The following is a 42,419-nucleotide window of genomic DNA, read 5'->3' on the forward strand; positions in this document are numbered from 1 at the left end:
AGCGAACCGTCCTTGTTCACCCACGTCGTCGACGTCTCCGTACGCTCCGACAACGCCTCCACCCGCTTGCCCGACAGCCGGGCGGCGACCCGCGCCGAAGGGATGTCCGCAGCCGCGGCGGGAGCGTGCGGCTTGCTCTCCCGGGCCGCGGCCGCGGCCTCGGCCGCCGCTGCGCGCGCCGAGGGTGCCGCGATGGCCGCCTCGGCGCCGTAGATCGAGGAGACGGTCATCAGGATCGCCAGACCGGTTGCGGTGGCCCGCAGGCTCCCGCCGGTCGTGTGTTTCGTCCGAGGGGTGCGCTCGGCAGGCGCACCCCTGTCCGTACTGAAATACAAGATTCCCCCAGGGACTCGTTCCAGGTGAAGTTCACCTCGGGCGTCCTGCGGATACAGGCGCCCAGCGGAACGCAGACTCCAGGGCAAGATCAAAATTCAGACGAACAGCGATCGTTCAGGATGTGAACCCGCTGATCGTTATCCGGATGTGACGTCACGAAAGCAACCGAACGGCCGCCGCATCCCTACGCCACGCCGGCGGCCGCCGTGCGTCGGGCGTCCCGCAGCGACGTGTGCACCGACCACACGACCGACACCAGGGGAACGGCCACCACCGCGCCGACGACGCCCGCCGCGGTCGCCCCCGCGATCACCGAGATCGCGACCACCAGCGGATGCAGCCGGACCGCCCAGCTCATCACCAACGGGTGCAGCAGATGCCCCTCGATCTGGCCGATGACCACGATCAGCGCGACCACGATGGCCGCCGTCAGCGGTCCCTTCGCCGCCAGGGCCACCACCGCCGCCACCGCCAGCGCGACCGGCGAGCCGATCAGGGGGACGAACGCGGCGAAGAACTCCAGCAGCGCCAGGGGGAGGGCCAGCGGCACCCCGAGGAGGTACAGCGCCACCCCGACCAGGACGGCGTTGGTGGCCGCGACGAGCACGATCCCGTGCGTGTAGCCGGTGAACGTACGCCAGGCCGACCGCCCCGCCATGTCCCACCGCACCCGCATCCGCTCCGGCAGCTGCGCGCAGAACCACGCCCACTGCCGGTCGCCCGAGTGGATGAAGAACACCGACGTGAACAGCGCCAGGGCCAGCGCCGTCAGTACGTGCACCGCGTGGCCCGCGCCGCTCATCGCCTCACTGATCAGCGTCGAGCGGTGGCTGGAGAGGAACTGCCCGATCCGCGACTGGACGTCCGACAGTGCATCCGGGTTCAGCCGGAACGGCGGCTGCTCCAACCACTCTTCGATGCGGTCCAGACCGTCCCGGAACTCCCGCACCAGCGTCGTGCTCTCGCCCGCCACCGCCTCTCCGACCAGCGCCAGCACCCCGAGGACCAGCGCGATCCCGCCGATCAGGGTGACCGCGACGGCGAGCCCCCGGGGCAGCCCGCGGGCCACGAGGTCGGCGACGGGCCGCAGTACCGCCGCCACGACGAGCCCCAGGAAGAGGGCCACCCCGATCTCGTGGAACTGGCCCAGCACGGCGAACACGACGTACACGGCCGCGCCGACGACCAAGAGGCGCCACGCGTAGGCCGCGGCCGTGCGGAGGAACGGAGACACCTGGGGCTGCATGCCCATCGAGGTACCACCGGGAGCCGGGCCCGCCACGCGCGCGGCCGGACGTTCCCCCGACCGGGGGGCCGGACGGGCGAACGGCGCGGGGCACGTGCCCGCCGGGCGCGCGGGCGGTGAGGATCGGGGCATGGGCGTTGTGCTGCCGGTCCTCTGTGCGCTGTTCGCCGCGTTCAGCAACGCGCTGGCCACGGTGCTGCAGCGGCGGGCGGCGCTCACCGTGCCGCAGTCCGCCGGGTTCCGGCCGGGGCTGATCCTCGACCTGCTGCGCCGGCCCGTGTGGCTCGCGGGGATCCTGGCGGTGATCGCCGCCGGAGTGGGGCAGGCCGTCGCACTGGCCACCGGCCCGCTGTCCCTCGTGCAGCCCCTCTTCGTCCTGGAACTGCCCCTGGCGCTGCTGATCGCCTCGCTGCTGACACGGCAGCACATGCCGCGGAGGCTGTGGCTGGCCGTGGCGATCGTGGTCGCCGGGCTCGGCGTGGCGCTGGCGGCCGCCTCGCCCGCGGGCAACCGTACGCACGTACCGCTGGACCGGTGGGTGCCGGCGCTCGCCGCCTGCGCCGCGGTGGTCGTGGCCCTGACGCTGGCGGGCCTGCGGCGGCCGCCGGGCCGGGCACGCGCCGGCTGCCTGGGGGCCGCGACCGCGATCTGCTACGCGCTGACCGCCGCCCTGATGAAGTCCTCGATGCACATCCTCGACGAGGGCGGCCTCGACGCGTTCCTGACCAGCTGGCAGACGTACGCGTTCGGCGCGACCGGGATCGGCGCCCTGCTGCTGCTCGAACACGCGATGCAGGGCGGGCCGCTGGTCGCCTCGCAGCCCGCGCTGACCCTCGGCGACGCGGGCGTCAGCCTGCTGCTGGGCATCCTGCTGTACGAGGAAACGGTCCGCGCCGGCTGGTGGCTCGTTCCCCAGCTCCTCGGCGTGGCCCTGGTCGTCACCGGCGTGTTCGCCCTGGCCCGCCACGGAGGCGAGAGCGAAGCCTAGTCCCGCGCCGGGCATGCCGACGAGTAGACTCCAGCGTGCCCAAACCACTCTAATTCGGGGCCAAAAACCCGGAATACGGGGCTCCGGAGCGTCGTGCCAGACTGGCGCCGGTCAGGACACGGGACCCGAGCGGAACAACTGGGGCGCAGCGTTGAGTATCAGCGTCGACGGACAGATAGACATCGGCGGACCGGCGGGCAAGCTGCTCCACCGGCGGCCCCTCAAGAACACGACGGTCATGCAGTCCTTCGGCATCGACCCGGTCACCGGCGACATCTTCGTCCTCCAGGTCGTCCAGGGCGGCCTGACCCTCACCGGGGAATCCGGGCCGAAGACCGGTGCGCAGCGCGCCTACAACGGCGATCTGGCCGTCACCCGCCTGAGCCAGGCCGGCGCCATCACGGGCTTCATGTACCTGCGGGGCTTCGGCCACGGCGTCTCCATGGCCGTGGAGCACCGGGCGGGCGTCTCCCGGCTGTGGACCGAGACCGCGTCCAAGCCCATGGGCAACGACGAGGAGGAAGAGAAGAAGGAGGGCTTCGGCACCGCCGTCACCCACTTCGAGTTCCGTCACAACACCGTCCTGGACTACGGCGACCCGCTGCACGCCGAGCCGTACACCCCGGTGCCCGGCTCCACCAACGTCTCGTGCACGATCGACCCCACGACGAACCGGCTGGTCGTCCGCTTCAACAACGGCGGCAAGAAGTACGAGTCGTACGACCTGGCGAAGGCCGCGTCCGGGATCTGGGAGCCGCTCGCCCGCATCCCCGAGCCCGACCCCCACGGAGTCTTCCAGGGGTACGCACTGCTCGGCGGCGTCCTCTACATGCTCGCCGGCGAGGCGATCGCCGACGACAACCCGGACAACCCACCGCCCGGCAACACCTACCTGACCTCCGTCGACTGGGCCACCGGCGCCGTACTCGACCAGCAGCTGGTCACGGCCGCGCCCGGACTGGCGTACCGGGAGCCGGAGGGCATGGCCGTCTCGGTGCGCGGCGGCGTCCCGCACGTGCACTTCGGCTTCGCGTGCGACGAGGGCCCGCGGACCTGCACCATCATGTCGCTGTCCGCCGCTCCGGAGACCGACGGCGTCAAGGTGCTCACCGACTGGCAGACGATCCCGCTGGCCAGTGGCGTGAGCGCCGACGCGCACGCCCCGCAGGGCCGGCTCATCAGCCTGGCGGGCACGACGACGCTGCAGCTCAGCGGCGGTGTCAAGGGCAGCTTCACCGCGGACGTGAAGATCGGCACGCTGCCCGACGTGCTGGCTCCCAGCATGCCGGCCCGCGCCAACGTGCCGCGCAACAACTCCGGCGGCTACTGCGTCGCGCGGGTCGAGGCGGACACGGGCCGTGAGCTGTGGCTCTACGGCGGCCGCAGCACGAACGCCATCACGTGGGCCCAGCTGGACAGCTTCAGCGCGGTCTGGCGCTGACCGGCCCCTCGCCTCTTCCCTCCCAGCCTCCCCGCTCTCTCAAGGAGACGACGAATCATGTCCCGCAACCGCCGCAGCATCCTCGGCGCCGCCCTCGCCCTGCCCGCCGCCCTGTCCGCGGGCAGCCTCCTGGCCGCCACCCCGGCCGCCGCGGCCGGCGGCATCGAGGCCCAGCCGTGGGCCGACATCACCCTGGAGCCCGGTATCACCGCCCAGGCGGGCGCGACTCCGCAGGTCCGCCTGATCACCATCGCCGGCACGACGTTCCTGCAGGCGCGCGGCGCGGTGTCCTGCTCCCTCACGGCCGACACGAAGATCGGCACGCTCCCGGCCGGGCTGACCCCGACCTGGTACGTCCGCGCCGCCGCTCCGCGCAACAACAGCCAGGGCATCAACGCCTGCCGCTTCGAGGTCAACACCGCCGGCGCCGTGTCGGTCTACGGTGCCAACACCGGCAACCCGATCACCTGGGTGCAGTTCGACTCGATCCAGGCCGTCTGGCGCTAGAAGTCCCGCGCCACACGTCACACGCCGGACGGCGCGCGGTGTGCAGCGGACGTCCGGGCCGGCCCCGTGCGGGCCGGCCCGGACGCCGTGATCAGACCAGGTCGAACCGGTCGAGGTTCATCACCTTGTCCCACGCGGCGACGAAGTCCTTCACGAACTTCGCCTTCGCGTCGTCGCTCGCGTAGACCTCGGCGAGCGCGCGCAGCTCGGAGTTCGACCCGAAGACGAGGTCGGCGCGGGTGCCGGTCCACTTGACCTCGCCCGTGGCGGCGTCTCGGCCCTCGAAGGTGTTCGCGTCCCCGGCCGTCGCCGTCCACGTCGTGCCCAGGTCGAGCAGGTTGACGAAGAAGTCGTTGGTGAGCGACCCGGGCGTGGTGGTGAGCACGCCGAGCGACGACTGCTGGTGGTTCGCGCCCAGGACGCGCAGGCCGCCGACGAGGACCGTCAGCTCGGGGGCGCTCAGGTTCAGCAGGTTCGCCCGGTCGATCAGCAGGTACTCGGCAGGCAGGCGGCTGCCCTTCCCGAGGTAGTTGCGGAACCCGTCGGCGGCCGGCTCCAGCGCGGCGAACGACTCCACGTCGGTCTGCTCCTGCGACGCGTCCACGCGGCCCGGCGTGAACGGCACCCGGACCTCGAAACCGGCGTCCTTGGCCGCCTGCTCGACGGCCGCGGCACCGGCCAGCACGATCAGGTCGGCCAGCGAGATCCGCTTGCCGCCGGTCTGGGCCGCGTTGAACGACTCCTGGATGCCCGTCAGGGTGCGCAGCACCGTCGCCAGTCGGTCGGGCTCGTTGACCTCCCACCCGCTCTGCGGCTGGAGGCGGATGCGCGCACCGTTGGCACCGCCGCGCTTGTCGCTGCCGCGGAAGGACGAGGCCGAGGCCCAGGCGACGGACACGAGCTGAGACACCGACAGGTCCGAGGCCACGACCCGGTCCTTGAGGGAGGCGATGTCGGCGGCGTCGACGAGCTCGTGCGTCACCGCGGGCAGCGGGTCCTGCCACAGCAGCACCTCGGACGGGACCTCCGGGCCGAGGTAGCGCGCGACCGGGCCCATGTCGCGGTGCGTCAGCTTGAACCACGCGCGGGCGAAGGCGTCCGCGAAGTCCGCCGGGTTCTCCAGGAAGCGCCGCGAGATCTGCTCGTACGCCGGGTCGAACCGGAGCGAGAGGTCGGTCGTCAGCATCGTCGGAGCGTGGCTCTTGGACGGGTCGTGGGCATCGGGCACGGTGCCCGCACCGGCGCCGTCCTTCGGACGCCACTGGTGCGCCCCGGCCGGGCTCTTGAACAGCTCCCACTCGTGGCCGAAGAGGATCTCGAAGAAGCTGTTGTCCCACGCGGTCGGGGTGTTCGTCCAGATCCCCTCGAGCCCGCTGGTGATCGCGTCGCCGCCCTTGCCGGTGCCGAAGGAGCTGCTCCAGCCGAGGCCCTGCGCTTCGATCGGCGCGGCCTCGGGGTCGGCGCCGACGCTGTCCGCCGGGCCCGCGCCGTGGGTCTTGCCGAAGGTGTGACCGCCCGCGATCAAGGCGACCGTCTCCTCGTCGTTCATCGCCATCCGGCGGAACGTTTCGCGGATGTCGCGGGCGGCGGCGAGCGGGTCCGGAGTGCCGTTCGGGCCCTCGGGGTTGACGTAGATGAGGCCCATCTGCACCGCGCCGAGCGGGCTTTCGAGCTCCCGGTCGCCGGTGTAGCGCTCGTCGGCGAGCCACGTGGTCTCCGGGCCCCAGTAGACGTCCTCGTCGGGCTCCCACACGTCGGCGCGCCCGCCGGCGAAGCCGAAGGTCTCGAAGCCCATCGACTCCAGGGCGACGTTGCCGGCGAGGATCATGAGGTCGGCCCACGAGAGGTTCTGGCCGTACTTCTTCTTGACCGGCCACAGCAGACGGCGGGCCTTGTCGAGGTTGCCGTTGTCCGGCCAGCTGTTGAGCGGGGCGAAGCGCTGCTGGCCGGCACCGGCCCCGCCGCGGCCGTCGCTGATGCGGTACGTGCCCGCACTGTGCCACGCCATGCGGACCATGAACGGGCCGTAGTGGCCGAAGTCGGCGGGCCACCAGTCCTGCGAGGTCGTCAGGACCTCGGCTATGTCCCGTTTCACGGCCGGGAGATCGAGGGTCTTGAACGCCTCGGCGTAGTCGAACTCCTCGCCGAGGGGATTGGCCACGGCGGGGTTCTTGGCGAGGATCTTCAGATTGAGCCGCTCGGGCCACCACTGGCGGTTTCCGCCGCCCTGCGTCGGGTGCGAGGCCCGTCCGTGGGGGACGGGGCAGCCGCCGGCGCCCTCCGCCTTCGCGTCTACGACGATTGCATCATGGTTCTCAGACATGGGAATCCTTCCGGACCAGGCGGATCACTGTGTGCTCGAAAACTGCATGCGATGGAACAGTCGGGGCCCGTGGCGCGTCACGGCTCTGTCTCCTGCCGCTCTGGAGGCTTCCAGTCCCTTGGTTATCTGCTCAACCGATCCTACGATGGACAGAATCCAAGTCAAGAAGAACACCAAGCCGCGAGGCAATCGGATATCGGACACGTCCAGCGGTGAACTCCGGGCATGCCGCCGAACCTGAAGAGGTGAACCGAGATGAGCGCTCTGCTGGAGCGACTGCGGAGGCGCGGCTGGCGCTTGACGTCCCAGCGGCGTGTCGTTGCGGAGGTCCTCGACGGCGACCACGTGCACCTGACGGCCGACGAGGTGCACGCCCTGGCGGTGCAGCGGCTGCCCGAGATCTCCCGGGCGACCGTCTACAACGCCCTGGGCGAGCTGGTCTCCCTGGGCGAGGTCGTGGAGGTCTCCACCGACGGCCGTGCGAAGCGCTACGACCCGAACGCCCACCGGCCCCACGAACACCTCGTGTGCTCCGGCTGCGGTCTCATCCGCGACGTCCACCCGACCGGCAGTCCGCTCGTACACCTCCCGGCGGAGGAGCGATTCGGCTTCACGGTCTCCGGGGCCGAGGTCACCTACCGCGGACTCTGCCCGGCCTGCGCGTAGGACGTACCCCTGTACTCCCTCGCCGTGTCGGCCCTCGACGGGCCGTTTCCGTGGCTGATAGGAAACTTTCTTTTCAGATGTTGAGGCTTGGCATGGGCATGGGTATCTTCGGCGTTCCGGAACCCCTTCGACCGGAAGGCCCCCCATGCGTTTCGGACTGCCCGCCGCCGCGGCCGCCCTCGCCCTGGGCGTCACGGCGACCCTGGCCGCAGCCCCGCAGGTCAGCGCCACCCCCGAGGCCACCGCTGCCGCGGATGCCGCCGCCGCGCCCCTCGCCCCCGCCCGGTTCGCCCATCCCGGCGTGCTCAGCAGCGCCGCCCAACTCGACTTCGTACGCGCAAAGGTCCAGGCCGGCCAGCAGCCGTGGAAGGCCGCGTACGACCAGATGCTCGGCAGCAAGTACGGCTCCCTCTCCCGCACGCCCAGGCCGCGCGCGGTCGTCGAGTGCGGTTCGTACTCCAACCCCAACAACGGCTGCACCGAAGAGCGCGAGGACGCGATAGCGGCCTACACGCACGCGCTCGCCTGGTACGTCACCCGCGACGCCCGCTACGCCAGGAAGTCCATCGAGCTGATGGACGCCTGGTCGGCGGTCATCCAGGACCACACGAACAGCAACGCCCCGCTGCAGAGCGGCTGGGCGGGCTCCACCTGGCCGCGCGCCGCCGAGCTGATCAAGCACACGTACACCGGCGGCTGGCCCCGGCAGGACCGCTTCGCCACCATGCTGCGCACCGTCTACCTCCCCGAGGTGATCAACGGCAGGCCGAACAGCAACGGCAACTGGGAACTGATCATGATGGACGCCGCCATCGGCATCTCCGTCCACCTCGAGGACCGGGACAGCTACGACAAGGCCATGGGCATCTACCTCGGGCGCGTCCCCGCGTACTTCCACCTGAAGTCCGACGGTGCGCAGCCGAAGTATCCGCCGCGCTCGAGCATCGACACCCGGGCCGAGCTGATCGACTACTGGCACGGGCAGTCCACGTTCGTCGACGGCCTCGCCCAGGAGACCTGCCGGGACTTCGGCCACACCGGCATGGGCATCGCCGCCGCCATGCACGTCGCCGAGACCTCACGCATCCAGGGACGCGACCTCTACCCCGGGTTCAAGGACCGCTTCCGGCACGCCCTCGGCTTCCACGCGCGCTACGAACTCGGCGAGGCGGTGCCGTCCTGGCTGTGCGGCGGCCGGCTGACCCTGGGCCTGGGACCCTCCACCGAGGTCGGCTACAACGCCCTCGGCAACCGCCTCGGCGTCGGCATGGAGAAGACCCGCGCGCTCACCGAGAGCCGCCGCCCCGCCGGCACCGAGAACCACTTCGAGGCCTGGGAGACCCTGACCCACGCGGCCAACCCCCACTGACCGGAACGGCCGGCGGCCCCTCGGGGCCGCCGGCCGTGCACCCGCCCGGGCGCGCCCCGCGCTAACGCGCGTCGCGCAGGATGTCCTGGCTGGCCTTCTCGGCCAGGACGAGGGTCGGAGCCATGATGAACAGGCCCGGGATGCGCGGGAAGGCGGAGGCGTCCACCACGCGGACGTTGGCCGTGCCGTGCACCCGCAGCCGTCCGTCGAGGACGGACCCCCTGCGATCGGCCGGCCCGATCGCTGCCGTGCAGGAGGCGTGGTGTCCCCACGCCTCGCGCCGGATCCAGGCCGCGAGCTGCTCGTCCGTACTCACCCGCGGCCCCGGGACCTCCTCCGTGACGGTGTCGAGGAGTCCCGCGGCCTTGCGGTTCATGTTGCGGATCGAGCGGACCGCTTCGATCATCGCGGCCACGTCCGCGTCCCCGGCCCGTCCGTCGTCCATCTTCCGGAAGTTGACCTCCGGCTGCCGCGTGGGGTCGGCGGAGGCCAGCGTCACGGTCCCGGTGCGGTCGGCCGCGTAGCCCTTGAGGACGAGCCACGAGAAGTGCCGCTTGTCCTTCACGGCCTTGGTGTCGAACTCCGGCACGTACCCGGCGAAGTTCCCGGGCGCGGCGAAGACGAACATCTCCGGGTGCGCGGAGCCCTTCGACGCCCGCCGCTTCAGTCCGGTCACCACGCCGTTGGACGAGTAGGGCGCGGCCGCGCGCCGCATCGGGTCGTTCCACTCCGTCAGGCACGGGTCGTCGTGGTCGCGGAACTCGCACCGCGCCAGGGCCGCCAGATCGCGGTTCAGCCGGGAGACCACCGAGACCTCGTAGCGGTCCTGGAGGTTGCTGCCGACGCCCGGCAGGTCCAGCAGCGCGGTGATGCCGTGCTGCGCCAGGTGTTCGCGCGGGCCGATGCCGGAGAGCATGAGCAGTTGGGGGGTGTTGAAGGCGCCGCCCGCGACGACGACCTCGCGGGTGACGCGGACGGTACGGCGCAGCGCGGCGCGGTCGCCCTCGGCGAGCGGGCGGGCATCGGAGAACGCCTGGTAGAGGTGGCGTCCGACGAGGAACTCCACCCCTGTGGCGCGCAGCGCACCCTCGCGCTCTTCGAGGACGAGGCGTTCGGCGAGGGCGTCGGTCGCGATGGTGAGGCGGGCGGGGTGGCGGGCCCGGACCGCGAGCAGGCGCTCGCGGACCGCGTGGCGCTTGCCCGCCCGGGCGGTCATCGGGGTCATGAAGGCGCCCTGGGCACTGCGGTCCACGTTCGCCTTGGAGTTGACGTCCGGGTCGAGGGACGAGGCGACGTTCCCCGCGGGCAGGGGCTCGGTCGCGGCGGCGAGGGACAGCTTGTCGAGGAACGCGTCGCGCAGGGCCAGGACGGGGCTGGGCCGTTCGGCCGGCTGCCAGGAGAGCACCTTCTTCCAGTGGACGTTCCACATGGTCTCCGGATCCCAGCCCGCGTCCCCGCTCAGGTCCCGGATGTGCGCCCAGTCCGAGTGCTCGGGGTACATGAGGATGGCGGCGTTGTGGGCGGTACAGCCCCCGAGGGTGGCGGACCGGGGGTAGAGGATGCCCTTGCCGGGCACCCACTGGCTGCCGTGCGCGGTCTCGTCGGTGTAGTGGCGCACCCACATGTCCCAGCTGATCTCGGGGTCGCGGGCGGCCTTGAGCTGGAAGCCGGGGACGTCGTAGTAGGTCTGGTTGCCGTGGGGCGGGCCGGCCTCCAGGACGAGGACGGAATGCCCGGCCTCGGCGAGGTTGGCGGCGACGCTGCCGCCGCCGGGCCCCGAGCCGATGACGACGTACTCGACCTCGTCCGGGAGTGCGGCCCTTTCCGGCAGTCCGGAGTCGTGACGGCGGGAGGTCGCGGAAGCGGGCGCGGCCAGTCCGGTGGGCAGCGTGGTCACGGCGGCGCCGACGGCGGCACCGAGGACCGTGCGGCGTGGCAGGTCCTGGGCGGGGCTGCGGGGGGAAGACGTCATGGCCCCTCCCTAGCGGTCAATCACGCAACGTGACGACGGCTTCGTGTCGGGATTGATCCTTCCGGCCTACGGATCATCACTCGTCCGGGGCCGGCCGGGTCGCCGAGTAGACGGCGCCGGGTGGCGCTCGCGGCCGCCGCATTGCCGATGACCAGGCAAAACGTTCCTCCGGAGAGTGGAGTCCCGCTCGGGGTGCGTGCAAACCCCGGCGTGACGGCGGCGCCGGGAACGACCTGGTCAGCGGCCGGGGGGCGACGACACGCTCGCCGGCAGGTGGGGAACGACCGGGTGGACGGGGGGATGCCAACGACATCGCCGTGGCATGCGAAGCGACCGCCGACGCGCCGCAGGTCGTCCTGGCGCGCGGCCGCCCCGGGTGGCCGAACCGGGAGCCGTCGGACCGGCATATGCCGCACGGAACCGTCCGTTCGCAGCAGCGCACGGGTCCTGCGCAGGCGCGCAGCCCCCGCGTGTGGTGGGATCGGCCGTCGTGGACAAGACCGAGGCACACAGGGGAAGCAGCGACGGGCAGCGCGCCGCGCAACGGCGCCGGGCGCGGCTCGCGGTAGCGGCGCGGGCGGCCGACGCGGCCGATCTGGCGCGACTGTTCGACATCCTGGGGCTGGACCCCGAGCTGGACGCACTGAGCGAGCCCGTCGACGGCATAGTCCCGACGGTGTTCAACCACCGCGTGTAGGCGCCGCCCTGACGCCGGCGACCGGGGTCAGGGCAGTGCGTACCGCATCCGAAAAAATTCTTCGCGGACATGTCATCCGGCTCCGGCCGCGTGGGCGTTTGAGGGAGTGGAGAGGCGCCGCTCCACTCTTGTCGACCACAGAAGCGATCTCAGGAGCAACCGGATGAAGAAGTACCTGCTGGCCGCCGCCGTGGCCGCCACGGTGATGGGCACCCCGATGGCAGCGGGCGCGGCCGGAGCCCCGGCCGCGGCCGCCCCGGCCGCCGTGCCCGCGCACGCCGTGGTCCCGAAGGCCGCGATCCCGAAGCTCCGGGTCGTCCTGCCCAACGAGCGCGTGGACGCGGGCAAGGGCTGGACGGTCTGGCTGACGAGGGACGGCAAGCACTGGTCGGGCCCCGACGGCTACGAGAACTTCCGCAGCGTCGTCGACGGCAACCTCGACTTCTCGGAGCCGGGCGTGAGCCACCAGATGGAGTCCGACAGCGCCGGCGCGTTCCACTCGGGCGTCTTCTACGGCACGCGCAAGGCCGCCCGCGTCGTACTGACCGACGCCGCCGGCAAGAAGACCACCGCCGCCCTCCTCGCCCTGCCCGGCCGCCCCGACTGGGGAGTCTGGTACGCGCAGACGCCGTCCTCGGAGCAGTCCGGGGACCAGAGCGTGGCCCTGTACGACCGGGCGGGCAGACTGCTGGCCGAGCTCCCCGCGTAACGCCCCCGACGGGGCGCACCTGACCGGGGCAGGGTCCGTCACGGGGCGGACCCTGCCCCCTCCCGCGCCCGCCGCCGTCCCACTACCGACCACCGACTACCGAACGATCGCGAGGCCTCCCATTTCCGTGCCCCACGAGACCGTGGCCGAGGACCCGGACTTCGCAGAATTCGCCACTGCGGCCTGGCCGCGCCTGGTGCGCACGGCGCAGCTGCTGACCGGCGACTTCCACGAGGCCGAGGACCTTGTGCAGACGACGCTCGTCAAGGTCTACGCGCGCTGGCGGCGGGTCCCCCGGGACGAGGTCGACCCCTACGTGCGCCGCGCGCTGATCAACAACAACCTCAGCCGCCTGCGCCGCAAACGGGTCGTCCAGCTGCTGACTCCGGCGGTGCCCGACTCCCGGCGCAACGCGCACGCGGGCCACGCCGAGGCCGTCGCGCAGCGCACGGCCCTCCTGGAGGCCCTGGCCGGGCTCCCGCCCCGCCAGCGGGCCGTGATGGTGCTCCGCTTCTGGGAAGACCTGCCGGAACACGAGATAGCCGACGCGCTGAACTGCTCGATCGGCACGGTCAAGACCCATACCCGGCGCGGCCTGGCCGCGCTGCGGGCCCACCCCGGGTTCGCCTCCCCAGACCCCCACCTCCCCGACCCTTCCGGAGCGCGCAGATGACCCCCGAATCCGGCACGGAAGCCGACTGGCTCCGCGCGGTGTTCGCGGAGACCGCCCACGGCGTCACCCCGAGCCCGGTACCGCTGGTGGACGTGCGCCGCAAGGGCCGGGCGCGCCGCCTGCGCCGGTCGGCCGCGCTGGCGGGACTCGGCGCCGCCGCCGCGGCGCTGGCCGCCGTCACCCTGTTCGGCGGGCCTGCCGGGTCCTCGCAGCCCTCGGTGGCCGCGACCGCGAAGCCCGGCCCGCCCGCCTCACTCCCGGCCCCCTCGCCCTCGGTGCCCGAGCCGCTGCCACCCAGGAGCGTGGCTCCGGGCGAGCGCGTGGACGTGGGCAAGGGCTGGACCGTGTGGCTGACCGAGGACGGCAAGCACTGGGCGAACTCCGACGGCTACGAGAACTTCCGCAGCGTCACCGACGGCAACATCGACCTCGCGGAGCCGGGAGTCAGCCATCAGATGCAGTCCGGCAGCGGAGGGGCGTTCAACTCCGGCGTCTACTACGGCACTCGCGATGCCGGCCGCGTCGAACTCACCGACGGGACGGGGAAGAAGATCACCGCCACCCTCCTCCAACTCCCGGGCCGTCCCGGCTGGGGAGTCTGGTACGCCCACACCCCGCGCTCGGCCGAGCGCATCACCATCACCCTCTACGACTCCGCGGGCAGACCCCTCGCCGACCTCTAGCTCGTGTCGTCAAAGCCGTCCGGTCGGGGCGGACGACGCCACTTTGACGACACTCCCTGGTACCGCCCCGCCGGCAGGCCGTCGCCGGTCACACGGCGAAGGCTCGGCGGCGTCGCCGCGGACGCATGGCATCGTGATGCCATGACCATCGACGTTCGCCCCGCTTCGGCCTTCGAAGACGTCCGTGCGCTGCTCGGCCCGAAGTCGCCCGGTGCCAACGTCTGCTGGTGTCTGAGCTACCGGATCCCGTCCAAGCTGAACAACGAACTCCGCGGGCCGGAGCGCGGCGCGTACGTCGCCGAGCTGTGCCGTACGCAGCCGCCTCCCGGCGTGATCGCGTACGACGGCGACGAGCCGGTCGGCTGGGCCGCGGTGGCACCGCGCTCGGACACCTCCTTCGCGCGCAGCCGGAAGATCCCGCACCTCGACGACCTGCCGGTCTGGTCCCTGTGGTGCATCCGCGTACGCCCCGGCCACCGCAAGAAGGGCATCTCGCACGCCCTGATCGAGGGCGCGGTCGAGTTCGCCCGCAGCCACGGCGCACCGGCGATCGAGGCGTACCCCCTCGACAGCGGCGACGCCAGGGTCGACCTGACGATGGCGTACGCCGGGCTCCGGAAGAACTTCGAACGCGCCGGCTTCGTCCACGCCGCCGACACCACCTCGGTCCTGGCCGGGCACCCCCGCATCCTGATGCGGCTCGACCTCCGCTGACCCGGCCCGGGCTTCGCCGGGCCGTCGAGTCACTCGGATCCCGGGGGGATCCGGCATGTCCATCCGCAGAAAGTCCGTGAGCGCCCTGCTCGCCGCCGCGACCGCCGTCGGCCGCACGGCGACGGCCGCACCGCCGGCACAGCAGTACCAGGCCGGGCGCTCCCGGCTGCGCCGGGTCCGCGGTCACCGCCAGGCCGCGCCGCAGCGCGCGCCCGAGCGGCTGGGACAGCCGGGCGGCGATCGCCGTCTCGGCGTCGGAGAACGGCGGCCGGTCCGCGGCCCGAACGAGGACCAGCGCGCCCCATGCCAGACCACAGCTCCGCAGCAGGACGCGCATCTCGTCGCCGAGGCCGATCGACCGGTACACGTCCCGGTAGCGCACGCTGCGTTCGAGGCGGCCGTCGAGGCTGGACCAGAGGGTGCCCGCGGGCTCTGCCCGCCGGGCCGGTTCCGGCATCAGCAGCGCATCCCCCTCGCGGTGCTCGATGTCGGGGATCCGCGCCATCCACTGCGCACTCACCCCGTGCCGGAAGCAGCTGTCGCACACCACCTTCTCGGCCGAGGAGGCCATGACCCGGCGCTTCGCCGTCGGACACAACGCCGACGACGACGGAACACCGGTCGTCGCGCGGCAGCGGAAGGACACCCGCGCCAACAACCCGGGCGGGGGCGCAGTGTCCTCGGCGGCGCGTTCGGCATCCGCTGGTTCCTGCGCGACGTGGACGGCGTCCGCACCATTGGATGGGCGCCGACCTGGCCGGGCGCCTGTTCGGCAGGACCCGAGGCTGAACCCCGCCGGGTCAGGAGGTGAGGTCCTGGCTCCGGCTCCAGGCGGCGGCTTGCCGGGTGAACGCGCGTGCGGCAGCGCTCTGGTAGGCGCTTTCCCGGCGCAGCAGCGTCACGGTGCGGGCGGGGAGCGCGGGGCTGAGGGCGACGGGGGCGAGGCGGGGGTGGTCGCGGGTGATGGCGTCGGGCAGCACGGTGGCCAGCGGGGTGCGCGTGACGATCTCGGTGAGGGCGTTCAGGGAGTCGGCCTCGACCGCGACGCGGGGGCGGATGCCGTGAACGGCGAAGTACGCGTCGACGTGCCGGCGGGTGGCGAAGTCCGCACTGAGCAGGGCGAGGTGGTGCTCGTTCAGCTCCGCCACCGGCATCGGGTCGCGGTGCGCCTGCGGGTGGTGGGGGCCGACGGCGAGACCGAGGGTTTCGGTGAACAGCACGGTGGCCTCGATACCGGGCGCGTGGGCGCCCGCGAAGGCGATGCCCAGATCGAGCAGGTCGTCCAGCAGGGCCGCTTCGATGCGGTCCTGGGTCATCTCGCGGATGTCGAGGGTGACGGCGGGGTGGCCGGCATAAAAGGCGGAAACGAGCGGCCCGGTGAGGTACGCCGTGAAGGTGGGTGTGACCGCGAGCCGCAGGTGGCCCCGGGAGAGGTCCTGTACGTCCAGCACGGCGCGCTCCCCGGCGGCGAGGTCACGTAGGGCCCGCGTGGCGTAGTGGGCGTAGGCGGCGCCGGCGTCGGTCAGGCGCACGGTACGGCCGGTGCGGTCCAGCAGTAGCACGCCGAGGGCCTTCTCGAGCTGTTTGATCTGCTGGGACAGCGTGGGCTGGGAGATGTGCAGCTCTTCGGCGGCACGGGTGAAGTTGGCGTGCTCGGCGACCGCGAGCAGATAGCGCAGGTGACGCAGTTCCGGCCTCATGAGTCAACTATAGACACCATCGATGGCTGTAGGTGATATCAGCTCTTGGACACTATAGATGCTGGTCATGCAGAGTGAATGACATCGCCCACCGGCCACGACCGACCGAAGGGAATCACGGGTCATGCACCACCTCGCCGAGGGAATCGACCGCTTCCAACGGGAGATCCACCCCGCCAAGGCCGGGCTCTTCGCCCGCCTGGCCGGCACCCACCAGCCCGGCACGCTCTTCATCAGCTGCTCCGACGCACGCGTCATACCCGAGCTGATCACCCAGACCGACCCCGGCGAGCTGTTCGTCATCCGTACCGCCGGAAACCTCGTCCCCGCACACACCGCACACACCGCCCACGCCGACGGCACGGCTGCGAGCATCGAATACGCCGTCGCCGTCCTGGGCGTGAAGGACATCGTCGTGTGCGGACACTCCGCCTGCGGCGCCATGACCGCCCTCGCGGAAGGGCACGACCTCACCGGCGCACCGTCCGTAGCCGACTGGCTGCGCCACGCCGAGCCCTCCCGGGCCCGCGTCGCAACCGCCGGAGTCGGCCGGAAGGTGGCCGCGCTCGTGCGGGAGAACGTCACCGCCCAGCTCGCGAACCTCGCCACCCACCCCTCGGTGGCCCGAGCCCTGGCCGAGGGGCGTGTGGACCTGCACGGGTGGGTGTTCGACATCCGCACCGGCCGCGTCGAGGACGTCACGCCCGGCGCGCGCCCGGCCCTCGTGGGCTGAACCGCCCGGGACATCCCCGCCGGCCCGCTCTCTCCCTGCCCCCGACTCGCCTCCCCCCAGCCCCACCGTCTCCGGCCCGCCGAAGCAGCGGACCGGGGACCATCCGGAAGGAAACCACCTCGTGGTGCACGCCCAGTTCGACAACAACGCCCGCCGGCAGCTCGCGATCGAGGCGGTCGGGGCCAAGACCCGCCGCGACCTGTCCTGGAAGCAGATCGCCGACGCCGCCGGCCTGTCCGTCGCCTTCGTCACCGCCGCGGTCCTCGGCCAGCACCCCCTGCCCGAGCAGTCCGCCAGGGCCGTCGCCGAACTCCTCGGCCTCGACGAGGACGCGGTGACGCTGCTGCAGACCATCCCCACGCGCGGCTCCCTCGCCGACGGCATCCCCACCGACCCGACCATCTACCGCTTCCACGAAATGCTCCAGGTCTACGGCACCACGCTGAAGGCCCTCGTCCACGAGGAGTTCGGCGACGGGATCATCTCCGCCATCAACTTCAAACTCGACGTGAAGAAGGTCGCCGACCCCGACGGCGGCGAGCGCGCCGTGATCACCCTCGACGGCAAGTACCTGCCCACGAAGCCCTTCTAGGGAGTGTCGTCAAAGTGGGTCGTCGGCCCGGTGGGCGGGGTGGGCGGGGTCTGGTGCGTGCGATCGCAAGGCGGAGGAGGGAGCCCGTGCGGAGCATCGGCGACCGACGACAGCTCGGTCTCCGAAGGGCTGCGCAGCCGAGCCGGGACGGAGCGAGCGGAGCGACCTCAGTGCGGCGAGCGTGCGTGCCGGACCCCGCCGACCCGGCGGGGGCACCTCCCAGCGGTAGCCGGGGGAGGGACTTCGACGACACGACCCAGCGGCCGCAGGTCCGACCGCAGAACCCCTGTGAGTCCCGGCACTTCCCCCATCCGGGGGAGACAATGCCGCCCCCGGGCCTGATGTCCGGGACGCCAGGGCCCGCCAGGATCGGAAGTGACCGCACTCCGCTTCCGAACCTGGGGGAAACCGCCGTGTCCAAGCCGACGCCGCGTCTCGCCGTTCCGCTCGTCCTCGCCGCCATGACCGTGGCCGCCACCACCCTGCCTGCCACCGCCCTGCCTGCTGCCGCCGTACCACCGGCTCCGGCCGTGGTCGGCATCAAGGGATGGGCCCGCATGGACTACCCCGTCCCGGAGGACGACATCCGGATCTTCGTTGACGCGCACGCCCTCCGCACGCCACGCGACCGGAACGAACCGGCCAGGTCCTGGGGTGCGTTCCGCATCCAGCACCGCTCGCCGTCGGGGGTCGACGGACGGCCCACGTTCAACTGGGGTGACCTCAAGGTCGACTGCCTGAGCGTCAACGGCCCCGACGTGACCGTGACCGGCAGGATCGTCGCCGCCGGTCCGCACTGGCAGGAATTCCTGCGCCGCAACCCGCCCGCCCGCATGGGCTTGAGCTTCCACGTCCCGGCAGGGGGCGGCGGCGTCACCCGGATCGGGATCACGGCCCCCAGCGCCGACGGGCAGCCCGAACTGCCGAAGTGCGCGGCCAAGGCCCCGGACGCGGACGCGATCGAGGGCGGCTACACCGTCGTGGACACCCGGCGGTAGTTCTGCGGCCGAGGCGGGGCGGTCACCTCTCGATCAGGGTGATGTCCTCCACCTGCCGGGTCATCCTGATGGTGTTGCCGGTGATCTCGACGATGTTCTGCAGTCCCATGACCGTCTCCTCCCGGTCGGGAAGTCGGAACTCCTCGTTCTCGCCGGCCAGGTAGGCGGGGAAACAGGCCAGGGACGGGCCGAAGAGCCGGATGTAGTCCGCGAGGCGGCGGAACAGCTTCGGCAGGATCACCTGCTGGTCGGTGATCGACTCGAGGCTGCCGATCGTGGCGCCGTCCTCGAAGGTCACGTCGTGGGCCCAGACACCGAGGGGCGGGTTCGAAGTCCGGGCCCGCCGGGAGGTCTCCGCCATGCACCGGCGCAGCTCCTCGGGGAGCTTGCTGTAGAAGGTCGGGTAGACCAGTCCGCGGTCCAGCAGCCGGTGGTTGGCGGTCCGGTGCAGGAGGTCCGTGGTCACCACGATCCGCTCGCCGCTCTGCGTGTGCGGCGGCGGGTCGCCCCGGCCCACCATGGCGATACAGCGGCCGAAGGCGTCCGCACCGCTCGCGAGGATGAAGCCGCGCACGGTCTCCGGGGTCGAGGCGGTGACCTTCCCCTCCTCGTCCATGACGATGTTGCCGAAGCCCAGCCAGGCCAGCAGCTCGTCGCGGGCGGCACGTGCTCCGAGGTCCATCGGCTGGTGCACGTCGGCGGGACCGACGCCCCGGTAGTGGGTCTCCGGTGCGTCGATCCCGTCCATGCGGATCTTGCCGCCGCCGCGGACGTTGCGCTTGACCCGGTTCTGCCCGGGCACGTCGCACCAGAAGCCGGGATCCTGCGGCAGGAAGTGCACGGTGTCGCCGTCGGGGGCAGTGTCGATGATCCGGTAGGTCCCCTTGATGAGCAGCATCGGCATGCAGGTCTCCCGAGGCGTGAGAGGGGGAGTGGGGCGTCTGCCGGCCATTGTCGTTCCGACCGGCGATCCGGCCCGGGGATCCCCGGCGGCGCGTCCACCGCCGGGGACAGGTGCGGTGGTGAACAGGGGGCGCGCGGCAGGGCCCTTGGCGCCGCGTACGAACGGGTGAGTCCTCCGGGGCCGAGGGCGTCCGTCAGCCGGACGGTCGCTGTGGTCCCACCGCGAGTACGTCGAGCAACGGCGGCTCGCACGGCCACGGCGGGGCGGCCGATTCGGCAGCGAGGCGCAGGGCGCCGAGGAGGGGAGGCCCCTCGGGTGTCCGCAGACGGGCCTGGGGCAGTCGGCGGGACAGGTGGCGCACCACCGCCTCGTACAGGCCCGGGAGCAGGAACAGGCCACCGGTCAGCGCGATGTCGGGCGCGGCCTGCCCGCCTGCGGCAGCGGCTGCGCTGCACGCGATCTCATCCGCGGCCCGGTCGACGAGTCCCAGGGCGACCGTCTCGCCCTCCTGTGCCGCGCTCCCGACGTCGGCGGCGAACGCCGCGAGCAGACCGGCCCGGTCCGGACGGGTCTGGAGTGCGGCCGGCCAGCCGGTGACCTGACCGAATCGTCGGACGGCCAGGTCCAGCAGGAGCGCGGAGCCGCCTTGCCGTCCGTCGTGGTGCCGCAGGGCGGCTTCGAGGGCCGCGCGACCGATCCACGCCCCGCCGCCGCAGTCGCCAAGGAGTTGGCCCCAGCCGTCGGCGCGGCGCCAGCCCGTGTCCGGGTGGCACCCCATGGCGACCAGGCCGGTGCCACCGGCGACCACCACGCCCGGACGGGTTCCGAGGGCGCCGATGTGCGCGGTGACCGCGTCGCTCGCCAGGGCGAGCCGACTCGCGCCGGTGGCCTGCGCGAGCGGACCGGGCAGCTTCTCGGCCAGGTCCCTGCCCAGCAGGGCCATCCCGGTGGCTCCGACCGCCACGCATACGACCGTACGGGCCCCCGCGCGGCCGAGGAGTCCCTCGAGCGCGGGCAGGACCGTGGCCAGCAGCCCCGCGCCGTCGTGGCCGGCACCGGCGATCCGGGCAGGGGCGGCCAGCTCGACGACGTGCGCGGCGGCGAGGTCGACGGGCCGGCCGGCCGGCGCGAGGGCGATCCGGATCCCCGTGCCGCCCACGTCGACGCCGGCGATCCACTCCGCTGCGGACATGGCGCTCCCTTCGGCGGGCCCGTTGATGCCTGCACGATCATCCAGGAAGCCGGGCGCCCGCACGGGCGGTGACCCGTTTGGGTCGCTCGGGGTGTGTGCCGGCCCTTCCTGAGGTGGACTCGGGATGCCGAGGGGATGGGGGCACGACGAGTGGAGGAACACCGATGTCGCCGAGCAAGCCGAGCGTGGTCTTTGCCCATGGTCTGTGGGCTGACGGCTCCTGCTACAGGAAGTTGATCCCCGTACTGCAGCGGGAGGGCCACGAGGTGGTCTCCGCGCAGAACTCGCTGGACTCGCTGGAGGGTGACGTCGACGCCGTCCGCCGTGCGCTCGCGCGGGTCAGCGCCCCGGCGATCCTCGTGGGCCACTCCTGGGGCGGTTTCGTCATCACGGCCGCGGGCACGGACGAGCGGGTCGCCGGGCTCGTCTACATCGCCGCGCTGGGACCGGACGCAGGGGAGAGCGCTCAAGAACTCATCGGCAAGTTCGACCCGCCGCCGCTGTTCTCGCACCTGGACGACGAGGAGGGGCGACTGTGGATCGCCCGCGACGGCATCTCCGACTTCTGCGGGGACCTGCCCGAGGCCGAACAGCAGCTGGTCTGGGCGACGCAGGGCTCCGCGAACGCACAGCTGTTGGGCGCCACGACCGACGACCCGGCCTGGCGGACCAAGCCCAGCTGGTTCGTCGTCGCCAAGCAGGACCACGCCGTCAACCCCGAGCTGCAGCGCTTCGTGGCCGCCCGGATGGGAGCGACCGCCGTCGAGGTGGACTCCTCTCACGTCCCGATGCTCTCCCATCCCGATGCCGTGCTGGATACGATCCGCGCCGCGGCACGATCGGTGTAGCCGGTGATGTGGCGACCCGACGGGTGGGACGCGCGTCTGCGGATCGGCGTGCTCACTCCGCACGCCGACGTGGGGCCGGAGTCGGAGCTGCGGGCGATGGCCCCCGCCGACGTGGGGCTCCACTTCGCCCGGGTGCCCTTCGGGGCGTTCGGGCGCCGCGGCACTTTGGACGCGACCATTCCGCTCGCCCCGGTACGGGCCTTCGCGGAGCCGCCCGGCGTCGACGACGCCACCGCACTCCTCTCGGCCGCACCCGTGGCGGTCATCGCCTTCGCGTTCACCAGCTCCGCGTACGTCATCGGGGCCGACGCCGAACGGGCGATGCTGGAGCGGCTGGCCGAGCGGGCCTGGGGAACACCGGCGGTCGGCACGGGCACCGCGGTCGTGAAGGCGCTACGGGCTCTCGGCGCGCAGCGGCCGTGCCTGTTCGATCCCCCCTGGTTCGACCAGGAGTTGAACGACCTCGGCCGGGCGTACTACGAGGCCGCGGGGTTCAGCGTGCCGTACGCCGCGCCCTGCGGGCTGCCGAGCGGGCAGGGGCTCATCCGGCCCGACGGACTGTACGACTGGGTGGAGGGTCGTGTTCCCGACACGGCGGACGCCGTCGTCATCGGCGGCAACGGCTTCCGCGCCGTGGGCACGATCGAGCGCCTCGAAGCAGCCCTGGACCGTCCCGTCGTGACGGCCAACCAGGCACTGTTGTGGGCGGCCCTGCGCACGGCGGACGCCACGACCACGGACATCACCGGATACGGACGGCTCTTCGCCGTGGACTGACGACGGTGGGGCCGCCCGTCCGGCAGCGATGTCAGTGCCGGTCGGCACAATGGCGATCATAAGTCACAACATCGCGTACTCCACCGCCGACAAGGCCGACGTCCTGGCCTACCTCGGCAGCAAAGGCAACCTCACCCCGGACCAGCTGCGCCGTCTCGGCGGCATGCGCAAGGACGCCCAGGCCCATCAGGACGACCTCGACCACCAGGGCGTCGACTGGGGGCTGTCCGTCCCCGAAGCCCTCGACCATCTCATCGCGGGGCACACCGGCTCGGACGCCGACTGCGCGGGCAACGCCTACAACTCCGCCCTGCAGCACATCATCGACCACAACGCCTCCGACCCGTACCAGCTGGGCACCTACTCCAAGCCCGCGACGTTCTTCGGTCTGGTGGACGACGAGATGCGCCGCCTCGGCGTGCCCGCCGACCTCCTGCCCCAGGGCTTCCTGTACGGCGGGCCGCCCGACGAGTTCCCGTTCGTCCCGCACTCGACGGACGGCTACCCGGCCATAGGCCACCTGCCCCTGGCCAAGGCGAAGCCGGCCGCCGACGCCTACCGTGCCGTCCTGGACCGGATGGATCCCGGCTTCCGCCACGACGTCCAGGAGCTCATCGAGAAGCTCGACTTCGAGCACAAGGAGTGGGCGTTCGCCACGGAAAAGGTCGACTGGTACACCCAGGACACCATCTTCTTCAAGCTCACCTGACTCCGCTGCCGCCGAAGGGCCACGCCTCGATGTCGCGGTAGCGGATCGGTCCCGGGCCGCGGCTGAAGTTGCTGGCGACGAGGTGCAGGCGTTCGGTCGGCCAGCGGCGCCCGGCGAAAGCGGCGAGCCCGGCAACGGCCTCCACCACGCTGGACGTGTCGTTCCGGCGCGCTCGGGCCAGCGTCAGATGCGGCCGCAGCGGTCGTTCCTCGAAGTCGACACCGCACTCCCTGACCAGGGCGCGCACCTCGGCGGCGAGCGAGTGCAGCCCTTCCAGGTCCCCGTCGATCCCGGTCCACAGCACCCGCTGGTCGAAGTGCCCGCCGCCGTGCAGGGCCAGCTGCAGGGGCGGCCGTCCCGCCGCGAGGCCGGCGAGCGGCGGCTGCAGGAGCGGGACGGTCCCCACCGGGAGCTCGCCGAGGAACGCCAGCGTGATGTGCCAGTCCTCGATCCGGTTCCACCGCATGCGCGGGTACGCGTCGTAGGCGGGGCGCAGCTCCCGTGCCAGTTCGTCCTTCGCGTCGTCGGGCGGGGCGAGCGCGATGAAGACGCGAACGGTCGCGTCCTGGGCCTTCTCGTTCACGAAGGTCTTCGTATCGTGTGTCACCCTAGCCCGCGTCGGGATCGAGGCTCTTGGTGAAGTGGAAGGCCACGATGTCCATCCGCTCGCGCAGGTAGAAGCGGTGGGCGCCGGTGCGGTGGGTGCCCGAGTCGAGGTTGAGCTCGCGGCAGCCGGCGGCGCGGGCGTGGGCCTCCAGATGCGCGATGAGCGCGTGGCCGACGCCGGTGGAGCGCGCGGAGCCGGCGGTGACCAGGTCGTCGACGTAGAGCTTGCGCAGGGAGCTGGTGTTGTCGATGATCCGCCAGCCGGCCGCGCCGACGCACGTGCCGTCTTCGGCGTACGCGGCCGTGAAGCGCAGGCCCTGCGCGCGGCCGTGCCCGTACACCTCCCGGAACAGCTCCGGGGTGAGATGGGGACGCAGTTCGCGCAGGACCGGGAGCATGTCGGTGTCCAGGCGCGGGTCGCCCGGCTCGAGGTCAACGATCTTCATGCCGGGACGATATCCCGACGGATGCTGCCGGTGCCGACCGGGCCGGTCGTCAGCGTGCAGCCCGGTTGCACGGCGCTGCGTCGCGCCCGGGGCCGCGCGGAGAGCCGCGGCTTGCGCCGTGGCGGCGGCTGTCCCATAGTCCGAGGTATGGACGCGCGCGAGGCGGCGCTCCGACAGGCGTACGACCATGCCGTCAGCTGGCTGGCAGGCCTGCCCGACCGCCGCGTTCCCGCCCGCGCTTCGGTCGAGGAGATCGTGGGCGCGCTCGGCGCCGAACTGCCCGCAGGTCCCAGCCGTCCCGCCGACGTCGTCGACCTCCTGGCCACGGCCTGTGAACCGGGGCTCACGGCGTTTCCCGGCGGCCGCTTCTACGGGTTCGTGGTCGGAGGCACCGAGCCGGCCGCGCTGGCCGCAGACTGGCTGGTCAGCGCCTGGGACCAGAACTGCGTCATGCGCGCCGCCTCGCCCGCGTACGCGGCGGCGGAAGAGATCGCCGGCGCGTGGCTCCTCGACCTGCTCGGCCTGCCGGGCGAGAGCGCCGTCGGCTTCACCACCGGTGCCACCATGGCGAACTTCACCTGTCTCGCCGCCGCGCGCGACACGGTGATGCGCCGCACCGGCTGGAACGTCGCCCACGACGGACTCGCCGGCGGGCCGGCCGTTCGCGTCGTCGCCGGCCAGGACCGCCACATGGCCATCGACCTGGCGCTGCGCTACCTGGGGCTCGGCACGCCCGAACTCGTGCGAGCGGACGAGCAGGGGCGCATCGATCCCCAGGCCCTGCGCCGGACCCTGGCGGCAGGCGGGCAGCGCCCCACGATCGTCATCCTCCAGGCCGGGGACATCCACTCCGGTGCCTTCGATCCGTTCGCCGAGGCGGTCCGTGCCGCGCGCGAGGCGGACGCGTGGGTGCACGTCGACGGCGCCTTCGGCCTGTGGGCGGCAGCCTCGCCGCTCTACGCGCACCTGACCGCGGGGTGCTCGTACGCCGATTCCTGGGCGACGGACGCCCACAAGACCCTGAACGTCCCCTACGACTGCGGCCTCGCCATCGTGCGCGATGCGGTCGCCGTCCGGGCCGCCATGGGCCTGCAGGGCGACTACCTCATCCAGCACGAGAGCGGGGACCCCGTCGACAAGGTTCCCGAACTCTCCCGGCGCGGAAGGGCCTTCACCGTGTGGGCGGCACTGAGGTCCCTCGGGAGGTCAGGCGTGGCCGACCTCGTCGAGCGGCTGTGCCGGCACGCCTCGGCGTTCGCCACCGCAATCACCGGGATCGACGGCGCGACGGTCCTCAACGACGTGGTGTTCACCCAGGTCTGCGCCGAGTTCGGCAGCGACGCACGCACGGAACGCGTACTCACCCGGCTGCTCGACGACGGCACGGCGTGGATCAGCGGCTCCACCTGGCACGGCCGCCGCGTCATGCGCATCTCGGTGAGCAACTGGTCGACGACCGACGACGACGTGACGCGTACGCTCGACGCGATCCGGCGTGCAACCACCGGCCCGTGACACGGAATCCACCCGCCCCCGCGCCGCTCCCCCCGCGGGGCTCAGCTCACTGGCCCACTCGTCCGTCGACGCACTCGCGCAGCAGGTCGGCGTGCCCACAGTGCCGGGCGTACTCCTCGACCCTGTGCACCATCAGCTCCCGGATCGCGATCCTGTCCTTCCCCACGCGCTCGCCCAGGTCCGGAAACCCGGCCAGCGCGGCATCGGTCGCGGCCTGCTCGCGCTCCAGGTCGGCGTACGCGGCGTCGACCACGGCCTGCTCGGCGACCGCTCCGTGGAAGTCCGCGTCCTTCTCGCCGTACAGCCTGGGCAGCGGGTCGCCGCTGGTGATCCAGTTGTGCCAGTCCCGCTCCACCTCGACGAGGTGCCGCAGCAGGCCGAGCAGTGACATCGTCGACGGCGGAACCGACCGACGGGCCAGTTGCCCGGGGTCCAGGCCCTCGCACTTCATCCGCAGGGTCAGTCGGTAGTCCGTCAGGAAGCCCTGCAACGTGGCGCGTTCGCCGTCCGACTCGGGCTTCTCGCTGTTGCGGGGGTCGTCGTCCGGATCGGACCACATGTCGCTGTAGACGGTTGCCTGGGTCCATCGTGCGGGCTGGTCACTCATGCGGCCATGATCGTCCGTGACGGTCCGGGCCGCCAGTGGGTTTCCCCACGGTGATATCGGCCCGCACGCGCGAGTGACGGGGATCACACGGGATTCTCCGAATCTCATTGCCGGTCGGGGGGTCTCCCGCGCCTAGAAGGGAAGCCCCGACCGTCCGTAAGGAGAGCCCGCGCCATGAACACCGCCTCGTCCGAGCCCGCCCCCGAGCCCGAGCGCCTCGTCACGATTCGCACCTCGGCCGTGGTGCTGCCGCTCGACCGCACCCAGCCCATCTCCTTCTTCATCGAGACGGAACTCGCCGACGGCGGTGGCCGAGGGCTGGAGCAGCCCGCGGTCCCGTCGTTCTTCATCGACATGGCCCAGCGCATGGCGCAGCAGCTCCAAGCACCTCGTGTCGAGGTCGACGTCGTGCACGCCGCGCGGCAGGAATCCCCGCTCGTGCCGCCCTTCCGCTTCCGCGACAAGCTGTTCTCCGTGGCCCTGCACACGCCCGACCGGGCCCCGGCGCCCGCCCGTTCCGCCTTACACGCGGTGATGGCGGCCCGGGAGGCGGCCATCGACGGCCGTGACGACGAGGTGGACGCGTTCACCCGGACCTGGCTCGGGATTCCCGCCGCCCACGCCGCGCAGTGGCGCGAGGCCGCATCCACCGCGCTGCTCGCCGACTGGACCGATGCCCTGCTGGCCCACCCCGGCGGGGTCGACGACGAGCTCCTGCGCCTGCTGCGCAACGAGACCGTTGCCGAGCACCGGCGGCAACAGCCGGTCTGGACCCGCCGGTCGCGAGGTCAGCGGACCTGCCTCCTGGACCAGCCGATCGGCGAGGGCCTGGTCCTCGCCGACCTCCTGGCCGACCCCCGCACCCCGGAGGACAGCGTCCTGCGCAGCACCTTCGCCGACCCGCGCGTGGCCGCCGTGCTGCGCCGGCTGCTCAGCGAAGAGCTGACGGTCGCGCACGACTGGGCCACCACCGCGGACACGTGGCACCACGCCGCCCTCGCCGCCGGGCTGCCCGCCGCGTACGGCGAACGGGTACGCCGCAAGCTCAAGCGACTCGGCGCCCTGCACACGGCCCGCACCGCCGCCACCCGCACGGGAGAGCCCCGGCAATGACCTCTGCCCGGCGGGCGGCGCCGTGACGCGTCGCGTCAGTCGGGTACGGGGTCGCTGAAGCCGCGCCGCCGGGCGGCCCCCGGCCGGCAGCGCAGGAGGCGGCCCAGGACCAGCCCTGCGCCGCGCAGCGCGCCGTGCCTGTGCAGGGCCTTGACGGCGTAGGTGGAGCAGCTCGGCGTGTACGGGCAGCAGGCGGGCCGCGCGGGGCTGACCGTGACCCGGTAGCGCCGGACCGCTTCGTACAGCCCTGCGGCTGCCCTGCCCGCCGGGCGGGGGGCGGCGGGGTCTTCGCCGGCCGTCGCACGGGCCACGGCCCTGTGGGGCAGGGCGAGCGCGAGGAACAACGAGGCGGCCCACATGCCCGGGCAGCACGTCCGGCAGGTGTGGCACGAGTCGGCCCATGCCTCGAAGCAGTTTTCGACACGGCTGCCGTCCGTCTCGTTCCTGCGCCGTCTTGCCATCGTGCCCCCCGCCTGGTTTCCGTATGGATCTTACGGCGGGCGTACCGAAACGTTTTCACCTGCGGTTCCGCCGGACAACCACGCGCGCCGCGGTCGCTGCCGGGAGCGGGGTGTACGCGGCGAGTGACATCGTGCAGCCGAAGCTCTGGACTTCCTCAAGACGTGCTTGGCAGGCCGGCCGCCTGGGGCATCTTCGTCGCAAGAACCGGAACCGACGGCAACGAAGCGGGGGTGGAGGAAGTGGACTTCCTGGCGATCGTGGGGATCTTCTTCATGGTGGTGCTGATCGCGCTGCTGCGCGGAAGCCTCGGGTCTCCGCGGGGCCGGTCCCGCGGAGGCCGCAGCAGCGGGTCCTCCGGGAGCAGCTGGTTCGACGGGGGCGGCTCGTCCTGCGGCGGCGGCTCTTCGTGCGGGGGCGGCGGCGGAGGCGACTGACACGACGGACCTCGCGCCGGAGCCGGGAGCTCCGACGGGGCTGCGTGGACCCGCAGGTCCTGCTGAGGCAGACGGGCTGGGACGCGGTGGACCAACGCTGCCCGGACATGGCACCGGAGACGCCCGCCATCCTCGGGGATCTGCTCGACGACGTCCCGGCCGTCCAGGGACACGCCCTGCGCTGCCTCACCGAAGCCCTCCTGTGCGGGGACGTCTTCTACAGTGCCACGGCTCCCGCGGCCCGGTACGTCGCCGCGGTCCTGGGGGATCCGGGGACCCTGGTGCACGTCGACGACCACAGTGTCCACGAGGTGCGCGACCTGGGTCCGCCGACCCCGTTCCCCCTGCGTGCGGGTCTGCCGGCCTGGCTGGGCGGCACGACGGTGGAGGCGATGGGCCAGCGGGCGCGGCCCTTCGGTGACGAGGAGGACCTCGAAGCCTTCCTCGACCTCGCCCCGAGTTCTTCGAGGCCGGGCACCCCTTCCTCGCGGCGGATACGGCCGAGGTCCGCGAGGCCGCCCTGGCCGCGCTCCTGCCGTTGCTCCGGCTGCCCGCGCCGGCCGACGGGGTCCCCGCCTTCCGCAGCCACGTCCATGCCCTGGCGCTCGGCGACGGCCCCCTCCGCCGGCGCGCCATCGACACGCTCTTCTCCTGGGGCGAGGACGTGGCCCCTCTCGTCTGACCGGAGGAGCCGCCTCCGGACCGTCGGCCGCGCTCGCGCTCGCGCTCCACCTGATCAGTCGATTGCCCGCCCCCGAGCCTCGCGTGATCCTGTTGCCATGCCGCCCGAATCCTCCGAATCGCCCGATCCCCGCCACGACGACATCCCCCGCCGCTCGGACTCGTTCCGTACGACGCCCTCACCCGAGCCGCCCGAGCCCAGCGAGACCGGCGCCCTGCTCCAGGCAGTGACGACGGCCGCCATGACCGCCGACGGCGACGCCGCGCAGGCCCGCTACGACGAGCTCCTGACCCGACTCCGACAGCGCCCCGAGGACGCCGTCACCGAGATCGCCCGCGCCGAGGGCCGCGCCGACCCGCGCGACTATGCCGGCCGCTGGGCCCTGGTCCACACCGCCTCGCAGTTGCGCCACGACGCCGCCCTGCCCTACCTGCGCTCGGTCGTGGCGACCCCCATCCCTCCCGAGGAGTCCACCGACGCGCACAGCTTCTCCACGGTCACCGAGGAGACGATCCTGCGCACGACGGCCGTCGAGGGCATCGAACAGCTCGCGGTCGAGGGCAGCGCCCCCGCGGTCGACGCGCTGTTCCTGGCCCTCGAACAGCCCTCGCTGTCGATGCGCCGCGCCGCCGTCCAGGCCCTGCTGGCCACGCCGGGCGGCGAGCGCCACCGCTCCCGGATGCTCGGATTCCTGCCGGAGGAGCAGCGGTTCCTGCTCGACATCCGGCGGGTCGACGTCCGCGACGTGCCGCAGGTAAGCGACCCCCGTGTGCACCTCACCGAAGGCGCGGGCGCCGAGCCCGGCCCGCAGCACCCGCTCCTTCCCGAAGACCGGGACGAGCGCGGCGGACCGAACGGCTCCGATGCCCCGCAGCTCCGGCCTCGCTGAGGCACCCTGCGCCCACACTCCGCCCCGACCCGGAAGAAGAAAGCCGATGGCCGTCTGCAGTGCGACCGTGCCCGACAAGAACACCAGCGGCGACAACCTCTACGAACCTCGCGTCACCCAGGAGTTCATCAACTGGGCATGGCCTGCCTACAAGTTCGTGAAGACCGAATGGGACGACGGATTCGGATACGAGAACGTCGCCGACACCGACCTTCCCCTCGCCCGGATCCTCAACTCCATCTGGCTGTTGAACTATTCGGCCGAGGACTACATGAACGAGGACTACAACAGCAACGCCCTGCACTGGGCGGCACGTTACGTCCGCGAGCAGATGAACGCGCTGTGGGCCAGATGCGGCGACGGCAGTGCTGTCGCCCGCGCCTTCAGCGACCGGATCGAGCTGTACTCCCTCTGCTTCTACACCAAGGACGTCTCCGGCCGGGCGGAGACCCTCGTCCACGAGGCCCGGCACCGCGGAGGCAAACCCCACAACGCGAAGTTCCCCGCGGGATCCACCTTCGGCGCGGGCAAGAACGGCGCGGACTCGGAGTGGGGCTACGAGGGCGCCTGGATGTACGGAGCCCTCTACCTCTGGTGGTTCTACGCCGACGGGCGACGCACCACGACGGCCCTGCGCCAGGCCGCCAGGCAGCGGGCGAACGTGGTCATCGACAACGCCTTCGCCACGCACCCGGGCTTCACCATCTCCTGAACCCGGACCGGCAAGGCCCGGCCGGTCCGGCTCTCCGGACCGTGCCGGGCCCTTGCCGTCCGGGGGCCGGGTCAGGCCCCTGGGGGTTGCCGCGTCCTAGTGGGCGCGGGGCGGGGTGGTGAGGTGGTTCCACTGCTGGTTGGGCTTGTCGTTGCGGTACCACAGGCCGACGCCGGAGCCGTTCGCAGTGGAATCGCCGCCGACGTCGAGGACGAGTCCGGAGGCGGTGTTGGTGATGACGTGCTTGGCGTCGATGGTCCACTTCTGGGTGGTGCGGCCGTTGCAGTCACGGATGACGAGCTTGGCGGTGCTCGGGGAGCTCGTGGTGGAGTCGAGGCACTTGGATCCGTAGACGCGGAGCTCGTCGGCGGGGGTGTGGGTCCACTCCTGGTTGGTGCCGCCGTTGCAGTCCCAGATGATCACGGTGGTGTTGTTCGCCCGGCTGCCCTGGGGCACGTCCAGGCAGCGCTGGGAGCCGGTGCCGCGGATCGGGTTGGTGGGCCGGGCGGGGTTTCCGCCGCCCCACGCCCAGGTGAGGCGGTCGACGCCGCTGCTGTTCGTGACGTGCAGTGTGAGGTCGGTGCCGGTGCTGGTGGCGTCGAGTGCGGTGAGGGAGTACCAGTCGCCGGTGCGCAGGCCGGGCCACAGGACGGCGCCCATGTTCAGTTCGCGGACGGTGTCGGTGGCGGCTTGCATGTAGGCGATGGAGACGTCGCCGTTGCTGGGGCCGTTGTAGTCGAGGCCCGTGGTCATGAAGGCGCCGAATTCGTCGAGGACGGTGCGTGCGGCGCAGGTGCCGATGCTGCTCTTGAGGTCGGCGGCCCATTTGGCGGGGCTGGTCCAGTCCTGGTGCCAGAAACCGTACTGGTGCAGGGAGAGGTAGGTGCCGGCCAGGCGGGGGTCGGCGCAGACGGGTTTGACGTCGCCGTTGTAGCCGGCGCCGCTGACGAAGACGCGGCTGCGGGGGATGGCGGGGTGGGCGCCGAGCCAGGCGGCGGCGGTGTCGGCCCACTGGGTGGCGGTGTAGCCGAAGGGCTCGTTCATGGGCTCGAAGTGGACGAGGGCGTCGTCGGCGTACTTGTCGGTGACGGTCTTCCACATGGTGGCGTAGGAGGCCTGGTCGTCGATCCTGCCGTCCGGCTTGCCGGTGGCCGGGGAGGGGGACTCCCAGTAGCTGAGGATCACCTTGAAGCCCTTGGCGGAGGCCGCGTCGATCACACCGGCATACGCTTCCCAGGCGGGGCCGTTGACGGTGTGCGGGTTCACGGGCAGCCGTACCGTGTTCGCCCCGATCTTGGTCCGGAACTCCTCGACGACCGAAGCCGCCTTGGCCCGCGTGGTGGCGTAGTCGTCCGCGGGGTTCAGGCCGGAGAGCACGAGAGCGTCCGGGGTGAAGTTGTCCCGGCCGTCAGCCCAGTTGACACCCCGGAAGGCACTGGTGTCCGGGGCGGGCGCATCGGCTGCTGCGGTGCCGGCGGGCAGGCCGAGTATCGCCGTGACCCCGGTGGTGAACAGGGCCAGGGCCCTGCTGCGGATACGCATGGTGGTACCAATCTCGAATGGGTGGTCGGTTCGGGCGGCCCCCGGACACGCCTGGCCGTCCCGGCCCTCGACCGATGGCGCGGCCCCGGTGCGGAGGCAAGGCCGGGCGGCAGAGCAGGGCCGGGCGGGAGAGCAGGGCCGGCCCTGAACTGAAAGAGGGTCAGATCCACTGCCGTCCGGGCCGGACGCGATCGGCGGACGGGCCGCAGAAGCAGCATAACCACAAGATCGAAATGTCCGCCGCGGGCGCCGCCCCGGTCGACGCCATCCACGGGCACCCACGGGCAGGACCACCGGCCGACGGCCCGGCCGGCGGCGGCCGGTGGTGTGATTGGGTACGCGGTATGGGTCTCAGGCGAGCGTTTCCCCGGTGTACGAGTGGGGATTCAGGGTGGTATCCCGCGGTCCGGACGGAGGTCGGGTCGTGACCGACCTCCGTGAGCCGGCGGAGTCCGGCCGTGACCCGGCGCCCCTGGCGGCTCCGGCCTTCGACCCCGAACTGGGCGTCGCACTGGCCGCCTTGGGAAGCAAGGCGAGAGAGCCGGTCACGCCCGACAATCTTCAGGCCTGGCAGGAGCGGGATGCCGCGGCGCGGCCCAGGCCGACGGTCGACGACCTGCGCGCCGACGGTCGTTTCGAGGCGGCGGAGATCCGTGTGCCGGGACCGCCGGACGGGCCCGACGTCACGCTCGTGAGCGCGCGACCGGCCGGGCTCGCGGGGCCGCTGCCCCTGCTGTACTACATGCACGGTGGCGCAATGATCACCGGTAATGCGTGGTCCGTGCTGCCGCGGATCCTGCGCGAGTGGGCCCTCCCCCTCGGCATGGCCGTCATCTCGGTCGAGTACCGGCTGGCGCCGCGGACGCAGTACCCGGGACCGCTGGAGGACTGCTACGCCGGACTGGTCTGGGCGGCCGGGCACGCGACGGAACTGCACATCGACGCGGACCGCATCGTCATCGGCGGGAAGAGCGCCGGCGGCGGGCTCGCCGCGGCCCTCGCCCTGCTGGTCCGTGACCGCGGCGGCCCTAGGCCGCTGGGGCAACTGCTGCTCTGCCCGATGCTCGACGACAGCGACCGTACGTTCTCCAGTCATCAGATGACGGGCCTCGGCGTATGGGACCGCACGTCCAACGCGACCGCGTGGAAGGTGCTGCTGGGTGACCGCTACGGCGCCGCGGACCTGCCGCCCTACGCGGCCCCCTCCCGTGCCACCGACCTTTCCGGACTTCCCCCGGCCTATGTCGACGTGGGGTCCGCCGACATGTTCCGGGACGAGGACGTGGCCTACGCCAACGCGATCTGGCGGTCCGGCGGCCACGCCGAACTGCACGTATGGCCCGGCGCCCACCACGGCTTCGACGGGATGGCACCGCGGGCGGCCCTCAGCCAGGACGCACGCGACGCCCGTACCCGCTGGCTCCGGCGCCTCCTCCTGCAATCCGGCAGGGGCCGTGACCGGGCGGCGGGTGGGCTGGAATCTCCCCCTGGGGGAGAACCTACGGTCTGACCGGCAGCACAGCGACGCGATGAAAGAGGTCAACCATGACGACGTTTCTGCTGGTCCCGGGTCTGTGCATGGGCGGCTGGGCCTGGGAGGCCGTGGCCGGCGAGCTGACGGCGCGCGGGCACCGGGCCGTGCCGGTGACGCTCCCGGGCCTGGGTGAGCGGGCGGGGGAAGGCGCCGGGCGCATCGGGCTCGCCGACCACACGGCGGAGTTGGTCGCCCAGCTCGACGCAGAGGGGCCGGGAGCGGTGCTCGTGGCCCACAGCTATGCAGCCTTCCCTGCGGTCGCCGCCGCCGACCTGCGGCCCGACCGGGTCGGGCGGGTGGTGTTCGTGGACACCGGCATTCCGGAGAACGGCGAGTCGGTGGCGACCAGTTTCGCCGGCAGCAGCCTTCCCGCCGCCACCGGTGACGGGGTCCTTCCTGTGCCGACCGAGCTCGCCGGGATCCCGGACGCGGAGATGGAGCGGTACCGCCGCCTCGCCACCCCGCACCCCGCAGCGACCGTCACCGATGCCGTCACGCTGACCGGAGCATGGAGCACGCTGCCCACCACCGGCGTGTTCTGCCTGGAGAGCGGCCTCAGCATCCGGATGGCCCAGGCCCTCCACGCCACCGGAGCACCCCGGTTCGCCAAACTCGCCGAGCCCGGCGTCACCTTCTTCGAGATGGCAACCGGCCACTTCCCCATGCTCTCGGCGCCCGCCGGGCTGGCCGACATCCTCGTCCGCGCGGCGGCCGGCGAGGGCGCCGCCCTGTACGGCCGGGGAGTGTCGTCACAGTAGCGTCGGCCGCCCGGAGGGCGGGGCCGGCGGGGTCTGGTGGAGGTTGCCTCGTCGCCCGGCCGGACGGTCACCGCGCACTGCCCCTCCTCCACCGGGGCGGGGGAGGGGCAGCGCTCGGCCGGAGACGGTCAGCCGGTCGCGGCGGCCAGGAGTACGTCCACAAGCCTGTCCGCGGCGTCCGGGCGGCCGTACGCCCGGGCCCGTTCGGCCATCGCCGCGCGCCGGGCCGGGTCGGTCAGGAGCGGGCCGACCGCATGCTGGAGGGTCTGCGGGGTGACCTCGCCGAGCAGGGCGAGCGCAGCCCCCGCGTCCGCCAGGTGCTGGGCGTTGTGCGCCTGCTCGTTGCCGGCCGACGTGGCGAGCGGCACGAACACGGCGGGCTTGCCCAGCGCGGTCAGCTCGGCGAGCGTGCCGGCGCCGCTGCGGGAGATCACGACATCGGCCAGCGCCAGCACGTCGGGCAGCTCCGGGCCGACGAAACCGGTCAGGTGGTACCGGCCGGCGAGGACCGGGTCCAGGCCCGCGGCGGCGGCGCGGAGCTCGTCGACGTTGGCCGGCCCGCACTGGTGGATGACGTTCGCGTGGCTCAGCAGCCACGGCAGCACGTCCCGGACGACGCCGTTGATCTGCTGCGCACCCTGCGCCCCGCCGGTGACGTAGACCGTCGGCAGCCGCCGGTCGAACCCGGTGAGGTTCAGCGCGTGAACCGCCTTGTCGCCGTATCCGCTGAGGACCTCCGGGCGGACCGGGTTGCCCGTGACCACCGCGCGGCCGCGCACGTCGGCCGGGAGGAGCGGCAGGGACGACTCCGAGGACACGGCGATCCGCGTCGCCGAACCCGCCAGCTTCCGGTTGGCCAGACCCAGCCGGACCGTCTGCTCGTGCAGGACCAGCGGGCGCCGGCACAGCCGCGCGGCCAGCCCGGCCGGCACGGCGACGTAGCCGCCGGTCGCGAGCACGACGTCCGGCTGGAACTCCGACACGATCGTCCGCGCCTGTGCCACGCCGAGCGGTACCCGCGCCATGTCCTTCACGTTCGCCGCCGACAGCATCTTGAGCGGGTTCGCCGAGCGGCGGATCTTCCCCGTCGCGACCGTCTTGAACGCGATGCCCTCCGCCGGGGCGACACGCGCCTCGAGGCCGTCCGCGGTGCCGATCCACAGGACGTCGAGCGTGCTGCCGGCAGCCGCGAGCCGTGCTTGGAGCGTCCGGATCGCCGTCAGAGCGGGGTAGGTGTGACCGCCGGTCCCTCCCCCCGTCACGAGAAGCCGGAAAGAGCGGGGGAGTGCAGAGGAAGTGTTCACCTCCCGCACCCTACTGGGTGCCGGTTGCCCCCGGATCCCCCGCCTCGGCGGCAGCGCCCGGGCGCCTCCGCAGATCAGGCGGGTGGTTGGCCGGTTCGTGCCCCCTGCACGGAGGGCGGCGGATGGTAACGCGTCAACGGACCGTAAAACCTTGATGTGTACCGAACCACATCTTTTCCTCACGTGGCCGTTACCCAGGGGATACACCACCGCTCCGGTGGAGCTCCGGCGGACACCGGACCCCTTGTGCCGCTTGGGTCGGGAGGGGGTGCCGGGGCACTGCACGCCGCGCCGCCACCGGCCGTCCGTTCGGTCGGAAGCGGATGTTCCATGTTACTCGTCAGTACGTAACACGGTGCCGCAAGACGGTTTTCGGTCAAAGACTGGCGGTAAGTCGACCAATACTCCGTCAAATCAGCCAGTGATCGGACAGGAGCTGTCAATTCCACTTTGACTGCCCTTTAGGGATCTTCAAGACTGCGCCTCCGACCACCCCGCACCCATCGGGAACTGCGTGCGGGACCTAGCAGGGGGAACCGAAAGCAGAATGAAGAAGAGCCACCCGAACTCCGCTCGCATGCGGAGGGTCGTCACGCGCGGGCTCGTGACCGCCACCGCTCTGGCCTCCGTCAGCGGCATGGCCGTGCCGCTCTCCGCGGTCGCCGCCTCGTCGGGCGCCGTTGCCGAGGCCGCCGGCATCGGGACCACGGACAAGCAGCGTGTCGACGCCGCTGCCGTCGTGCGCCTCGACCCGAGCCCGGACGTACTGCTGCTCAGCGACCACGACTTCATCCACGCCATCTGGCAGAAGGCCCGGGACGGCGGGGAGACCTTCGAGGCGGTGCGGCTCGCCGCTGAGGCCGCCATGACGAGCGACGTGGCCGACGAGCACGTCCAGTTCATCGTCACCGGCATCCACGAGGCGTACGCCGTCGACAAGCAGCGCGAGAAGGACAAGGCCGACGCCGCCCGCGCGGCCCGCCTCGCCAAGTCCCAGGCGCTGGTCGCGGTGGGCATCCCGAACAGCCCCGACCTGCTCGACCTGAGCGACGACAACTTCATCCGCGCCGTGATGCGGCACGAGGCCGCGGGCCCCGAGGTCCGCGACGCCGCCGCGAAGGCCCTGGCCGGCGACGCCGCCGCCTGGCAGGAGTTCATCACCAACGGCGCCCGCGAGGCCCACCAGCGCGACGTCGCCGCCGAGATCAAGGAGCTGGAGGAGAAGAACCGCGCCGAGGCCGAGCGCCGCAAGGAGCTCGCCGCCCGCACCAACGCGGCCGCGCTGTTCCGCATCTCGCCGTCCGAGGCCATGCTGGCGCTCAGCGACGACAACTTCATCCGCGAGCTGCTGCGCACCGCACCGGCCGACACCAAGGAGAGCGAGCTCTACGCGGCGGCGCAGCGCGCGGTCCTCAGCTCGGACCCGGCCGCGTGGAAGCAGTACATCCACACCGGCGCCGAAGCGGCGTACAAGAAGGACGACGAGGCGCGCCGCAAGAAGATCGCCGACGCCAACCGGCGGCTCGCGCTCCAGATCCAGGCCGCCGCCGAGCAGGCCGGCGTGCACCCGAACCTGGTCGCCGTGGCGAAGAAGGCGCTGGCCGGCAGCGACGAGGAGGTCGCGGAGTTCCTCAAGGAGGAGAACCAGTACCGCGCCAAGCGGCAGACGCTGGTGCAGGCGAGCGGCAGGGGGGGCTTCGTGATCCGCCAGTCGAGCGTCGACGGCGGCGAGACGTTCCTCGCCCCGGTGTCCACGAGCTCCAAGCAGGCCGACCGCGAGGACGGCACCTGGGTGATCGTGCCCGCCCTCGGCGGGCAGCCCGGCTGCTGGTCCTTCGAGTCCGCCCGCAAGCCCGGCCACTACCTGGTCCAGAAGGACCTCCGCGTCCGGCTGACCGCGAGCGACAACAGTGCGCAGTTCCGCAAGGACGCCAGCTGGTGCGCCAAGAAGGGCCTGAGCGGCACCGGCACGTCCTTCGAGTCGGCCGGCCAGCCCGGCCGCTTCCTGCGACAGCACTGGGGCGACATGTACGCGGGCAACAAGGCCGGCGGCGCGAACCGCTTCGACACGGAGAAGGAATTCGTCCAGGACGCCACCTGGAAGTTCGCCACTCCGCTGGCGCGCTGACCCCCGCCCGCCGAGTCCTTCCCTCCAGACCTCAGAAGAACGGAATCACCCCATGTCCCGGATCGTCCGATCCGTCCTGGCCGTTGGCGCCGGTGCCGCGGCGATTGCCGCCAGTGTGACCTTCGCCGTCGCGAACGAGCCCGCCCAGCGTGCCGAGCCCGCCGCCGCCGTGGCCCCCGCCGCCGTGCAGCTCCAGGCCCAGCACAGCGGCCAGTGCCTCACCGTCCCCTCCGGCAGCCTGCGCAACGGCATCAATGCCGTCCAGTCGGCGTGCGCCGACGGAGCCGAGAACCAGCAGTTCGACCTGGCGCCCACCGGTGCGGGCACCCTTGAGGTGCGGTTCAAGCACGCCGGCAAGTGCCTCGACGTGGAGAGCGCCGGCATCAAGACCGGCACGGTCGTCCAGCAGTGGTGGTGCGTCGGGCAGCAGCAGCAGCGCTGGCGCCTGATCATGGTCGACGTCGCCAAGGAGCTGTACGAGCTGCGGCCCGCCCACCTGATCGGCAAGCCCGGCCGGTGCATGGAGATCAAGTCCGGCTCCAAGGACGACGGCGCGGCCGCGCAGCTGTACGCGTGCAACGGCTCGAGCGCCCAGAAGTGGCGCATCCAGCCGGTCTCGGCCGCCTGAGCATCCCGAACACGCGAGAGGAAACGGATCCCATCATGTCCCGGATCATCAAGGCCGCCCTGGCGGTAGGCGCCACCGTCGCGGTGCTGGCCGGCACCGCGACCGCCGTGCAGGCCGACGGCGGTGACGAGACCGCGGCCCGTGCCGCGGCTGCCGCCCGCGCCGCGGCCGCCGCCCGCACCGCCGCGGCCGCCCGCGCGGCCTCCGCCGACCCCGCGGAGGCTGCGGCGGAGGCCGCCATCACCGCGCGGGCCGCGGCCATGGAGGCGGCGAGCCGTGCCGCCATGCCGCAGACGGTCCTCCAGATCACGGCTGCCAACAGCGGCAAGTGCCTGGACCTCGAAGGCTCCAAGACCACCGACGGCGTTCCCGTCCAGCAGTACGCCTGCAACGGCAGCGACGCCCAGAAGTGGAAGGCCGTCGCCAAGGGTGGCGGCAGCTTCGAGCTGCGGTCCGCCGTCAGCGACAAGTGCATCGAGGTCGAGAACAGCGGCGTCAAGAACGGCGCGGTCGTCCAGACGTGGAAGTGCTCCGGCGGTGGCAACATGCGCTGGGAACTGCAGCTCGTCGACCCGGTCGAAAAGCTGTACGAGCTGCAGCCGAAGCACGTCGACGAGATGTGCCTGGACATCCCCAGCTCCAAGACCGACAACGGCATCAACACGCAGCTGTGGACCTGTAACCGGTCCACCGCCCAGCTGTTCAAGGTCCAGCAGGTCAAGTGAGCCTGCCGAACGGAGCGCGTTACCGCGCCCGTTGAGCGTCGTGGAGGGGGGGGGGGGGGGGGGGGGGGGGGGGGCTGGGGGGGGGGGGGGGTGGGGAACGGCGTTTTTTTTCGGGGGGTGGGGTGGCGGAGGGGGGGGGGGGGGGGGGGGGGGAGGATGTCGGGGGGGGGGGGGGGGGGGGGGGGGGGGGGGCGCCGCCCCCCCCCCCCCCCCCCCTCCCCCTTCGCGCTGTGAACACGTTCTTCTTTTCTCAAGGGGGTCTGAGTTGAGTCGTCAGTGGTGGGGCGCGCGGACGTTGACCGTCGGCGTGCTGGCCGGCGGGATCGCGGTCGCGGGCGTGGTGCCGGCGTGGGCGGACGCCCGTGCCGCAGCGGCCGCCGCGCCGTCGTCCGTGGCGTCCGTCGCGGCATCCTCCGTATCCGTCGCTCCGGCCGACCAGCCGCAGCAGACGCTCTCGCCCGAGCTGGCCGCGGCCGTCGAGGAGGCGCGCCTGCGGATCACGTTGATGGCGAAGACGCACCCGGCCGCCGAGGTGAGGACGTCGGCGTGGAACGCGCTGCGCAGCTCCCGCGGCGACGAGGCGCTCCTCGAGTGGCTCGCGCCCGGCGGCGGCTTCGACTACGCCAAGCAGCGGGCGCGCGAGACCCGGGCCCGGAACAAGGCGTTCTGCGAGCGCGTGGTCGCCACGCACACGACCGGGTTCTCCCCCGAGGTACGGGCCGCCGCGGCGCGGGCGCTGAAGGGGAGCGTCGCCGAGCAGGCGGCGTTCGTGAAGACCGGGTACGCCGACGCGCAGCGCCGCGACCGTGCGGCGCGCGAGGCCGGGGAGCAGCAACGACTGGAAGTCGCCGCCAAGGACCGGGAGTTCGTACGCGCCCTCGGTGAGCAGGATCCGGGCGAGCAGGTGCGGGTCGCCGCGCAGTGGGCGGTGCGGCCGGGTGCCGCGGAGCCGGACGTCGCGGAGTTCTTCGGCTACGGCTGGGCCACCGGCGCGGCGTTGGACCTGGAGGCGTACCGGACGCGCGTGGCCGATGCGGAAACGATTCGGCATCACGCGCTGACGCGCCTGATCAGGGAGGCCACCGCGGCCGAGGCGGCCGTCAAGGACGCGGCGGACGCGGCCCGGGCCCGGGCCGAGGCGGAGCGCGCCTGGAAGGCCGTGTCCGAGCACGCCGACGCGGCGCAGCGCGCGTGGCTGGCCGAGCAGGCCGCCGCAACCGCGCAGGCGGAGAACTGGCGGGCCGTCGCCCGGCTGTCCCGGGAATCCGCGGAGCAGCTCTGGAAGGCGGTCTCGGGCACCGCCGACGGCAACCAGGACGCCTGGGCCGCCGAGCTGGCCGGCGCCGAGGGCGCGGCGGCGTTCTGGAAGGCGATGTACGACCGCGCCCAGGACGGCGAGAGCCGCACCCGGGGCTGATCCCGAGGAGTCCGGCCGGCCCGTGACCGGGGCCGGCCGGACGGCATCCGATCACCCCGTCCGCTGACCTGGGCGGGGTTGTTGAACCATTCGTCTAGGGGGTTTCCCGTGTGGGGAAGATTCCGGCCCGGGGCCGGAGGGCTACGCGTGGGCGTAGCCGCGAACGTACGCAAGGCCGTGTCCGCAGCGGTCGTCGTGGCGGTGCTCGGCGCCGCCACCGGCGAGGCTGCTGCCGCGACCGCCGCGCGTGACCAGAAGGCGTCGCTGACGCAGACCATGGCGTCGCTGGACCAGCTGGCGGCTGCGCTCGCGCCGAAGGCCGGCGCCCCGGCGCCGGCCGCGAAGGCGGCGCCGTCCGAGCTCCAGCGGATCAGCGACGAGCGTGACCGCGCGCTGGTCGAGGACTTCGCGGAGTTCGACGAGGAAGAAGAGGTCCGCGAGGCCGCCAAGAAGGCGCTGGCGAGCACGGACCCCAACGCCATCCGCGAGTTCCTGGAGCGCGGCGAGGCCGAGGCCCGCCAGCGCGCCAAGGACAAGCGGGCCGGCGTCGACGTCGCCAACCGCCAGCAGATCGAGAAGCTGCGCGGCACCGGCGGCCCCTTCTTCAACGCCGAAGTCGAGCGCGTCCTGAAGGGCACGGCGCAGGACCGCGCCGACTTCCTGGCCTTCGGCGCGGACATCGCCAAGCAGCGTGACGAGGCGGACAAGCAGAACGCCGCCAAGCGCGCCGAGGAGAACCGCAAGCGCGCCGAGATGCTGGCGTCGGTGGGCGGTCCCGCGGTCAAGCGGGCCGCGCAGGCCGCGCTCGACTCCAAGGACGACGCGGTCATCGCGGAGTTCCTGGAGAAGGGCTACCAGGCCGCGGCGCAGCAGGACGCCGACGACCGGGCCGCACACGAGAAGGCCCAGAAGGAGGCCCTGGAGGCGGCGGAGAAGCTCCGCGAGCTGGCGAAGAAGGCCGCGGTCGCGGCCGAGGCCCGTACCAAGCTGATCGCCGCGCACGGCGACGCCGTCAGGGCGCTCAAGAACGCCTCCAACGCCATGTCGTCCGCGGCCTCGGCCGCGCGCGAGGCGGACCGGATGCTGGCGGCCGACCGGGCCGGCAAGCGCCTGTCGAACTACGACCAGGTCAAGGCAGAGGTCGCGCGTCAGGTCGGTTATGCCGACGACGCCGCCAAGGCCGCTCAGGTCGCGGCCGCACAGGCCAAGGTGCAGGCCGACGTGCTGGTCGGGACCGGTCTGGAGCACGGCACGCAGTGGTCGGAGGTCGCCGCGGGCATCGCGGCCGCCGCGGACGCCGCCGTCAAGGCCGGCCGGACGGCGCAGCACGCGGTGGACGCCACTGCCGCCGACGCGGCGGGCCTGAACGCCCAGAACCAGGCCGAGCTGCACGAGGCGCAGGCGAAGAAGTGGCGTGCCAACGCCGAGGAGCACGCGAAGGCCGCCGCCCGTCTGGCGGAGGCCGCGGACAAGCAGGCGAAGATCGCCGCGACCGCTGCGGCGCGTGCGAAGGATGCGCGTCTGGCGGCCGAGCAGGCCGAGCGCGAGGCGTGGGAGCACGCCCGCAAGGCCCGCGAGGCCCGTATCGAGGCGCAGCGGCAGGCCCAGATCGCGGCCGAGCAGCGCAAGATCGCCGAGCGTGAGCGCGACCTCGCCGCCGCTGCCCGTGCGCGTGCGGAGCGTGAGCGGGACATCGCCGCCGCGGCTCGTGCACGCGCCGAGGCCGAGGCCCGTACGGCCTCCGCTGCCCGCGCGCAGGCCCAGGCCGCCGCCGCGACGGCTGCCTCGGCACGGGCCGGCGCCCAGGCTCAGGACGGCATCGCCGCCGAAGCCGACCGGCGGGCGCAGGGCGAGGAGACCAACGCCCGCAACGCCCGCAACGCCGCCTTCGCGGCCGAGCAGAACCACAACGCGAAGGAATCCCGGGCCAAGGCCATGGAGGCGCTCGCCGCCTCCGGCCGCGGCACGATCGATGCGGCTGTGGCCCGTGGCGCTGCCGATCAGGCGCGCGCGGATGCGAACACGGCCCGTGACGCGGCCGGTGCCGCCCGCGGCGCTGCGAACACCGCGAGCGGTGCCGCTGTCCGTGCCCGCTCGGCTGCCACCGAAGCGGCCGGCGCGGCTGCCCGTGCGCGTGCTG

Annotated in this window: 41 protein-coding genes and 1 pseudogene; 29 read left to right on the top strand and 13 right to left on the bottom strand. The window is 72.5% G+C overall.

Annotation, left to right across the window (positions count from 1 at the left end):
• Both ACZ7H1_RS35085 and ACZ7H1_RS35090 read right to left on the bottom strand, forming a co-directional pair.
• Positions 1–230: hypothetical protein (locus ACZ7H1_RS35085; RefSeq protein ID WP_470792326.1), on the bottom strand; the 230-nt coding region annotated here is incomplete at its 3' end.
• 290 nt (positions 231–520) lie between these two features.
• On the bottom strand, positions 521–1,588 hold the full coding sequence (locus tag ACZ7H1_RS35090; protein ID WP_470792328.1) for an AI-2E family transporter: 1,068 nt from the start codon (positions 1,586–1,588) through the stop codon (positions 521–523).
• A gap of 124 nt (positions 1,589–1,712) precedes the next feature.
• Here ACZ7H1_RS35090 and ACZ7H1_RS35095 point away from each other — a divergent pair, with 124 nt between their 5' ends.
• The 3 genes from ACZ7H1_RS35095 to ACZ7H1_RS35105 all read left to right on the top strand — a co-directional run bounded on the left by ACZ7H1_RS35095 (position 1,713) and on the right by ACZ7H1_RS35105 (position 4,518).
• Entirely contained in the window at positions 1,713–2,570 is an 858-nt protein-coding gene (locus ACZ7H1_RS35095; RefSeq protein WP_470792330.1) for a DMT family transporter, read from the top strand.
• Between the two features lie 151 nt (positions 2,571–2,721).
• Entirely contained in the window at positions 2,722–4,011 is a 1,290-nt protein-coding gene (locus ACZ7H1_RS35100; protein WP_470792332.1) for a phage baseplate protein, read from the top strand.
• A 57-nt stretch (positions 4,012–4,068) separates the two neighbouring features.
• Positions 4,069–4,518 (top strand): hypothetical protein, encoded by a 450-nt coding sequence (locus ACZ7H1_RS35105; protein ID WP_470792334.1) that lies wholly within the window; start codon positions 4,069–4,071, stop codon positions 4,516–4,518.
• Between the two features lie 91 nt (positions 4,519–4,609).
• Here ACZ7H1_RS35105 and katG read toward each other — a convergent pair whose 3' ends face one another.
• Entirely contained in the window at positions 4,610–6,841 is a 2,232-nt protein-coding gene (gene katG, locus ACZ7H1_RS35110) for a catalase/peroxidase HPI (RefSeq protein ID WP_470792336.1), read from the bottom strand.
• A gap of 255 nt (positions 6,842–7,096) precedes the next feature.
• On the opposite strand from katG, the gene ACZ7H1_RS35115 reads away from it, so the two are divergent.
• Positions 7,097–7,507 carry a Fur family transcriptional regulator gene (locus ACZ7H1_RS35115; RefSeq protein ID WP_470792338.1) on the top strand — a complete coding sequence of 137 codons (411 nt, stop codon included), beginning with the start codon at positions 7,097–7,099 and terminating at the stop codon, positions 7,505–7,507.
• A 145-nt stretch (positions 7,508–7,652) separates the two neighbouring features.
• Positions 7,653–8,876: an alginate lyase family protein gene (locus tag ACZ7H1_RS35120; protein WP_470792339.1), complete on the top strand. Its 1,224-nt coding sequence runs from the start codon at positions 7,653–7,655 to the stop codon at positions 8,874–8,876.
• A 61-nt stretch (positions 8,877–8,937) separates the two neighbouring features.
• Here the strand turns inward: ACZ7H1_RS35120 and ACZ7H1_RS35125 are convergent, their stop codons facing one another.
• Positions 8,938–10,848 carry a GMC family oxidoreductase gene (locus ACZ7H1_RS35125; protein ID WP_470792340.1) on the bottom strand — a complete coding sequence of 637 codons (1,911 nt, stop codon included), beginning with the start codon at positions 10,846–10,848 and terminating at the stop codon, positions 8,938–8,940.
• Positions 10,849–11,338: 490 nt separating this feature from the next.
• Between ACZ7H1_RS35125 and ACZ7H1_RS35130 the strand changes: the two genes are divergently transcribed.
• From ACZ7H1_RS35130 to ACZ7H1_RS35150, 5 genes are all read left to right on the top strand, one after another.
• A complete protein-coding gene (locus ACZ7H1_RS35130; RefSeq protein WP_470792342.1) occupies positions 11,339–11,545 on the top strand; it encodes a hypothetical protein in 207 nt (68 codons plus the stop codon).
• Positions 11,546–11,708: 163 nt separating this feature from the next.
• Positions 11,709–12,254 (top strand): hypothetical protein, encoded by a 546-nt coding sequence (locus ACZ7H1_RS35135; protein WP_470792343.1) that lies wholly within the window; start codon positions 11,709–11,711, stop codon positions 12,252–12,254.
• 127 nt (positions 12,255–12,381) lie between these two features.
• On the top strand, positions 12,382–12,927 hold the full coding sequence (locus ACZ7H1_RS35140; RefSeq protein ID WP_470792345.1) for a SigE family RNA polymerase sigma factor: 546 nt from the start codon (positions 12,382–12,384) through the stop codon (positions 12,925–12,927).
• The gene (locus ACZ7H1_RS35145; protein WP_470792346.1) at positions 12,924–13,610 is read left to right on the top strand and encodes a hypothetical protein; all 687 of its coding nucleotides are present in this window, start codon (positions 12,924–12,926) and stop codon (positions 13,608–13,610) included. Before ACZ7H1_RS35140 ends, ACZ7H1_RS35145 begins: the two co-directional genes overlap by 4 nt.
• Positions 13,611–13,751: 141 nt before the next feature.
• Positions 13,752–14,324: a GNAT family N-acetyltransferase gene (locus ACZ7H1_RS35150; protein WP_470792348.1), complete on the top strand. Its 573-nt coding sequence runs from the start codon at positions 13,752–13,754 to the stop codon at positions 14,322–14,324.
• Between the two features lie 800 nt (positions 14,325–15,124).
• Here ACZ7H1_RS35150 and cynR read toward each other — a convergent pair.
• Positions 15,125–16,024, bottom strand: a complete 900-nt coding sequence (cynR, locus tag ACZ7H1_RS35155; RefSeq protein ID WP_470792349.1) for a transcriptional regulator CynR — start codon at positions 16,022–16,024, stop codon at positions 15,125–15,127.
• 124 nt (positions 16,025–16,148) lie between these two features.
• Here cynR and ACZ7H1_RS35160 point away from each other — a divergent pair, with 124 nt between their 5' ends.
• The 3 genes from ACZ7H1_RS35160 to ACZ7H1_RS35170 all read left to right on the top strand — a co-directional run bounded on the left by ACZ7H1_RS35160 (position 16,149) and on the right by ACZ7H1_RS35170 (position 18,347).
• On the top strand, positions 16,149–16,757 hold the full coding sequence (locus ACZ7H1_RS35160; RefSeq protein WP_470792350.1) for a carbonic anhydrase: 609 nt from the start codon (positions 16,149–16,151) through the stop codon (positions 16,755–16,757).
• 121 nt (positions 16,758–16,878) lie between these two features.
• On the top strand, positions 16,879–17,349 hold the full coding sequence (gene cynS / locus ACZ7H1_RS35165; RefSeq protein WP_470792351.1) for a cyanase: 471 nt from the start codon (positions 16,879–16,881) through the stop codon (positions 17,347–17,349).
• A 413-nt stretch (positions 17,350–17,762) separates the two neighbouring features.
• The gene (locus ACZ7H1_RS35170) at positions 17,763–18,347 is read left to right on the top strand and encodes a hypothetical protein (protein WP_470792353.1); all 585 of its coding nucleotides are present in this window, start codon (positions 17,763–17,765) and stop codon (positions 18,345–18,347) included.
• A gap of 22 nt (positions 18,348–18,369) precedes the next feature.
• On the opposite strand, the gene ACZ7H1_RS35175 is transcribed toward ACZ7H1_RS35170, so the two are convergent.
• Both ACZ7H1_RS35175 and ACZ7H1_RS35180 read right to left on the bottom strand, forming a co-directional pair.
• On the bottom strand, positions 18,370–19,251 hold the full coding sequence (locus ACZ7H1_RS35175) for a nuclease (RefSeq protein ID WP_470792354.1): 882 nt from the start codon (positions 19,249–19,251) through the stop codon (positions 18,370–18,372).
• A gap of 193 nt (positions 19,252–19,444) precedes the next feature.
• On the bottom strand, positions 19,445–20,443 hold the full coding sequence (locus tag ACZ7H1_RS35180; protein WP_470792355.1) for an N-acetylglucosamine kinase: 999 nt from the start codon (positions 20,441–20,443) through the stop codon (positions 19,445–19,447).
• Positions 20,444–20,607: 164 nt separating this feature from the next.
• Between ACZ7H1_RS35180 and ACZ7H1_RS35185 the strand changes: the two genes are divergently transcribed.
• From ACZ7H1_RS35185 to ACZ7H1_RS35195, 3 genes are read left to right on the top strand one after another with little or no spacing between them, the layout of a single operon-like run.
• The gene (locus ACZ7H1_RS35185) at positions 20,608–21,291 is read left to right on the top strand and encodes an alpha/beta fold hydrolase (RefSeq protein WP_470792356.1); all 684 of its coding nucleotides are present in this window, start codon (positions 20,608–20,610) and stop codon (positions 21,289–21,291) included.
• 6 nt (positions 21,292–21,297) lie between these two features.
• Complete coding sequence (locus tag ACZ7H1_RS35190; RefSeq protein ID WP_470792380.1) at positions 21,298–22,068, top strand: maleate cis-trans isomerase family protein; 771 nt, start codon at positions 21,298–21,300, stop codon at positions 22,066–22,068.
• A gap of 49 nt (positions 22,069–22,117) precedes the next feature.
• Complete coding sequence (locus ACZ7H1_RS35195; RefSeq protein WP_470792358.1) at positions 22,118–22,777, top strand: DUF7691 family protein; 660 nt, start codon at positions 22,118–22,120, stop codon at positions 22,775–22,777.
• Here ACZ7H1_RS35195 and thpR read toward each other — a convergent pair.
• Positions 22,770–23,360 carry an RNA 2',3'-cyclic phosphodiesterase gene (gene thpR, locus ACZ7H1_RS35200; protein WP_470792360.1) on the bottom strand — a complete coding sequence of 197 codons (591 nt, stop codon included), beginning with the start codon at positions 23,358–23,360 and terminating at the stop codon, positions 22,770–22,772. The genes ACZ7H1_RS35195 and thpR overlap by 8 nt on opposite strands.
• A gap of 25 nt (positions 23,361–23,385) precedes the next feature.
• The gene (locus ACZ7H1_RS35205; RefSeq protein WP_470792361.1) at positions 23,386–23,829 is read right to left on the bottom strand and encodes a GNAT family N-acetyltransferase; all 444 of its coding nucleotides are present in this window, start codon (positions 23,827–23,829) and stop codon (positions 23,386–23,388) included.
• 147 nt (positions 23,830–23,976) lie between these two features.
• Between ACZ7H1_RS35205 and ACZ7H1_RS35210 the strand changes: the two genes are divergently transcribed.
• Entirely contained in the window at positions 23,977–25,344 is a 1,368-nt protein-coding gene (locus tag ACZ7H1_RS35210; RefSeq protein ID WP_470792363.1) for a pyridoxal phosphate-dependent decarboxylase family protein, read from the top strand.
• Between the two features lie 46 nt (positions 25,345–25,390).
• Here ACZ7H1_RS35210 and ACZ7H1_RS35215 read toward each other — a convergent pair whose 3' ends face one another.
• Complete coding sequence (locus ACZ7H1_RS35215) at positions 25,391–25,951, bottom strand: DinB family protein (protein ID WP_470792365.1); 561 nt, start codon at positions 25,949–25,951, stop codon at positions 25,391–25,393.
• A 174-nt stretch (positions 25,952–26,125) separates the two neighbouring features.
• On the opposite strand from ACZ7H1_RS35215, the gene ACZ7H1_RS35220 reads away from it, so the two are divergent.
• The gene (locus tag ACZ7H1_RS35220) at positions 26,126–27,064 is read left to right on the top strand and encodes a hypothetical protein (RefSeq protein ID WP_470792366.1); all 939 of its coding nucleotides are present in this window, start codon (positions 26,126–26,128) and stop codon (positions 27,062–27,064) included.
• 35 nt (positions 27,065–27,099) lie between these two features.
• Here ACZ7H1_RS35220 and yidD read toward each other — a convergent pair whose 3' ends face one another.
• Positions 27,100–27,525, bottom strand: coding sequence for a membrane protein insertion efficiency factor YidD (gene yidD, locus ACZ7H1_RS35225; RefSeq protein ID WP_470792367.1), 426 nt, complete (start codon positions 27,523–27,525; stop codon positions 27,100–27,102).
• 162 nt (positions 27,526–27,687) lie between these two features.
• On the opposite strand from yidD, the gene ACZ7H1_RS35230 reads away from it, so the two are divergent.
• From ACZ7H1_RS35230 to ACZ7H1_RS35245, 4 genes are all read left to right on the top strand, one after another.
• Positions 27,688–27,960, top strand: coding sequence for a hypothetical protein (locus tag ACZ7H1_RS35230; protein ID WP_470792368.1), 273 nt, complete (start codon positions 27,688–27,690; stop codon positions 27,958–27,960).
• Positions 27,961–28,498: 538 nt separating this feature from the next.
• Positions 28,499–28,642, top strand: coding sequence for a hypothetical protein (locus ACZ7H1_RS35235; RefSeq protein WP_470792369.1), 144 nt, complete (start codon positions 28,499–28,501; stop codon positions 28,640–28,642).
• Between the two features lie 97 nt (positions 28,643–28,739).
• The gene (locus tag ACZ7H1_RS35240; protein ID WP_470792370.1) at positions 28,740–29,531 is read left to right on the top strand and encodes a hypothetical protein; all 792 of its coding nucleotides are present in this window, start codon (positions 28,740–28,742) and stop codon (positions 29,529–29,531) included.
• A 46-nt stretch (positions 29,532–29,577) separates the two neighbouring features.
• On the top strand, positions 29,578–30,243 hold the full coding sequence (locus ACZ7H1_RS35245; protein ID WP_470792371.1) for a hypothetical protein: 666 nt from the start codon (positions 29,578–29,580) through the stop codon (positions 30,241–30,243).
• A 96-nt stretch (positions 30,244–30,339) separates the two neighbouring features.
• Here the strand turns inward: ACZ7H1_RS35245 and ACZ7H1_RS35250 are convergent, their stop codons facing one another.
• Positions 30,340–31,785 (bottom strand): ricin-type beta-trefoil lectin domain protein, encoded by a 1,446-nt coding sequence (locus tag ACZ7H1_RS35250; RefSeq protein ID WP_470792372.1) that lies wholly within the window; start codon positions 31,783–31,785, stop codon positions 30,340–30,342.
• Positions 31,786–32,209: 424 nt separating this feature from the next.
• Between ACZ7H1_RS35250 and ACZ7H1_RS35255 the strand changes: the two genes are divergently transcribed.
• Positions 32,210–33,295 (top strand): alpha/beta hydrolase, encoded by a 1,086-nt coding sequence (locus ACZ7H1_RS35255; protein ID WP_470792373.1) that lies wholly within the window; start codon positions 32,210–32,212, stop codon positions 33,293–33,295.
• Positions 33,296–33,330: 35 nt separating this feature from the next.
• The gene (locus ACZ7H1_RS35260) at positions 33,331–34,077 is read left to right on the top strand and encodes an alpha/beta fold hydrolase (protein ID WP_470792374.1); all 747 of its coding nucleotides are present in this window, start codon (positions 33,331–33,333) and stop codon (positions 34,075–34,077) included.
• Between the two features lie 128 nt (positions 34,078–34,205).
• On the opposite strand, the gene ACZ7H1_RS35265 is transcribed toward ACZ7H1_RS35260, so the two are convergent.
• A complete protein-coding gene (locus ACZ7H1_RS35265) occupies positions 34,206–35,381 on the bottom strand; it encodes a UDP-N-acetylglucosamine--N-acetylmuramyl-(pentapeptide) pyrophosphoryl-undecaprenol N-acetylglucosamine transferase (RefSeq protein ID WP_470792375.1) in 1,176 nt (391 codons plus the stop codon).
• A gap of 604 nt (positions 35,382–35,985) precedes the next feature.
• On the opposite strand from ACZ7H1_RS35265, the gene ACZ7H1_RS35270 reads away from it, so the two are divergent.
• The 5 genes and pseudogenes from ACZ7H1_RS35270 to ACZ7H1_RS35290 form a co-directional block, all read left to right on the top strand.
• Positions 35,986–37,509 (top strand): AbfB domain-containing protein, encoded by a 1,524-nt coding sequence (locus ACZ7H1_RS35270; RefSeq protein WP_470792376.1) that lies wholly within the window; start codon positions 35,986–35,988, stop codon positions 37,507–37,509.
• A 52-nt stretch (positions 37,510–37,561) separates the two neighbouring features.
• The gene (locus tag ACZ7H1_RS35275; protein WP_470792377.1) at positions 37,562–38,137 is read left to right on the top strand and encodes an RICIN domain-containing protein; all 576 of its coding nucleotides are present in this window, start codon (positions 37,562–37,564) and stop codon (positions 38,135–38,137) included.
• Between the two features lie 35 nt (positions 38,138–38,172).
• Positions 38,173–38,862 (top strand): RICIN domain-containing protein, encoded by a 690-nt coding sequence (locus ACZ7H1_RS35280; protein ID WP_470792378.1) that lies wholly within the window; start codon positions 38,173–38,175, stop codon positions 38,860–38,862.
• Positions 38,863–39,127: 265 nt separating this feature from the next.
• Positions 39,128–40,279 carry a hypothetical protein gene (locus ACZ7H1_RS35285; protein WP_470792379.1) on the top strand — a complete coding sequence of 384 codons (1,152 nt, stop codon included), beginning with the start codon at positions 39,128–39,130 and terminating at the stop codon, positions 40,277–40,279.
• Between the two features lie 147 nt (positions 40,280–40,426).
• Positions 40,427–42,419 (top strand): annotated as a pseudogene (locus ACZ7H1_RS35290) (hypothetical protein); the annotation flags it as partial.

The sequence above is a fragment of the Streptomyces sp. NPDC037401 genome (genome assembly GCF_055602345.1).

What these genes read in the sequence shown, in the direction of transcription:
- ACZ7H1_RS35090 (WP_470792328.1), bottom strand. Translation starts at nt 1,588, where the DNA reads ATGGGCATGCAGCCCCAGGTGTCTCCGTTCCTCCGCACGGCCGCGGCC.
- ACZ7H1_RS35095 (WP_470792330.1), top strand. Translation starts at nt 1,713, where the DNA reads ATGGGCGTTGTGCTGCCGGTCCTCTGTGCGCTGTTCGCCGCGTTCAGC.
- ACZ7H1_RS35105 (WP_470792334.1), top strand. Translation starts at nt 4,069, where the DNA reads ATGTCCCGCAACCGCCGCAGCATCCTCGGCGCCGCCCTCGCCCTGCCC.
- katG (WP_470792336.1), bottom strand. Translation starts at nt 6,841, where the DNA reads ATGTCTGAGAACCATGATGCAATCGTCGTAGACGCGAAGGCGGAGGGC.
- ACZ7H1_RS35115 (WP_470792338.1), top strand. Translation starts at nt 7,097, where the DNA reads ATGAGCGCTCTGCTGGAGCGACTGCGGAGGCGCGGCTGGCGCTTGACG.
- ACZ7H1_RS35120 (WP_470792339.1), top strand. Translation starts at nt 7,653, where the DNA reads ATGCGTTTCGGACTGCCCGCCGCCGCGGCCGCCCTCGCCCTGGGCGTC.
- ACZ7H1_RS35125 (WP_470792340.1), bottom strand. Translation starts at nt 10,848, where the DNA reads ATGACGTCTTCCCCCCGCAGCCCCGCCCAGGACCTGCCACGCCGCACG.
- ACZ7H1_RS35135 (WP_470792343.1), top strand. Translation starts at nt 11,709, where the DNA reads ATGAAGAAGTACCTGCTGGCCGCCGCCGTGGCCGCCACGGTGATGGGC.
- ACZ7H1_RS35145 (WP_470792346.1), top strand. Translation starts at nt 12,924, where the DNA reads ATGACCCCCGAATCCGGCACGGAAGCCGACTGGCTCCGCGCGGTGTTC.
- ACZ7H1_RS35150 (WP_470792348.1), top strand. Translation starts at nt 13,752, where the DNA reads ATGACCATCGACGTTCGCCCCGCTTCGGCCTTCGAAGACGTCCGTGCG.
- cynR (WP_470792349.1), bottom strand. Translation starts at nt 16,024, where the DNA reads ATGAGGCCGGAACTGCGTCACCTGCGCTATCTGCTCGCGGTCGCCGAG.
- ACZ7H1_RS35160 (WP_470792350.1), top strand. Translation starts at nt 16,149, where the DNA reads ATGCACCACCTCGCCGAGGGAATCGACCGCTTCCAACGGGAGATCCAC.
- ACZ7H1_RS35175 (WP_470792354.1), bottom strand. Translation starts at nt 19,251, where the DNA reads ATGCCGATGCTGCTCATCAAGGGGACCTACCGGATCATCGACACTGCC.
- ACZ7H1_RS35180 (WP_470792355.1), bottom strand. Translation starts at nt 20,443, where the DNA reads ATGTCCGCAGCGGAGTGGATCGCCGGCGTCGACGTGGGCGGCACGGGG.
- ACZ7H1_RS35185 (WP_470792356.1), top strand. Translation starts at nt 20,608, where the DNA reads ATGTCGCCGAGCAAGCCGAGCGTGGTCTTTGCCCATGGTCTGTGGGCT.
- ACZ7H1_RS35190 (WP_470792380.1), top strand. Translation starts at nt 21,298, where the DNA reads ATGTGGCGACCCGACGGGTGGGACGCGCGTCTGCGGATCGGCGTGCTC.
- ACZ7H1_RS35195 (WP_470792358.1), top strand. Translation starts at nt 22,118, where the DNA reads ATGGCGATCATAAGTCACAACATCGCGTACTCCACCGCCGACAAGGCC.
- ACZ7H1_RS35205 (WP_470792361.1), bottom strand. Translation starts at nt 23,829, where the DNA reads ATGAAGATCGTTGACCTCGAGCCGGGCGACCCGCGCCTGGACACCGAC.
- ACZ7H1_RS35210 (WP_470792363.1), top strand. Translation starts at nt 23,977, where the DNA reads ATGGACGCGCGCGAGGCGGCGCTCCGACAGGCGTACGACCATGCCGTC.
- ACZ7H1_RS35215 (WP_470792365.1), bottom strand. Translation starts at nt 25,951, where the DNA reads ATGAGTGACCAGCCCGCACGATGGACCCAGGCAACCGTCTACAGCGAC.
- ACZ7H1_RS35220 (WP_470792366.1), top strand. Translation starts at nt 26,126, where the DNA reads ATGAACACCGCCTCGTCCGAGCCCGCCCCCGAGCCCGAGCGCCTCGTC.
- yidD (WP_470792367.1), bottom strand. Translation starts at nt 27,525, where the DNA reads ATGGCAAGACGGCGCAGGAACGAGACGGACGGCAGCCGTGTCGAAAAC.
- ACZ7H1_RS35240 (WP_470792370.1), top strand. Translation starts at nt 28,740, where the DNA reads ATGCCGCCCGAATCCTCCGAATCGCCCGATCCCCGCCACGACGACATC.
- ACZ7H1_RS35245 (WP_470792371.1), top strand. Translation starts at nt 29,578, where the DNA reads ATGGCCGTCTGCAGTGCGACCGTGCCCGACAAGAACACCAGCGGCGAC.
- ACZ7H1_RS35250 (WP_470792372.1), bottom strand. Translation starts at nt 31,785, where the DNA reads ATGCGTATCCGCAGCAGGGCCCTGGCCCTGTTCACCACCGGGGTCACG.
- ACZ7H1_RS35260 (WP_470792374.1), top strand. Translation starts at nt 33,331, where the DNA reads ATGACGACGTTTCTGCTGGTCCCGGGTCTGTGCATGGGCGGCTGGGCC.
- ACZ7H1_RS35275 (WP_470792377.1), top strand. Translation starts at nt 37,562, where the DNA reads ATGTCCCGGATCGTCCGATCCGTCCTGGCCGTTGGCGCCGGTGCCGCG.
- ACZ7H1_RS35280 (WP_470792378.1), top strand. Translation starts at nt 38,173, where the DNA reads ATGTCCCGGATCATCAAGGCCGCCCTGGCGGTAGGCGCCACCGTCGCG.